This is a genomic window from Rhizobium sp. USDA 4016, assembly GCF_056279705.1.
In genome coordinates, this window is record NZ_JBWCCY010000004.1 from 1,111,450 (window position 1) to 1,168,202 (window position 56,753).

Consider the following 56,753-nt stretch of genomic DNA (forward strand, 5'->3'; position numbering starts at 1 on the left):
CAATGCCGATGCGCTGTGCCTGACCGCCGGAAAACTCATGCGGGTAGCGGTTGATCATTTCCGGCACGAGGCCGACAGCACTCATGATCTCGCGCACACGTTCGAGGCGCTGCGATTTGGAAAGTTTCGGCTCGAAGACGGTCAGCGGCTCGGCGATGATGTCGCCGACCGTCATGCGCGGGTCGAGCGATGCGATCGGATCCTGGAAGATGATCTGCATGTCGCGGCGCGCGGCGCGCATCTCCTCGTCCGACAGGTCCAGCAGGTTGCGGCCCTGCCAGAGGATGCGGCCCTCCTGCGAGCGTAGGAGCCGCAGGATGGAGCGGCCGAGCGTGGACTTTCCGCAGCCAGATTCGCCGACGATGCCGAGCGTGCGGCCCTCCTTCAAGTCGAAGCTGACATTGTTGACGGCCGTCAGCATCACCGGCGGCTTGAAGAAGCCTTTGGAGGGCAGTTCGAACTGGGTCGTCAGGTTCTCGACCCTCAACAGCGATCGTTCAGCCATGATTGAGAAGCTCCTCGATACGCGGGAAGGGGTGGAAGCAGGCTGCGCAATGGCGTGGTGAAAGCGTTTCGAGCGGCGGCGGACGATCGATGCAATCGTCTTCTACCTTGGGACAGCGCGGCGAGAAGTTGCAGCCCTTCGGCAGGTGCTGCAGGTTCGGCGGCCGCCCGGGAATGACGACGAGCTGGTCGACGTCCTGGTCCGGCCGCGGGATCGCTGCGTGCAGCGCCGCCGTATAGGGATGTGCCGGATTTTCAAAGAGCTCATCGACCGGCGCTTCCTCGACGATGCGGCCGGCATACATGACCGCGACGCGATCGGCGAGGCCGGCAACGACGCCAAGATCGTGGGTGATCATCGCGAGCGCCGTATTCATCTCGGCCGTCAGATCGTTGAAGAGATCGAGGATCTGCGCCTGGATAGTGACATCGAGCGCGGTGGTGGGCTCGTCGGCAATCAGGAGCTTCGGCTTGGTGAGCAGTGCCATGGCAATCACGATGCGCTGGCGCATGCCTCCCGAGAGCTCGTGCGGATAAAGGTTGAAGCGGCGCGTGGGGTCGGGGATGCCGACCCGCTTCAGCATGTCGAGCGCTTCGGCAGAGGCTGCGCGCGCCGTGAAACCGCGATGAACCTCAAGCTGTTCCGTCAGTTGGCGGGAAATCCTGAGAGACGGATTCAAGGCGGTCATGGGATCCTGGAAGACCATGGCCATGTCCTTGCCGCGCACCTGATCGAGTTCACGTGGCTTCAGCGACAGCACATCCCTGCCTTCGAGTAGCGCCTGGCCGCTGGTCTTGCCGTTCTTGGCGAGCAATCCCATGATGCCAAGGAAAGTCTGGCTTTTGCCGGAGCCGGACTCGCCGACGATCGCGATGCGCTCGCCGCGCTTGATCGTGAGGTTCATGTTGGAGACGGCCTTCACCTGGCCGTCCGGCGTTTCGAAGGTGATCGAGTAGTCTTTGAGTTCGAGAAGGTTGTCGGTCATCGTTAGCGATCCTTCGGGTCGAACGCGTCGCGCAGGCCGTCGCCGATGAAGAGCAGGCTGAGCAGCAGGGCGACGAGGAAGCTTGCCGGGAAGACCAGCAGCCAGGGCATGCTCTCCATTGCATCGGTGCCTTCGGCAATCAGCGTGCCAAGCGAGGTCAGCGGCTCCTGAACGCCGAAGCCGAGATAGGAAAGGAAACTCTCCGTGGCGATGATTTCGGGAACGGTGAGTGCCGCAAAGATGACCACCGGGCCGACCAGGTTCGGAATGACGTGCTTGAGGATGATCTTGAAAGGCCTCTGCCCCGAGGCGCGTGCAGCCTCGATGAATTCGCGCTGCTTGATCGACAGCGTCTGGCCGCGGACGATGCGGGCCATGGTCAGCCACTCCAGCGCGCCTATCGCGGCGAAGAGCAGATAGACGTTACGGCCGAAGATCACCATCAGCAGGATGACGAACAGGATGTAGGGGAGGGCATACATGATATCGACGAAACGCATCATGACCGAATCCAGCCTGCCGCCGATATAGCCGGAGACGGCGCCGTAGAGCACGCCGATGACGACGGAGACGACGGTTGCCGTCAGCGCGACGGCAAGCGAGACACGGGTGCCGTAAAGCACGCGGGCCAGAAGATCGCGGCCGTTCGGATCGGTGCCGAAGTAATGCCCGCTTGCAAAGTCCGGGGGCGTGCGGAAGGCGGCCCAGTCCGGATCTTCATAGTTGAAGGGAATGAAGTAAGGGCCGAGGAAGGCGAGGAGGACGAGCAGCGCCAGCACCGCGATGGAGATCACCGCGGCCTTGTTGCGTGACAGGCGCCGAAGCGCATCCTTGGTGAGCGAACGGCCTTCGGGGGCTAGGCCTTCGGCCTGCAGCAACTCGGCAGCGAGAAGCTCGCGTCTTGCGGGGTTGAGGATCATCGGTTTCTCACTTTCGGATCGAGCCACGCATAGGCGATGTCGACGAGAAGGTTGAGGAAGACGATCAGCACCATGTAGAAGATGACCGTTCCGAGAACCATGCCGTAGTCGCGGTTCAGCGCTGCAGTGATGAAATAGCGGCCGATGCCGGGCAGTCCGAAGACGCTCTCGACAACCAGCGAGCCGGTGAGAAGATAGCTTGCCGCCGGTCCGAGATAGGAGACGACGGGCATCATGGCGGGTTTCAGCGCGTGGCGCATGACCGTCAGGCGCGGACCGATGCCTTTTGCCTTGGCGGTCCGGATAAAGTTCTGGTTCATGACCTCGATCATCGAGCCGCGGGTGATGCGCGATATGCGGCCGGCATGCGGCAGCGCCAGAACGACGATCGGCATGACAAGGAACTTGAAGGAGCCGTCACCCCAGCCGCCGACTGGAAGCCATCCGAGACGGATACCGAAAACGAGCTGCAGGATCGGGGCGATCAGGAAGTTGGGAAGCACGACGCCGATCAGAATGAGTGCCCCCAGGATATAGTCGGGCGTCTTGTTCTGGTAGAGCGCCCCAAGACAGCCGACGGTGACGCCGACAAGGATGGCGAGCAGGAAGGCGGCGGTGCCGATCGTGAAGGTATAGGGCAGGCCGATCATGATCTGCTGCCCGACGGTGAAATCTTCGCTGGCGAAGGACGGGCCAAGATCGCCTTTCAGCAGGTCGCCGACATAGATCATATACTGCTGGATCAGCGGCTTATCCAGATTGTAGTGGGCCGCAAGGTTCTTCATGATGACCGGCGGCAATGGCCTTTCGCCATCGAAGGGGCCGCCGGGGGCAAGGCGCAAAACGAAAAAGCAGGCTGTGACGGCGATCCAGAGAACGGGGATCGTCGACAGCAATCGACGGAGTGCATATTTGATCATGATCGTGGACCGGCCCTACCCGCAGACCGCGGGAAGGGCCGTTTTCCTTACTCTTTCATCGACAGCCAGCGCGTACGGTGGATGTCCTGCACGTTGTCGACGAAGCCCTCGATCTTCGGCGAGACGACGTTCTTCGAGACGTAATAGTAGATCGGCAAGGCGGCGGAATCGTCCAGCGCCAGCTGCTCAGCCTTCTTGAAGATTTCGGCGCGCTTGGCCAGATCCGTCTGCGCGTTGCCTTCCTTGATCAGCTTGTCGTATTCAGGGCTGGACCAGCGGCCATAATTCATCTGAACGCCGCTAACGAGCAGGTTCAGGAAGTTGTCCGGATCGTTGTAATCGGCAAGCCAGCCGGCGCGGCCGATTTCCACTTCGCCACTTTTCAGCTGATCATAATGCACCTTGGTCTCGGCGTTGACGAGTTCGATGTTCACGCCGAGCGGCTTCCACATGGCGGCAATTGCCACGGCGATGCGCTTGTGGTTGTCATTGGTGTTGTACTTGAGCTGTGCCGTTAGTGGATGGTCAGGGCCGAAACCTGCTTCCGTAAGCAGTTTCTTCGCTTCGACGACCTTCTCGCTGTAGGGCAAGTCCTTCCAGGATACGTAGGCCGGCTCGCCGTAGTTGGCCGTACCCGGCGGCACCCACGAATAAGCGGGCAATTCACCCGTTCCGAGAATCTGCGGGCCGATGACCTCGCGATTGATCGCCATGGAAAGAGCCTGGCGGACGCGCTTGTCGCTGAACGGCGGCTTGCTCGAGTTGATCACGTAGTAATAGAGGCCGGAAAACGGCGCCACGTGCGCCTGACCGGGCAGGTTCTTCTTCATCCATTCGTACTGATCCGTCGGAAAGTCCGTAAGGATGTCGAACTCGCCGGCGCGGTAGCGCTTCAGCGCGGCTTCCTGGTCTTCAAGCACGAAGAACTTCGCGCCGTCGATCTTCAGATCTTTGACACCATAATATTGGTCATTCTTGACGGTTGTAACGTGCGAGCCAGGTACCCACTCGACGGGCTTGTAGGGGCCGTTGGTGACGATGTTGCCGATCTTGACCCAGTCCGCGCCCTTGGCTTCGACGACATGTTTCGGCAGCGGATATGCGGTGTAGTGAGTCAGCGCGCCGATGAAATACGGCGTCGGGGCTTCGAGCGTAATCTCGAGCGTCTTATCGTCGATTGCCTTGACGCCGAGCTGGTTGAAATCGGTGATCTCGCCCTTGTTGATCTTTTCGGCATTCTTGATGGTGAACTGCAGATAGGCGTAGTCGGCGGCATTCTTCGGGTCCATGAGGCGCTGGAAGGCGAAGACGAAGTCTCCGGCCGTTACCGGCTGGCCGTCGGACCACTTGATGCCGTCGCGTAGCTTGAAGGTGTAGACTTTGCCGTCGTCCGAAACGGTCCAGCTTTGGGCCTGGCCCGGAATCGGGTTGAGCTTAGCATCTTCGGCCACGAGTCCTTCGAAGATGTCGCCGGCAATGCGATTCTCCCAGTCGCCGGAGAGCTTTTGCGGATCGAGCGATGCCGGATCGCCGCCATTGTGGATATTGAGCGTCGCCGCGTGGGCCGAGAAAGCCAGCAATGTGCCAAGCATTGCTGAGGCTAGAAATTTTTTCGTTGTATGGGTCATATTGGGCCACCTTTCCAGGCTTTTTTGCCTATTCTTAGTCATTTGTTCCCGGTTTTTGACCTGTTACGTGCAAGTCAATGCGCACCTTATCGCAAAGGTTTGGCGTTGCAACCCCCAATGAAAGAGGGTTGCTCAAGTTGTGGACAAGCCCGTAGGCGGTGTTTTCTTTGCTATGCGCGTCCCGCCCAAAAGAGGTCATCGGCGCAGTTGTTTTTTGACTTCCGGGCTTTAGTCTGTGCGCATTTCGAATGGCGCGGAGAATCCGGCAAATGGCGATACAGGCAGCGGACTGGTGGCGGGGTGCGGTCATCTATCAGGTTTATCCACGGTCGTTTCAGGATACGAACAGCGACGGTCTCGGCGACCTCAAGGGCATTACCCGCCGCCTCCCGCATATCGCCAAGCTCGGCGTCGATGCGATCTGGCTCTCGCCCTTCTTCAAATCGCCGATGGCTGACATGGGCTACGACGTCTCGGACTACTGCGACGTCGATCCGATCTTCGGGACGCTCGAAGATTTCGACGAGATGATGGCTGTCGCCCATTCGCTGGGGTTAAAAGTCATCATCGACCAGGTGATCTCGCATACGTCCGACCAGCATCCGTGGTTTGTCGAAAGCCGCTCGAGCCGCACCAATCCCAAGGCGGAGTGGTATGTCTGGGCCGACCCGAAGCGCGACGGCACGGCGCCGAACAACTGGCTTTCGATCTTCGGCGGACCGGGCTGGGAATGGGATGGCGTGCGGCGCCAATATTACCAGCACAATTTCCTGACCTCGCAGCCGGACCTCAACTTCCACAACAGGGAGGTCCAGGATGCGGTACTGAAGACCGTGAAGTTCTGGCTCGACCGCGGAGTCGACGGCTTCCGGCTCGACACGGTCAACTATTACTTCTGCGACAAGCTGCTTCGCGACAATCCCCCCCATGAGCCGGATACGAGCGACGGCGGTCTCGATGCACCAGACAGCAACCCCTACGGCATGCAGAACCATCTCCACGACAAGACGCAGCCGGAAAACCTCGATTTCCTGAAGCGCTTGCGGACGCTGCTCAATCAATATGAAGCGCGAGCGACGGTCGGCGAGGTCGGTGACGGCGCGCGGTCGCTGAAGACCGTCGCGGCCTATACGAGCGGCGGCGACAAGCTGCACATGTGCTACACCTTCGATCTGCTCGGACCGGATTTCACGGCCGCGCATATCCGCAACTGCGTCGAGACCTTTCAAAAGACGGTTGTCGACGGCTGGGTGTGCTGGGCCTTCTCCAACCATGACGTCAAGCGCCATGTGAGCCGGTTTGCAAAAGCCGAGGAGGAGCGGCCGATGATCGCCAAGCTGGCAATTTCCGTGCTGGCGGCGCTGCGCGGCTCGATCTGCCTTTATCAGGGCGAAGAGCTGGGACTTGCTGAAGCGGAACTTGCCTTCGAGGATCTGCGCGATCCTTACGGCATCCGCTTCTGGCCCGCCTTCAAGGGCCGCGACGGATGCCGCACGCCGATGCCCTGGGAGGCCGGCAAGGCGCATGCAGGCTTTACCTCGGCAGAGAAAAGCTGGCTGCCTGTTCCCTACGAGCAGGCAGCCCTTTCCGTCGATACGCAGGAAGAGGACGTAAACTCGGTATTCACTCATTATCGCCAGATGCTGGAATTCCGGAAGCGGCATCCAGCGTTGCTTGACGGCGATATGGAATTCATCGGTACAAATCAGGATCTATTGGCATTCACGCGCGAGAAAAATGGCGAGAAACTGCTCTTCGTCTTCAACCTGACCCGCAAGTGGGCGGAGTTTAGATTGCCTGCGGGAATGACGCTTGGCGAGCACGTCGATATGCCGGGCTCTGGCGGATTGGCTGGCAGGGAATCGATCCAGCTTGAAGCGCTAAGCGCGATTTGTAGCCGGATTTGACGCAGGCGGTCGCAGGCATCACTTCAAGGGCTTTCGTAATCGGCATGTGAACCGATGACGCTGTCGCCATCTCGGCAAGCCAAGGTCCTCCAGGAGGAGCCGACGCGTGCGGACCAGAAACAGCCAAGGCTTTTGAAATGCAAAGATGGGTGCTTCGGATCCGATTTCAGCAAAGAAAAGCTCCCGTCGGCCACTTCGAACCCGCTCCCGGCAAGCCTCCTATACCTTCAAGAACTCTGCGGTGGCGTGTTCCGCGCGTCATTCCCGCATGAAAAGTTAGCGGTTTGCTTTTCATTTGCCAAAATGCCTTTCACCCGATCAGCACAAATCGATCCACGTCCACCATGCCCCGGTCCGAAATCTTCAGGTGCGGGATCACGGGCAGGGGCAGGAAGGCGAGCTGAAGGAACGGCTCCTCCAGCGTTGCGCCGAGCGCGTAGGCTGCCTTTCGGAGATGGTGGAGAGTGTCGCGGACCTTTTCGTAAGGCTCGAGGCTCATCAGGCCGGCGACGGGGAGGGCGATTTCGCCGGTCACCTTGCCGTCCTCGACGACCACGAAGCCGCCTTTGATTTCGCCGAGGCGGTTGGCCGCGCACGCCATGTCCTCCTCGCTGACGCCGACGACACAGATGTTGTGGCTGTCATGGCCGACGGTGGAGGCGATCGCTCCTTTCTTTAGGCCAAAGCCCTGGACGAAGCCGTTGGCGTGGTTGCCGTTCTTGCCGTGACGCTCGATGACGGCGACCTTGATGATGTCGTTTTCGAGGTCGATGCCCGTCTGGTTTCCCTTTGCCGGAAGGCGGTGCCGGCGAAATTCGGTGATGATCTTGCCGGGGGTGACGCCGATGACCGGCGTCTCGCCTTCGGTGGCCGGGACGCCGAAATGAGCGGCGTTGACGGGTCGCGCCTTCACGCTGTCGAGACCCACTGGCGCGACCGGTTTGCGGGTGGCGAAGAGTTCATCGCTGACGCGGCGGCCGGCAGAAAAGACGATCTCGGCTTTGCAGCGCTCCAGGCTATCGATGACGGCAAGATCGGCGCGCCAGCCAGGCGCGATGAGGCCGCGATCCATCAATCCGAAGGCGCGGGCGGCGGAGATCGAGGCGGCGCGGTAGATCGCAAGCGGCTCGACACCGCTCGCGATCGCGGTGCGGATCATGTAGTCGAGATGGCCCTGCTCGGCGATGTCGAGCGGATTGCGGTCGTCGGTGCAAAGCGCGAGATAGGGCGATAGACGCTCGGTGATGATCGGCATCAAGGCCCTCAGGTCTTTCGAGACCGAACCTTCACGCACGAGGATCTGCATGCCCTTGCTGATCTTTTCGAGGGCCTCTGCTGCGGTCGTGCATTCATGCTCGGTGCGGATCCCGGCCGCGAGGTAGCCGTTGAGGTTTATCCCGCGCAACAATGGCGCGTGGCCGTCGATATGGCTGCCCTGGAACGCTTCGAGCTTTTCCATGCAGACCGGGTCCTTGTGGATCACGCCTGGGAAATTCATGAATTCCGCAAGGCCGATGACCTTGGGATGATCGCGGAAGGGCAGGAGCCTCTCGATCGGCAGATCCGCCCCGGATGTCTCAAGATGTGTGGCGGGCACGCAGGAGGAGAGCTGGACGCGGATATCCATGATCGTTTCGAGCGCCGAATCGAGGAAGAACTGGATACCGTCGGTGCCGAGCACATTGGCGATCTCGTGCGGATCGCAGATGGCGGTTGTGACGCCATAGGGCAGAACGCAGCGGTCGAATTCATGCGGCGTGACGAGCGAGGATTCGATGTGGAGATGCGTGTCGATGAAACCTGGAACGACGATCTTGCCGGAGATGACGATCTCGGTTTCTCCCTCATATGTGCCGCAGGTCCCGACGATGCGATCGCTGCCGATGGCGATGTCGGATTCGACCAGCTCGCCGGTCACGAGATCGAAGAAACGTCCGCCTTTCAAAACGATATCGGCCGGCAGGCGGCCTGTGCCCTGGTCGATGAGGCGTTCGAGCTTGGTGGTCATGGGCATCCTCGTTTCTGGCTATCCGTCCGTTATAACTGAAGTGCCGGACAAAGCGCTATAAGGGAGGCTGCTCCACAAATGAAAACCGGGCGCCGATAAGACGCCCGGTCAATGGGATACGACTGTCAGGCCTTATTCGGCGGCGACGATCTTGCCGCCTTCCCACTTGTAGAGCGCAAAACTCTGCGAGGTGAGATCGCCGGTTTCGCCATAGGTGAGCTTGCCGATCGCGGTTGCGATCGGTTCGCCGCTCTTGAGGGCGGCGGCAACAGCTTCGGAGTCTTCGGCGCTGCCAGCCTTCTCAATGCCGGCCTTGAGGACTTCGACGGCCGCGTAAGCATTCAGCGTGAAGGCTTCGGCCGGGATGTTCTTGGCGGCAAGCGCGTCGGAGGCTGCCTTGGAGTCAGCGCTCTTCGTCGCATCGGATGCGTTGGTGAAGACGGTGCCTGCAGCAGCTTCCGTGCCGATATTCCAGAATTCGCTATTCGAGAGGCCGTCACCGCCGATGATCGTTGCCTTGACGGAAAGGTCGGCGAGCTGACGGGCAAGCAGGCCGCCTTCCGGGTGGTAGCCGCCGAAGTAGATCACGTCGACATTTTCGGCTTTGAGACGGGTGGTGAGCGCGCTGAAATCCTTGTCGCCGGGAGTGATCGCATCATTGATGACCTCGGTGACACCGCCGGCATTGAGCGTTGCCTTAAAGGCGTCGGCAAGGCCCTTGCCATAAGCGCCCTTGTCGTTGACGATGGCGACGCGCTTGTCCTTGAAGTTCTTGAGCACGTATTTGCCGGCGACTTCGGCCTGCTGGTCGTCGCGGCCGCAGGTGCGCAGCACGTTGGTGAGGCCGCGCTTGGTGAGGTCCGGTGCTGTCGCCGTCGGGGTCACCATCAGGATGCCATTTTCGGCAAGCACGTCGGAGGCGGGGATGGCGACGCCGGAGGTGACGGGACCGACGACGAAGCGGATGCCTTCGCCAACGAGCTGGTTTGCTGCGGAAACGCCCTGCTTCGGCTCGCCCGCGTCGTCGGCAGTCTTCAGGACTACCTTTTGGCCGAGGATGCCGCCTTTCTTGTTGATCTCGTCAACGGCGGTCTGCGCGCCGTTCTTTACCTGGTCGCCATAGGCGGCAACGGGCCCGGTCAGCGGTGCGATCAGGCCGATGGTGATGTCGGCATAGGCAAATGGCGCAAAGGCCAGCGATGCGACAAGGGTCGCGCCAGTCAAAGTCTTCAGACTCATTTTCGTTCTCCTTGGGTGGGGCTTCTGCCCGCGATGACTGCCGCGACAACGAAACCCGTTCGTTCAACACCCCAAAGGGATGCGCCAAAAGACGACGGCTACGGTGCGGTCAACGCGCCTTCCGGCCACTTTTGGCTTCGGAAGGCACAGATCAATTTTCTATGAATTTTGCTGCGATTACGCAAGGAGATAACAGAGCGAGGCCCGTCTTCGCAAATCCGGAATGGAACAGGCGTCGATCGCGATTTTTTTAAGTTTTCACGACCTATCTCGTTGGAAGGGCTCTTTGCAGGAAGGCGACGATCATATCGGCAACTTGTCGATGAATGGCGTTTCGATCGGCGCCCTGACCATCCTTGCAGACGATGCTTTCGCCCGGAGCTTCCTCCTCAATCAGCGCTGCCGCTCCCGGTTTGCAAGGCTGCATGAAACTGAAATGCAGGGAGCCGGGGACGAGAGCATAGGAGGTCGTGGCAGAAGGCAGATACTGAGCCAAATAGGCAGAGTCCTTGTTGGTGGCGGCGATATCCGCTTTGGCGGCGGTCTCCTTGTCGACATCCTCGGCCGCTCCGAACACGAGCGCTGGCACGCGGACGGACGCGAGGCTTTGCGGCGTAAGGCCGCGTCCTGGGCCGAGGTCAAGCGTGACGACCGCGCGGATCCGTCGGTCGCTGAGATCGGCACCCATCGCTAAATTGGAGGCCGCGTCCCGCCCGACACCCAACGCCTTGAATATCTTGCAATAGAGAGAGCCGAACTGTGTCACGCAATTCTTCATTACATCTTTGGCATCGAAGCGACTGCCGGCAAGTTCGATGACCGTCCATCCGCCGAGCGAATGACCGATGGCAGCGATGCGGTCGCTCGCAATGCCGCCGGTCAGCTCCCGACGGGAAAGCAACGCGTCGATAACGCGGCTGAGATCGCGCGGGCGCTTCCAGAGAAATACGGCTTCAGGTGGCCGCATATCGAAGGCGGTAGTGCCGGGGTGGTCGGGTGCTGCGACGACATAGCCTTTGTGGACAAGTTCGCTCGCGAGCCAGGCGGGGTTGCGCCAACTGCCGCCATAGCCGTGTGAAAGAAGCACCAGCGGGTGAGGGCCGGTCCCGGCTTCGGCATCCTTGACGACAGGCTGGCCCCTGAAGGCGGGCGTTTCGCCGAGCAGCACCGGCTCCCGGTCGGTATCCGTGGGATACCAGATGCTGACATGCATGGGGCGGCCCTGTTTGTCCGGCAAGGTCATCTCGCGGAACCCGACCGCGGCGAATGCCGACTGGGCGGTGAATGAGACGAGCAAGGCGATAAAAAGCATGAACTTGAGCATGGAAACCTCCGGCTGGAAATGAACTCGTCTTTCCTGCCGGGAATGTGTGCGGGCGGCGACCCGCAACGCGATCGAGGTCGCCGCCTTCGAGAAAATCTCCGCCTCTCATGGATGTGGTTCCATGGAGCGAATGCCTGAAACCAACGACGGCAGCTCTACCGTCAATAGCCGACACCGCCGTATTAACTCGGCGGGACGGCGGCTAGGTGGCCTATGCGCTTTGGCAACGGTCCGGGTTCCAAACGCTCTGGCTATCTGCCGTTACACGACTTTTCATCGTGAACCTCGCGGGATACCCCGGCGTTCAGGCCGGGGAGGAACGCGAGAGCGGCCTTGGGCCGCTTCCCGCTGGGATTTGACATATTCGGCGATCACCGAGAGCGGTGCGCCGCCACAGCTTGCCGCAAAGGAGGACGGCGAACCCTCTCCCCACTTGCGGGGGAGAGGTTAAGGTGGGGACAGACGCTTGCGCGGGTCTCAAATGTTGTTTTGCAAAATCCCGCGCAGCTTGCCGAAGAGCTCATCGATGTGCCTCTTTTCGATGATGAGCGGCGGGGAAAGGGCGATGATGTCGCCTGTGGTGCGGATCAGCAAGCCGTTCTCATAGGCCCTCAGGAAGGCGGTGAAGGCGCGTTTGGTCGGTTCGCCGGCGATCGGGTCGAGTTCGATCGCGCCGATCAGACCGGTGTTGCGAATGTCGATGACGTTCGGGCAGTCCTTCAGCGAGTGAAGGGCGTCGGCCCAGTAATCCGAGAGTTCGCCAGCGCGGGTGAGCAGGCCTTCTTCCTTGTAGGTGTCGAGGGTGGCAAGCGCGGCGGCGGCGGCGATCGGGTTGCCCGAATAGGTGTAGCCGTGGAAGAACTCGATCATGTGCTCCGGGCCGTTCATGAAGGCGTCATGAATCTCGGAGGTGACGAAGACGGCGCCCATCGGGATGACGCCGTTGGTAAGGCCCTTGGCGGTGGTGATGATATCGGGCTTCACATCATAGTACTGCGCGGCAAAGGGGGCGCCGAGGCGGCCGAAGCCGGTGATGACTTCGTCGAAGATCAAAAGGATGCCGTGCTTGGTGCAGATTTCGCGGAGCTTCTGCAGGTAGCCCTTCGGAGGAATGAGAACGCCGGTGGAACCTGCGACCGGCTCGACGATGACAGCGGCGATCGTGGAGGCGTCATGCAGCGTGACGATGCGCTCCAGCTCGGTTGCGATGTCGCCGCCATGTTCCGGCTCGCCGCGGGTGAAGGTGTTCCTGCCCGGCTGATGCGTATGCGGCATGTGGTCGACGCCGGTCAGAAGCGTGCCGAACATCTTGCGGTTGGAGACGATGCCGCCGACCGAGATGCCGCCGAAATTGACGCCGTGATAGCCGCGTTCGCGGCCGATCAGGCGGAAGCGGGAGCCGTTGCCCTTCACCCGATGGTAGGCGAGCGCCACCTTGAGCGCCGTCTCCACCGACTCCGATCCGGAATTGGTGTAGAGGACGTGGTCCATGCCTTCCGGCGCGATATCGACGAGGCGGTTCGCAAGCTCGAAGGCCTTCGGATGGCCGAGCTGGAAGGCTGGGGCATAATCGAGCTCGCCGGCCTGCTCGCGGATCGCTTCGGTGATCTTCGGCCGGCAGTGGCCGGCATTCACGCACCAGAGACCGGCGGTGCCGTCAAGCACCTGACGGCCGTCATGGGTCGTGTAATACATGTCCTTGGCGCCGACGAACATGCGCGGCTCCTTCTTGAATTGCCGGTTTGCCGTAAAGGGCATCCAGAAGGCGCGAAGATCGTTCGGTGCGTTGAGGCGATTGGACATGCTGTTCTCCTGGCCGTCGCGGGGCCGTCCCCGGGGCTTTGCGCCCATATTTTTACTGTCCGGTCAAATTATCAGCGCTTCTTGGGGCGTCAAGCCATGGACGCCACCATCGATGGCGCGTTCCGGCCATTGGCGTATGGAATGTCGCAGCTTTCCCGCAAATAACAAAACCGGCAAATCGAGAGATTTGCCGGCCAAAGTTATATTATCGTGCTGAAATACTGCTCACCATGCCATTCCGGAAACATCCCTTTGGCGGCACGGCTTTTTAGCAAACATTATGTCTGCGTTTATGCTGCAGATCTGCTGCGGCCCTGGACTGCATAAATGTCCTCGAGCGTTGCCAGGATCTTCATCACCGGTTCCGAATTGCTCGAGTAATAAATGGTCTGCGCGTCACGGCGGGTCTTTACCAGCTTCTGGGCCCGCAGCTTTGACAGATGCTGCGAAAGCGCGGACTGGCTCAGGCCAACCTGGGTCGCAAGGACGCCGACAGGAACCTCGCCTTTGACGAGACTGCAGAGGATCAGGAGGCGCTTGGGGTTCGCCATCGCTGATAAAAGGGCGGCCGCCACGTTAGAGTGGTCTGAAAGGTTAGTGGTTTCCATAGTTCCAATCTTCCTAAGCGAATTATGTATCCGTATAGGCACAGGGCGTTAGACGGGGTTGGCGGACGTTCAAAACGTAGCAACTGGTCCGGAAGATTGTATATACCTAAATTTCACGTAGCGAGTATGCTATTTTAGATATGTGTGACTTAATGTCCGTCGCATTCTCGATGGGTGACTCAAATTCGCAACGGTTGAGCAAATCACCGGAAATAGCGTCGAACCCTGCGCAATCCACTCCACATATGCGCCATCCCGCATCCCCCGGCGCCTTAAAAAGCTTCGCAAGCGCTTCGGACAGGTCGGCATGCTCCTCTACTAAATCTCGCACTGTCTGCGCTGCCTGCGCGGCAACGGCCTCGTTCGCGGGCGAGAGAATCATGAGGTCGGTACCTTCCAGAAGATAGGCGCGGCCGAAGCCGCCATTGAGGCTTGCCGACTGCGGAACGAGACGGAAGAAGCGGAAGTCCGGGAAGTCGATATAGAGCTTCGCCTTCGCATGCCGGTCGAGGAAACGGGTGCGGATGCGCTGGTGAACAGCGTTTCCGTGCTCGACCGGTTCGGCAATGCATCGGATGGTGAGCCGCGGATGCGCAAGGGGATCGCCGCTGCCGGGTTCGCCAGTCAAGAGGGACGCGCGCGGGTCGGCCTCCAGCGCCTTAGTATGCGTCGACAGCGCCGAAACGAGGATGACAGGTACGCCGTCGATATCCGTGCCGAGCAGAACGCGGCTCGCAAACGGAAAGCCGGTCGCGGGGTCGAGCACGGCAAGAGCACCATAGCGGGCGGAACGCAAAAGAACGCGCGCGAGCTTGCGCGCTTCTTCGTCCGTTTCCCTGAGTACGGAGGCCTGATCTTTCATGTCCACTTTCTTGACGGAAGCAGACCGCGGGATCAAGCCTGTTCTTTGCGCCGGTGCTGGGTCAGGCCGGTAACGACATCCTGAGCCGAAATCGTGCCGATGATGGCGCCGTTCTCGACGACCCCGATGCTGCCTGGCTGGCGGGCGAGCGCGTCGAGAATATCGACGAGCGGCGTTTGGGCGCGCGCCGTGGCGCTGACGCTCGCCCCCGCCGCATGGCCAAGGCCCGGTTGCATCACATCCTGCGCCGTCAGCATGCTGATCGGATTCATGTGCTGGACGAAATCGGCGACATACTGATCGGCAGGGTTTTTGACGATATCCTGCGGCGTGCCGCACTGGATGATGCGCCCGCCCTCCATGATGGCGATGCGGTTGCCGATGCGGAAGGCCTCGTCGAGATCGTGGCTGACGAAGAGGATCGTCTTCTTCAAGCGCCGCTGGAATTCGAGTAGCTCGTCCTGCAGGCGGGTGCGGATCAGCGGGTCGAGCGCGGAGAACGGCTCGTCCATGAGCAGGATCGGTGCGCCGGTCGCAAAGGCGCGGGCGAGGCCGACACGCTGCTGCATCCCGCCGGAGAGCTCGTTGACCTTGCGGTCCGCCCACTTCGTCAGGTTGACGAGTTCAAGCTGCTCCTCGACCCGTTTCTTGCGCTCGGCGTCCGGCATGCCGGCAAGTTCGAGGCCGAAGCCGACATTCTCCGCAACCGTCCGCCAGGGCAGCAATGCGAACTGCTGAAACACCATGGAGACGGTGTGCATCCGCAGATCGCGCAGCGCCTTCGGGCTGCATGCATAGGGATCTACCGGGCCAGTTGCCGAGGAAACTGAAACCTTGCCGCGCACGACGGGAGCGAGGCCGTTGACGGCGCGCAGCAGCGTCGATTTGCCTGAGCCGGAAAGGCCCATAAGCACGAGGATTTCGCCTTCCTCGATCGTGAGCGAGGCATCGGCGACGCCGAGAACGAGACCGGTTGCGGCGCCGATCTCGTCGCGGGTCTTTCCCTGATCGACGAGAGAGAGGGCCGTTTGCGGCTTGTCGCCGAAGATGATGCTGACATTGTCGAAGCGGACCGAGGTCATGCGCCGTCTCCTTCGCCTGCCGTGCGGAACATGCGGTCGAGAATGATCGCCAAGATGACGATACAGAGACCGGCCTGGAAGCCCATGGAGACATTCACCGTGTTCAGTGCGCGAACGACGGGCTTTCCAAGGCCATCGGCGCCGACGAGCGCAGCGATGACCACCATCGATAGCGACAGCATGATCGTCTGCGTGAGGCCGGCCATGATCTGCGGCATCGCGAAGGGCAGTTCGACCTTGCGCAGCACCTGCGTCGGGGTTGCGCCAAACGATTCGGCTGCCTCGACGAGGGAGGGCGGTGTCGAGATGATGCCGAGGCGGGTCAGACGGATTGGTGCAGGGATGGCAAAGATCACGGTTGCGATCAGGCCTGGCACCATGCCGAGGCCGAAGAGTATGAGTGCGGGGATCAGGTAGACGAATGTCGGGATCGTCTGCATCAGGTCGAGCACGGGACGCATGATGGAGAAGACCCAGGCGCGTCTTGCCCCGGCAATGCCGAGCGGAATGCCAATCGCCATGCTGACGAATGTGGAGGCGAGAACGAGCGCCAGCGTTTCCGTCGTCTCCTTCCAGTAGCCCTGGTTCATGATCAGCAGCAAACCGAGCAAGGTGAAGACCGCAACGCCGATCGAGCGACGGAGCCAATAGGCAATCGCCGTGATGGCGAGGAGAACGATCAGCGGATGTGGCGCTTGCAGGATGAAGAGCAATGCGCCGATCACGTGCGAGAGAGCGAAGGCTAGCCTGTCGAAAAACCATTCGCCGCTCGACGTCAGCCAGTCGACGGTGGATTTGGCGACGGGGCCAATAGGGATTTTGTAATCGGTGATCCAGTTCAAGGAGCGCGCCTATCCGAAAGAGCAGAGATCAGGATGAAACAAAAAGGGGCGGCGCGTGGGCCGCCCCGTTCATCAGATTCAGAGGCCGAGGCCGGACTTGACGGCCGCGGCGGCGTCCTTGCCGTCCTTGGTCGTGACGCCGGCGAGCCATGGCTCGACTGCCGTCGGATTCGCCTTCAGCCATTCGGTTGCCGCGACCTGCGGATCCTCACCATCATTGAGGATCTTGCCCATGATCTGGTTTTCCATCTCCAAGCTAAACTTCAAGTTGGACACGAACTTGCCGACGTTCGGGCATTCGGTGACGAAGCCTGCGCGGGTGTTGGTGTAGACCGTCGCGCCGCCGAAGTTGGGGCCGAAGGTGGTGTCGCCACCCGTCAGGTAGGTCATCTTGAAGTTCTCGTTCATCGGATGAGGTGCCCAACCGAGGAATACGACCGGCTTACCGTCCTTTTCGGCGCGGGCAACCTGCGCCAGCATACCCTGTTCGGAGGACTCGACGACTTCAAGTCCGCCCATTCCCATCTCGTTCTTCTCGATCAGGGTCATGACAAGGCGGTTGCCGTCGTTGCCCGGTTCGATCCCGTAGATCTTGCCGTCAAGGGCGTCCTTGTGCTTGCCGATGTCGCTGAAGTCCTTGATGCCCAGTTCGGCGCCCTTGGCGTTGGTGGCAAGCGTGTACTTGGCACCTTCGAGATTGGCTCCGATGGATTCAACCGACTTGTCGTCGAGATAAGGTTGGACGTCCTTCTGTTGTGCCGGCATCCAGTTGCCGAGGAACACATCGATGTCCTTGTTCTTCAGCGACTGATAGGTGACCGGTACGGAGAGGACCTTGACGTCCGGCTCGTAGCCGAGGCTCTCCAGAACGACCGCGGCGGCGGCGGTGGTTGCGGTAATGTCCGTCCAGCCTACGTCCGAGAAACGGACGGTCGAGCAACTTTCGGGTTTCTGCGGCAAATGATGCGGTTGCGATGGAAAGTGCGGCAACTGCAGTGGCGGTGGTCAGTTTGAATGCGCTTGTTGTTTTCATTTTAGACTCCCAGTCTTTGGTTCCCAAGCCAAGCATCAATAGCGGACATTTACAAGCGACCTCAGTGTGTTTGCGCCGCATTGGCTACCCCGAATGCGACGTGTCGCATTTTTCATGACACGGCCGGTTTCCCGGGCATTTTACGATTTTTGCCTCCGGATTTCCTGTGATTATCGATTCTGCGGTCTTTTCTTTGCCGATTCGAGCTTTCAAGAAGCAAAATGCGGAGAAAACGATGGCAAAACTCTATTTCAACTACTCTACCATGAACGCCGGCAAATCGACCATGCTGCTGCAGGCGTCCTATAATTACCAGGAACGCGGCATGCGCACCGTGCTTTTGATCGCGGCCTTCGACGAGCGCACCGGCAAGGGTATCATCGGTTCGCGCATCGGGCTGGAAGCGAGCGCGATCGCTTTCGAGGGGCATACCGATCTTTTCGGGCTCATTAAGGAATTGAGCGGCGAGGGCGGCCCGATCGCGTGCATCTTCGTCGACGAAGCGAATTTCATGACGCGCGAGCATGTCTGGCAACTCGCCCGCGTGGTAGATCGGCTGAACATACCGGTCATGGTCTACGGGCTTCGCACCGACTTCCAGGGCAAGCTGTTTCCGGCTTCCGAGGAACTGCTGGCGATTGCAGACGAGATGCGCGAGGTGCGCACCATCTGCCATTGCGGCCGCAAGGCGACAATGGTCGTGCGGCTCGGTGCTGACGGCGAGGTTGCGCGCGAGGGCGCGCAGATCGAAGTCGGCGGCAACGAGAAATATGTATCGCTCTGCCGCAGGCATTGGGACGATGCAATGAACGGCGAATGGCGCGCCGAGGCGGTTTGAGCTTCGGCCTTCGAGCGGCTAGGCTAGGCTCGGAGATTCTCTGGAGAAGCCGGTGCGCAAAGCTCCCTCGTTCGACAGTCTATTTGAAGCAGCCGATGCGCTTGTCTCAACCCTGCGCGCCGACGCAGCCGCGTGCGCTGCCTTCATCGAGGACTTTGCGCGCAATGGAGCGCAATCTGACGACGAGGCGTTTTTGGCGCAGCGCGATCGGTTCCAGGCTTTTGCCACAGCGCGCCTGGAGTTCGATGGGCTGCTTGGCGAAATGGTGGCCGGCCTCGACCGCATGACGGCGGAGGTTTCGGCGGATCTGGACAGTTTCCGCGGCCTGACCGCGCGCGAGAAGCTGACCGGCTGGTTTTCGAGGCAGCGCATGTGGCACCTCCACAGTCAGCGCGTGCGCGCGGCCCCCGTGATCGAGCGGCTGCTCGACCTGCTGTCGAAATCGAACATTATTGCGGGATTGGTCGGCAGCCACCGCGAATTCGCGCTTGCCTGCCACAAGGCGGCTGAGCGCGGCGTTGTCACGATTGTCGGGCAGCGCCGGCTCCTTGTCGATGCCATCGATATTGCGCGGCTGCGCATGAAGGAGCTGAACGCAAAAGCACTGACGACGCAGGGGCGTATCGGCCTTTACGGCGGCAAGACCGAATGGGAGCGAATGGAGGAGGAGCGGCGCGCGCTCAAGGCGCAGGCCGACAAGATCGCCGAAGAAGAGCAGACGATGCGCCACGAAAGCCAGCGCCGCGAACGCTTCATTACAATGTTCCAGGCGTTTGTCGACGGGTTGAACAGCCAGATCGGTCTTTGCAACGCCTTGGCCCGCAAGCTTTCGATCGATACGGAAGAGCGACTGATCATCTATCAGGCGCAGGTGGATGCCGACGCTCCGGGTTCGAAACGGAAGATAACGCAGGAGCTGTTTCCGCATATCGCCGGGCCGATCTCGCTCTTCGAAAAAGGCATGCTGGTTCCGCAGGAAATCGGACTGCGCAAGGCGGCAGCAGATGCGGCCTTCGCCCGGAAGTTCGCGGCTTTTGCCGAAAGCCACGACGCGGCCGATGCCCCGATCATCGACCTGACGCAAAAGCCTTCGAGGTTCAGACTGCGCTTCCTGCGCTCTTAATGACGTCTTAAAGGCAATAATCGCGATCCCTGTCCTTTCTGGCCCGCGCGATCCGTTAAAAATCTCTCCTTCATGTTGTGCTCGATCGAGCAAACACATATGTGAAAGCAGAAATTTCTGACGTTCTGCTAGGAGAAGGGCATGCTCGACCGGATCGCCGGTTTCTTCAGGCTGATCGGCCGCACGATCGCCCGCTGGTTCAGCCTCCTTGCCGCCTGGGCGTTCTGGCCCTTCCTTGCCGCTCATGGCTGGTACCAGCGCCGGACGTGGATGATCCGAATTCCCATCATTGCGCTCGCGGCGCTGCTTGCCATCCTTTACGCGTATTTCTTCTGGCAGACGCAGGTCTGGTCGAATTTTAATCCGTCCTTCGTCGACCAGTACCGTCTTTCGGAGCGCAAGGTTCCGGCCGGCCAGGAACTGCCGGTTGCCGGCGGTGCAGCACCTGCGGCCAAGACCTGCCAGCGTTCTGCGATCGTCGATGTCGCTGCCGATCTGACCGACTTCAACGTCAACCAGAACGCATGGATATCGTCCATGCTGCTCTACCGGCTCGGGCTTTTCGGCATCGACTGGGATCATACGCCGTTCCTCGACAACAAGGCGTCCTTCCAGCGCGGAGTCAATCAGGCGGCGAGGCGGACATCGGCCGAGCTTGTCGATACGCTCGGGCGCGTGCGCGGCACCTCCGGCATCAACAACGATCTTCAGAACGCCCGCGGCAATCTGCAATTCGACGAATACAGCTGGTATTTCGGGCTCAATCCGTTCGGGCCGAAGACGCCGACGCCGAGCTACTATCGTTCGGCCATCGGCAGCCTGCGCAAGTTCAATACCGACCTTGCCAGCTGCAACGCTGTTTTTGACGGCCGTGCGGACAACCTCATCCAGTTCATCGACCGCATTGCCAACGATCTCGGCGGCACGTCCGACATGCTGGCGGAGCGCTCGGAAAATCACAATCGCGGCTGGTTCGACACGCGTGCTGATGACCGTTTCTGGTTCGCCTACGGGCAGCTCTATGCCTATTACGCCATCCTTTCGGCAGCACAGTCGGACTTTTCGCAGGTGGTGGCCGAGCGCAATCTTGGCGCCATCTGGAGCGGCACGACAAAGCAGTTTCAAGCGGCCCTGCGCATCCAGCCGGCGATCATTTCTAATGGCCGCGAGGACGGCTGGATCATGCCGAGCCATCTGGCGACAATGGGCTTCTACATCCTACGGGTCCGGTCTAACCTCGTGGAGATGCGTTCCGTCCTCGACCGCTGATCGTCAGGACCGAGGCGAATTGTCTTCGATCTCCGCAATGCGAAGCGGTTCGACGAATTCGTAGGTGAGGCCGACGATCTCGTGGCCGCACAAACGCCTGATCAATCTCGCCATCTTGTAGCCGCCGTGCCGGTTATCGACCCTGTAGCATGGTGAAATCCAACCTTGTGCAGACTCTCGTGCTTGAAGGTCTGCGCGATCAGGATGCGGTCCTCTTCATGGAGCCGTGAAAGCAAGTCGACAAGATTTTCGGCACCGGGCGTGGATGGCAGGTCGAAGATGGTATGGACGTCTTCGGTGCCAAAGAAATGCGCTGTCTCGATGTCCATGCGCCAGTAACCGAAGGGCGGGGGGGCAAACAAGTCGAACGCTTTCAGCATCGCTGATGCTGATATGGTCGCCCGACGGGCTCTTTCTTGTGGAGTCCCGGCTGATCGAATCGAAGAGGCGCGTTCAGGTGATGAGCTTTAATCGGATAGCCTTTGCAACCAACTGTGTGCGGTTCACGCAATCAAGTTTTTTGATGGCGTTCGTCATGTAGGCGTTCACGGTATGATCGGAGAGGGCGAGGATCTGGCCGATTTCCACGGAGGTCTTGCCCTGGGCGGTCCAGCGAACGACTTCGAGCTCGCGGGCGGAAAGCGCGTGATAGGTGCTGTCTTCGTTGCGCTTGACCGCACTGTAGGCGTCGAAGGCGTGAAGCACGATCGCCGTGAGTTCGTTCATCTCGCTCTGGCTGAGCGGTGCGCGGTCGCCTGCGAACCAGAAAACCAGCCGTTTGCCGTCTGCCCCATTGACCGGCAAAACGACGCTGACCGGCATTTTGTGCCGGAGCATCAGGCTGCGAAGTTCGCAACGAAACATCTCAGAGGTTGGGGGGTCAGAGAGATTCCATTTTTGCGGGGCGACGGACTCTCCGAGCACTGTCGAAAAAGGAAAAGCGCGCAATGTATGAGCGCGGTCGAATTCTCTGAGATACGTGCCCGTCAGCGAGGTTTCGATTACTAGCGGTTTGAGAAAAAGGTCTTCCGCGGACGGCTTATTCATCAGCGTATAATGGGCAAATCCAAAAGCATCTGCAATCCTGTGCAAGGCCTGGACAAAAAGAGCGCGCGTTCGCGCCGATGCCAATTCTGCCGATAAAAGTGACTGCCTTTCGGAGGTAGTCATGTAAGACATAATGCGCCCCGCCTTGCCTTCATGTTTAAGCTATCAAATACGCTAATTGCCGGTCACGCTAGCCCTAATTGACTTGGGATACGCTGATTAAATCATACTGTTAAAAATTAACCACACTGCCACGCTCTCTGGTTGTGTTTAATATTATACAGGTAGCAGTCCGGCCGACTTTACTTCTTCTATTACTGCATCAGTGCGGGTTTCCGCACGCCGGCAGCGGCAGAATCACTTCGGAAAGAAATTGCCGGTGGGTCTCCATGCCCAGCGGCGCGTGCCTTGACGTAAACGAAGCCGCCTTTGACCCTGTGGCACTCCATGACGTCGTCTGAACGTTTCACGGCGTCCGAGAAGGCATCGAAGACGTCGCGCGTCAAGGGGCGGCCCCGACTATCTGCAACTTCGCGCTCGAACAGGTGCTCTCTGTCAACGCGGCGACAGTAGGAGGCAACGCAAGGTTGAAAAACACCATGTCATCGGGAATGCCAAGCGAGCCGACCGGAGCTTAACGACATTGGTCGGGCTCGGCACGCCGATTTCCGTGGCGTCCGGTGTGTTCCAGGTGCCGTCGCAGCAAGATGACGAGATTCACGATTCTTTCCCGTTTTCCTTGGGAGAAAGCGTCTGCACTTTAACGCAAATTTCAAAGAATAACGCTCTCGAAAGTTGGGTCCATGAGTGACGTACGATTGTGGTGGAGGCAATGAAAAAGCGGCGTCCGGGGTCTTGTTTCCGGCGCGGGGATCGCGGCATGTTTCCGGGGGCAGAAGCATAAGCTCCCGGGGAGACCAGCGTGGCCATCAAATCCGACATCGAAATTGCGCGTGCGGCAACGAAGAAGCCCATTTTCGAGATCGGCGCGACGCTCGGCATCCCGGCAGAACATCTCGCGCCTTATGGTCACGACAAAGCGAAGGTCCGCGCGGAGTTCATCGCCGCGCAGGCAGGGAAGAAGGATGGCAGGCTGATTCTGGTCACCGCCATCAACCCGACACCGGCGGGCGAAGGCAAGACGACGACCACCGTCGGTCTCGGCGACGGCCTCAACCGGATCGGCAAGAAAGCCGTCGTATGCATCCGCGAAGCGTCACTCGGGCCATGCTTTGGCGTCAAGGGTGGTGCTGCCGGCGGCGGCTATGCGCAGGTCATCCCAATGGAAGACATCAACCTGCATTTCACCGGCGATTTCCATGCGGTCACCGCCGCGCACAACCTGCTCGCCGCGATGATCGACAACCATATCTACTGGGGCAACGGGCTGGACATCGACCTGCGCCGCGTGACCTGGCGCCGCGTGATGGACATGAACGATCGGGCGCTGCGCGAAATGGTGTCTTCGCTTGGCGGCGTTGCCAACGGCTTTCCGCGGCAGAACGGCTTCGACATCACCGTCGCTTCAGAAGTCATGGCGATCCTCTGCCTGGCGACAGACCTCAAGGATCTGGAAGCCCGCCTCGGCAACATCATCATCGGCTATCGCCGCGACAAGACGCCAGTCTATGCCCGCGATCTGAAGGCGGACGGTGCAATGGCGGTGCTCCTGAAAGACGCGATGCAGCCGAACCTTGTCCAGACGCTGGAGAACAATCCGGCTTTCGTCCATGGCGGACCGTTCGCGAATATCGCCCATGGCTGCAACTCGGTGATTGCGACGAAGACGGCGCTGAAGCTCGGCGATTATGTCGTGACCGAGGCGGGGTTCGGGGCCGATCTTGGCGCAGAGAAATTCTTCGACATCAAGTGCCGCAAGGCGGGGCTGAAGCCCGATGCGGCGGTGATCGTTGCCACGGTGCGCGCGCTGAAGATGAACGGTGGCGTGAAGAAGGAGGATCTGGCGGCAGAAAACGTCATAGCACTCGTCAAGGGTTGTTCGAACCTCGGGCGGCATCTTGCGAATGTGCGGAAATTCGGCGTTCCGGTGGTGGTCGCGATCAACCATTTCGTTTCGGACACGGATAAGGAAATCGCGGCCGTCCAGGAATACGTTGCTCGCCACGGCGCCGAAGCGATCCTCTGCCGCCACTGGGCGGAAGGCTCGGCTGGTATCGAGGATCTCGCCTACAAGGTAGTAGAACTGGCGGAATCCGGCCAGGCGAGATTCGAGCCGCTTTATGCCGACAGCGTGCCGCTGTTCGAAAAGATCGAAATCGTTGCTTCGAAGATCTATCACGCCGGCGAGGTGACGGCGGACAAGGCGGTTCGCGATCAGCTCATCGTCTGGGAGGAGCAAGGCTACGGCAACCTGCCTGTCTGCATGGCGAAGACGCAGTATTCCTTTTCGACAGATCCGAACCTTCGCGGCGCGCCCGAGGGCCATATCGTGCCGGTGCGCGAAGTTCGGCTTTCGGCAGGCGCCGGGTTCGTCGTCGTCATCACAGGCGAAATCATGACAATGCCGGGGTTACCGAAATCGCCATCCGCCGAGCGGATATTCCTGAATGAGCAGGGTTATATCGAGGGGTTGTTTTGAATTTGCTGCGAAGCTTTATTTTCACCGCAGTGGCGGTCCTTTCGCTGTCTGCAGCGAATGGTCCAATGGCCGCCGATCCGCCGCCTGCCGAGGAGCAGAGCATGGCGGATTTCATCAAGAACACCCCTGGCTGCTTGGAGTTCAGCGACCAGTGCTCGATCTGCGCCATGGTCGACGGCAAGGCCGAATGCTCCACGCCAAAGATTGCCTGCGTCAAGAAGCCGTATGTGTGCACGCGACGTGCGGACAACTGAAGCGGCGATCGGCTCGGCAACCAGCTCTAGATATTGGAGCACTCGCGACGCTCGCTATTGGCAATAACGAAATCCTCCCTTGCGCTGCAGCACGTCCATGTGGAAATGCGTCTCATGCGCGCTATCGCTTTCGGGGTCGAGCACGGTGGAAAAATAGAGGCAGCCGGAGGCGCTGACTGTGCGCTGGAAGGCGCCGGTGAGGGTGGGATCTTCCCGGCGCGGCTTGACCGCAATGTCATCGCCCTTTTCGAAACCGAAGCTTGCAATATCGATGGCGTTGCCGCGGGCATGTTCGGAAATCTTTCCTCTCGCAGCGCCGTTGCGCAGGCGACAGAGGTAAGACGACGCCTGATTGACCGCCGTGATCCGGCCCTGTTCCTTCGCAGCGGCGGTGGCGGCTGGAACGACGCTCTCCTTCATCCAGCGGGCAAGCGCCAGAGCCGCCGGACAGCGCAATGTCGCTTCCGGCTTCACCTTGATGCCGGGAAGCACCTCCACAAGACTGATCGGCTTGTCGATGCCGCAGCCGTGGCCGTCATCGATGCGCGGGATATCCTTGAAGACGGCGCCAAGCGCCTGCAATTGCCTCACGCATTCCGCGTGATCGGCATCGCTTTCCGCTTCGATGGTCAGGTTCTGAGCTTCCAACGTGCCGGGCGCCGGCGGGCCGAACTTCTCCGGCTTCTTGTCCTGCGGCTTTGCCGCCTCCGAAGGCGTCTCGTTTTGAGGGGCGGGCGTGCTCTGTGCATCGTTAACGGTTGATGGCCTCCGTTCGGGGGTTGGCGTCGTTTCTGCCGGTGCTGTGGCTTCGCCGGCAATCTGCGGCTTTTTGTGCGGGATGGGACCTTTGTCTGGGAGGCTTGCGCCAGTGAGGATAATCAGGGTTGCGGTGGCCGCTGCAATTGCGATGTTCTTCAAGCTTCAACCGTCCATGGCTGCCGATGGAAAAGGGGCAACGCATGAGGGCGGATTTCGTTGCAATTTCGCAACGTTCCCGGACATCCTTAAAACTTGATAATTGAATTCAAGATAAACCGAGCGTTTATATTGACAATGTCCGACTTCCAGTCGTGGTCAGGTCTTGCCAAAGGGACTTTCCATTTCGGCGATGGCGACGAGCAAACGGTGCGCTTGTCCTATCAGCATTGGGACAGCGATGCTAACGACCAGGACTATGCACAGACCGGCACACAGGCCGCATTCGGTACTGTCGACCGCCATGTAATCGATGATACCGCGGTACTGAGCTACGAAAATCCCGTCAGCGACAATCCGTGGCTCGACCTCAAGGCCAGTCTCTCATACTCTGATACTTCGGTTGACCAGAGCGATGGAACGCTCGGCGGTTTTTCGAACATCATCGATGCCGATTACGGCTACCGGACATGGCAGGCCAATCTCCAGAATACGTCCGAGTTCTCCGGCGATAGCTGGGTAAACTACCTGACTTACGGCACCCAACTGAGCCATCAGGACCGCACCGCGGATTCGCCGCTTGCGACCAGCCCGACGCCCGGTGCGATCGCCACACATCCCGAGGGCACCGACAACAAGGTCGGACTCTTCGTGCAGAACGAATTCATCTATGACGAGCGGCTGACCATCATCGGCGGCGTTCGCGGCGACTTCGTCTGGAGAGAGCCCGGCGATTCCACGGCGGCTTTCAGCAATGCCGTCGACGTCAACGATCAGGCTTTCTCGCCCAAGCTTGCCGCGCATTACAAGCTCACCGACGAATTCGGCGTTTTTGGATCGATTGCCCACACCGAACGTCTGCCGACGTTGGATGAGCTCTACACCTGGAGCAAAGGAACAAGCCTGGACCTCAAGAAGGAAAAGTCCAACAACTACGAAGTCGGCTTTACAGCAACACGGGATGACATATTCCAGGCGGGCGACAACATCAGTTTCAAGACGACCGCCTTTTACAATGACCTGGAGAATCTCATCGCTACCACGGGCACGGGCGCGTCCTCCTATTTCTACAATGTCGGCAAGGCCCGCATCTATGGCGTCGAAGTCGAAGGGGCGTACGAATCGGACTACGCCTTCGCCAAGCTTGCCTATACCGGCACGCAGGGCCAGGACCGCAGCGATGGGGTGAACTACAACAAGCCGCTGCCGACCGTGCCGGCCCACAAGATCGCCTTCACTCTGGGCGGCCGGCTTCCCGAGCGCGACATCGAATATGGCACCCGCGTAACGCATGCCTTCGAGGCGCAGAACAGCGTCCGCGGAACGGCTGCATCCTCCGGTTCCACGCCCAACCATCTCGTCGTGCCGGCGCCTGATTGGACGACCGTGGATATCTTCGCCTCCTGGAGGCCGCAGAGCGGTGAGATGCAGGGATGGCAGGTCCAGGCCAGCGTCAACAATCTCTTCGATCAATACTATCGGGAAAATACGTCTAACGATTACGCCAAGGGGCGCACGTTCAAGATCACTTTGAGCAAGCAGCTCGACTGGTAGTTCGACTTTGCGGGTTCGCTTCAACTGGTGCCAGCCGGCGAAAGCGAACCCGCTTAAAACCGCTCTTGCGCTTGCCCCAATCTCACGCTAACAATCCTCCCATGAAGCCGTCGTTGAACATTGCTGTTTGGTGGTGGGCTCGCTGAGGCGGCCTCGACCAATCGTGTTCAAAGACGACGAGTGAGCCGCCCGAGACTTCGAGGCGGCTTTTTTTGTTTTTTAAGGCCGCCTGTCGTCCGGGCCCCGATAACGGAGTGGAACAATGGTAACGATCCTTCGGGACGATGGTGCGGAAATCTACGAGACGAGGGGCGGCGTTACCGTTACCCGGCAGCGCAGGGCGATCCCCTATGCCGATGCGGTGGTCTCCTATGTCGACAAGCTCGATGAGCGTCGCGGCGCGGTCTTTTCCTCCAACTACGAATATCCGGGTCGTTACACACGCTGGGACACGGCCGTCGTCGATCCGCCGCTCGGCATCTCCTCTTTCGGGCGCGACCTCTGGATCGAAGCCTATAACGAGCGCGGCGAAGTGCTGCTCGGCTTCGTGACGGAGCGGCTCAAGACCGTTGCCGAGCTGGAGCTTGGTGCTGCCACCGCGCGCCGCCTCGATCTCAAGGTGAAGATGCCCGATCGCGTTTTCACCGAAGAAGAACGCTCGAAGATGCCGACGGTCTTCACCGTTCTGCGCTCGGTCACCGACCTCTTTTATTCGCAGGCTGACGCCAGCCTCGGCCTTTATGGCGCCTTCGGCTACGATCTCGCCTTCCAGTTCGATGCGATCAACCTGAAGCTCACGCGCCCTTCCGATCAGCGCGACATGGTGCTCTACCTGCCGGACGAAATCCTTGTCGTCGACAATTATTCCGCCAAGGCCTGGATCGACCGCTATGATTTCGCCAAAGACGGCCTGACTACGGAGGGCAAGAAGGGCGAGATCGCGCCCGAGCCCTTCAAGCAGACGGACGCCATTCCGCCGAAGAGCGATCATCGGCCGGGCGAATATGCCGAACTCGTCGTCAAGGCGAAGGAAAGCTTCCGCAAGGGCGATCTCTTCGAGGTCGTGCCGGGGCAGAAATTCATGGAGCGCTGCGACAGCAAGCCTTCGGATATTTCCAAGCGGTTGAAGGCGATCAATCCGTCGCCCTATTCCTTCTTCATCAACCTCGGAAACCAGGAATATCTGGTCGGCGCCTCGCCGGAAATGTTCGTGCGCGTTTCGGGCCGCCGCATCGAGACCTGCCCGATCTCCGGCACGATCAAGCGGGGCGACGACCCGATCGCCGACAGCGAACAGATACTGAAGCTGCTCAACTCCAAGAAGGACGAATCCGAGCTGACGATGTGCTCGGACGTCGACCGCAACGACAAGAGCCGCGTCTGCGAGCCGGGTTCGGTCAAGGTCATCGGCCGCCGGCAGATCGAGATGTATTCGCGCCTCATCCACACCGTGGACCATATCGAGGGGCGTTTGCGTGATGACATGGATGCCTTCGACGGCTTCCTGTCGCATGCCTGGGCCGTCACCGTCACCGGTGCGCCGAAGCTCTGGGCGATGCGCTTCATCGAAAGCCATGAGAAGAGCCCGCGCGCGTGGTATGGTGGGGCGATCGGCATGGTCGGCTTCAACGGTGACATGAACACCGGGCTGACGCTGCGCACCGTGCGCATCAAGGACGGCATCGCCGAAGTCAGGGCAGGGGCGACCCTTCTCAACGATTCCGACCCGCACGAAGAAGAAGCCGAAACCGAACTGAAGGCCTCCGCTATGCTTTCTGCCATCCGCGATGCCAAGACCGGCAACGCCGGCAAGATCCAGCGCGACGTTGCCGCCGTCGGCAAGGGCGTCAACATCCTCTTGATCGACCATGAAGACAGCTTCGTCCACACCCTGGCCAATTACTTCCGCCAGACCGGAGCGACGGTTTCGACCGTGCGCACGCCGGTGTCGGAGGAGATTTTCGACCGGCTGAACCCGGACCTCGTCGTCTTGTCGCCGGGACCTGGCAATCCGAAGGATTTCGATTGCAAGGCGACGATCAAGAGGGCGCGCGCCCGTAACCTGCCGATCTTCGGCGTCTGCCTCGGCCTACAGGCGCTCGCCGAAGCCTATGGCGGCGAGTTGCGCCATCTGGCGCTGCCGATGCACGGCAAGCCGTCGCGCATCCGGGTGCTGGAGCCGGGCATCGTCTTCTCGGGCCTCGCCAGAGAGGTGACGGTCGGCCGCTATCACTCGATCTTCGCCGATCCCTCGACCCTACCGCGCGATTTCATCATCACGGCGGAAAGCGAGGACGGCACGATCATGGGCATCGAGCATGCGAAGGAACCGATCGCCGCCGTCCAGTTCCACCCGGAATCAATCATGACGCTCGGCGGCGACGCCGGCATGCGGATGATCGAGAACGTGGTGGCGCATCTGGCGCGCAGGGCGAAGACGAAGGCGGCTTGAGCGAACGCCCGCACTTCGGCCGGTTCGCTGCCATGGATCGGCCGTTTATGCTCGGCGTTTGACGACGCGCAGGTTCATGTCGGACCGCAGCCTGAAGCCGAGCGACCTATAGAGTCCGATTGCCGGCGTATTGTTTGCATAGGCATGCAGATACGCCGTTTCGCCCCGCGCGGCGATCTCGCCGGCGACAAAACGAAAGAGCAACGTTCCAAGCCCGCGCCGCTGGAATTGCGGATGCGTGCAAAGCCCGCTGAGTTCCGCAAAGCCGGTCTGCCGCAGCCGCTGGCCGGCCATGGCGATGAGCCTGCCTTCAGCCTTGATCCCCCAGAAGGTGCCGAGGCTCTGCGCCCGCCGCGTGAATGGACCGGGCTTGGTCAAGGTCGCAAGCGCCAGCATCTCCTCGGCGTCGGCCTCGCTCAGTGGCTGTATACGTGAATCCGTGATCCTCTCATGCTGCCGTTCGGCGATCATCTGGACGGCTAAAGCCTCGGAAACAGCAGCCAACCCTCGTGGAATGGCGATCGGGCCGGCTTCGACAAGCAGCATCGTTTCGTCGGCTTCCGGGAGGTTTTCCAATGCCTCGAGACTTTCCGGCGTCTCATCCGCCGAGGCTGCGAAAGGAACGATGGACGGCGGGTATCGCCGGGCTCTCTCGTTGCCTTCGGCGAGGCTCGCATGCGCGGTGTCGAGCGCGCTCCAGATCGGACGGTCGAGAATATGTCTCATGTCGTTTCCTCCTTCGCGGCGCGGCGGGCGAGGGCAGCTTCGGTAAGACCGTCCTCGATGGCGGCGAGCTGCGCGAGGATCGGTCCGTTCAGATCGCCGCAAAGATCGGCGACTGCCGCCGAAATCCGCGGCCACACCGATTGTTTCGAGTAGTCGACGAGTTCCTGTCCCTTCCGGGAAAGCGAGATCAATCGCCGCCGCTGGTCGTCGGGTGCTGCCTGCATGTCGACCAAGCCCAATTCCAGCAACTGGCTTACTGTCCGGGTGGCACCCGGCTGCGTGATGCCGACCGCCTGCGCAAGCTCGCCGATCGTCAAAGGGCCGGCGCGATCGAGTGCTGCGAGAAAGGGATACTGGGCAGCCTGTATGGCGATGCCGTATTCTTCGATGATCTGCTGGGTATCGGCCTGCAGACGCTCCCCGATGCGGCGGAAACGGCTGCCCATGCACAGAAAACCGAGGGTTCGCACGACGTCGTCAACCACAGGAAACCTCCGCAATCAATCAGCAGTTATATAACGTGTTATGCAATTTTCGTCAATCGATACCGCGGGCGTCCCAATTTGACAAAATACCGATAATCCCCCATATCACCCGCATTGGCCGCCTGCGCGATTTTCGCGCGGGCGGTTTTGCGTTTGAATGGGCCAATGCTGCAATTCATTCGCATCCGCATTGAGGCTGGCAGGGTGATCGATATGGACGGACAAGGCAATCTCGCGGTTCAGCGGCTGGCGCTTTGGGGCATTCCGCTATCGCTCGGTGTCATGGGACTGAAGATGGCAGCGTGGTGGGTCACCGGCTCGGTCGCGCTGCTTTCGGACGGTCTTGAGTCGACCGTCAATGTCGTTGCCGCCTTCATTGCCTATTTCGTCATTCGCTACGCCCAGAAGCCGGCCGATCACGACCATCCGTTCGGGCACCAAAAGGCCGAGTATCTCTCGGCGGTGACCGAAGGCGCGCTCATCGTGGTCGCCGCGCTTTTGATCGTCAAGGAGGCGATCGGCCATCTGGCGGCGCCGCGCATGCTTGACGCGCCTGCGCTCGGCCTCGCGATCAATTTCGCGGCGGGCGTGATCAACGCCGTCTGGGCGCAGCTGCTGATCCGGACTGGCCGGAAACACCGCTCGGCGGCGCTCGCCGCCGACGGCCAGCATATCATGTCGGACGTCGTGACGTCCGTCGGCGTGCTGATCGGCCTGTTTCTGGCGATCGCGACCGGCTATCCGATCTTCGACCCGGTGCTTGCGATCCTGGTTGCCGTCAACATCCTCTATCAGGGCTGGAAGGTGATCTCGCATTCGATCGGTGGGCTGATGGACCAGGCGGTGGAACCGGAGGAAGAGGAGGCGATCAAGCAGGCGATCGCCACGCATGCGGCGGGCTCGATCGGCGTTCACGACCTGAAGACCCGCCGGGCGGGGTCCGTCACCTTCGTCGATTTTCATCTCGTGGTTCCGGCCGCAATGCCGGTAAGGCAGGCGCACGATATCTGCGACTGCCTTGAAGATGCCATCCGCGCGGTGCATCCGGGCGCCAGCATTGCCATTCACGTCGAGCCCGAGGGCGAAAGGGCCCATGGGATCCGCGTCAAAGTCGTAAAGGACGTCTAATGCCGAAAACCGATGTTTCCAGCCTGTCGATGCTGGGGAAAGAGACCGAAACAGCCAAGTCGCCGGAAGAGGCGGTGCTGGAGAGGGTGCCGTCGAACCATGCGGGCACCGACTACGTGGTGCGCTTCACCGCGCCGGAATTCACCTCGCTCTGCCCGATGACCGGCCAGCCGGATTTCGCCCATATCGTTATCGATTACATTCCGAACGAATGGCTGGTGGAGTCGAAGTCGCTGAAGCTCTTCCTGCATTCCTTCCGCAACCACGGCGCCTTCCATGAGGATTGCTCGATCTATATCGCCAAGCGGATCGTCGAACTGCTCGATCCGAAGTGGCTACGGATCGGCGCCTATTGGTATCCGCGCGGCGGTATTCCGATCGACGTCTTCTGGCAGACAGGCAAGCCGCCGGAAGGCGTGTGGCTGCCCGACCAAGGTGTCGCGACCTATCGCGGCCGCGGCTGAGGCTTAGGCCGATCGATCAGACATCGAAACTGTCGTCGCCGGACTGATCGCTAGCGACGTCGTCATCATTGTTGTCGTCGCTGCTGTAGTCGGCCTGCCGGATGTCATTATTGTTGTTGTCATCGGCAACCTGGGGGTTCTGATCGCCATCGTAGTTGTTGATGACGGTCTCCTCGGCGGGGGCGTCGGCATTGCCAGAAGGGTTGCTGCCGGAAAAAGGCGAGCCCCAGCCGAGCGACGACATATGATTGCCGAAGATGCCGCTCAACGAATTGGCAAGCAGCATGCCGCCCGCCACGCCGGCGGCGGTGCCGAGCGCTCCGCGAAGGAAGCTGCCGCCAGCAGACGGTGCGCCGGGTTGCGGGTCCCACGGGCCGCTCGGCTGCTGTCGCATCGGGCGGACGGGTTCGTCGTAACCGCGATCTTGATGGATGGTCTGGCGCGGCGCATTGCCCCAGGGATCCGAGGTCGGTGCCGGCTGCTGCGCCTGGCCGGTGCCGAAGATCGAGCTCAAAAAACCGCCGCCCTGTTCGGCCTGGTGATGTTGGCTTTCGCCGGCCTCGAGCTGGCGAATGCGCTCTTCCAGTTCCTTGATGTGGTTGGCGGCCGCTTCAAGACCCTTTTCCTGAACGATGACGGCCTGCGCCAGATAATAGGTCGTATAGGGCTGCTCGCGCACGCCCTGATCGATGAAGGCCTCCGCTTCGCGGTCGCGCGGTGTCGCAGCGGCGGTGCGGATCCTGTCGAAGAGGCCGGCCAGCAATTGGCGTTCTTCCGGTGACATAGCTGTCTCCCTTGTGTCTTTCGTGCGGACATGGCCGCCTGAGGATGAGGTAGGAACGGATTTTGGCTTTTCAAAGCCGCGGCGCGTTACATTTCGGTAAGGCGCTCAGGACCGGACCCAGACGCGCAGCGGGCCGAGCGACGTAAAGCCAAGCTCCAGCGCATCGCTCAAATCCTCGCCGTGCTCGTAGCCGACGATCGGCATGCCGGGAAAGATCTCGGCCGCCTTCTGCACCAGCCCGGCGCGGACGGCGCGGTCGCTCTTTTTGATGGCAAAGACATTCGAATGGCCGACCACATCCGACTGGCGATTGAGAATGCCGCCGCCGCAGAGCGCTTCCCTCTCGAAGGCGGCAAGAAAGGCGATATCCGCATTGCGCAGCAGCGGTTCAGCGAAGATCGGCGTTGTCTGCGGCGGTTCGCCGGCGCCCCAGGCTCTTTCCCAAAGCTCGAGTTCAACCGCCGTTGTGATCCGCTTCCATGTCAGGGACTGCTCTTTCGGCGCATGAATCTCAACCGCCTCGATGCCGATCCATTCGGCCTCGAACAAGATTTCGAAACCGAGAGGAGTAAGGGTGAGCGCGGCGTAGCTGTCCTTGACGCCCCAGCCGCCTTTTCGCGAGCGGATCAGCACAGCGATCGCTTCCTCCTGCTCGCGTGCGCTATCAGCGCCCGTCAGCGTTATAACGTCCGGATAAAAGCGCGGCGTGCCCTGGCGGTGAAGCCAGACGGTTGCGGAAAATTCGCCGGACACGCCTTGTGCCTGACAGACGGCATTGCACCACAGCGCATTGTTGCGGACAGCCGCGCGCAGCATTTCCGATGTCATTTTCGCCTCCGCATTCGAGCTCTCCGGCAGAATGCGAGCATATCGCCGGTTTGTCATAAGAATATCTTCACCCGTTCCGTGCCTTGTCTTTTTCCCGCATTGTTTTACCCATTGAGTCGCACTATGTGCGAGGAACCCGATTTGGAAGTAAGAGAGGTTCGAATGAACGACGAAGAACAAGACGACGACAAGACGAAGGAGCTGCCGCTCGGCAAGGAAACGGAGGCGAATCTTTTCAAGTCGCGTTCGATCTTCATCTACGGGCCGATCAACCAGGAAATCGCCCAGAAGGTCTGCTCGCAGCTCGTGGCGCTTGCCGCAGCCAGCGACGAGGACATCCGTATCTATGTCAGTTCGCCCGGTGGTCACGTCGAATCCGGCGATTCGATCCATGACATGGTCAAATTCATCAAGCCAAAGGTCTGGATGATCGGCACCGGCTGGGTCGCCTCGGCCGGCGCGCTGATTTACGTCGCGGTACCGAAGGAACGGCGTCTTTGCCTGCCGAACACGCGCTTCCTGCTGCACCAACCGTCCGGCGGCACGCGCGGCATGGCCTCCGACATCGAGATCCAGGCACGCGAGATCATCAAGATGAACGAGCGTCTGAACAAGATCATGGCGGCCGCCACTGGCCAGTCGATCGAGAAGATCGCCGCCGACACTGACCGCGACTACTGGCTTTCGGCAGAAGAAGCCAAGGCTTACGGCCTGGTTTCGCGGATCGTAACGTCGCAGAACGAGATTTGATTCACTTCGCCCCGGTGGGGAGAAGGCGGGCTGAAGGCTCGAATGAGGGGGCGGCGCGGCAAGCGTTGCCCCTTTTTTCTTGGTAAGCGGCTGGTGTTTGCATCGATCTCAAGGATCGATCGCCCGGCTAGGCCGGCCCCGACATTTCCCTTACGAGCACCTTCTCCCTGAGGGGAGACGAGGGAACCATAAGGCGGGCATCTGGACTTGCGCGACTCCATTCGATGGGGCTCCATGCAACTTTTCCAGTCATCCGAGACCCGCCATGCTCAAAGACTTTTCCCTCCAGGCCCTGTTCATGGGCGTCCTCACAGCCTTTGTCGGCTTTGCCAGTTCCTTCGCCGTCGTGCTGCAAGGATTGCAGGCAGTGGGCGCAACGGATGGGCAGGCGGCCTCCGGTCTTATGGCGCTGTCGATCTCGATGGGCATCTGCGGCATCGTGCTGAGCGCGGTAACACGGCTTCCAGTCAGCATTGCCTGGTCGACGCCGGGCGCAGCACTTCTTGCGAGCACCGGGGCGATCGAGGGTGGGTTCAATGCCGCCGTCGGTGCCTTTCTGATCTGCGCGGTGCTGATCGTCGTCGCCGGCCTCTTCAAGCCGCTTGGCCGCGCGGTCGCCGCGATCCCGGCGCCGCTTGCCAATGCCATGCTTGCCGGCGTGCTGCTCGGCCTCTGCTTTGCGCCGGTAAAGGCGATCGCCTTCAATCCGCTGCTGGGGCTGCCCATCATTCTCGCCTGGATCGTCGTCGGCGCCTTCAGGCGGCTCTGGGCAGTGCCTGCCGCCCTCGGCGCCTTCGTGCTGGTACTGACATTCGGCATCGACATTCCGGACGAAGCGCGGGCCTCGATCGGGCGGTCGCTTGTGCCGACAATCGAGATCGTCCGTCCGGTGTTCAATCTTGCGGGCCTCGTTTCGGTCGCGCTTCCGCTCTTCATCGTCACCATGGCATCGCAGAACATTCCGGGCATCGCGGTGCTGAAGGTCAATCTTTATGATCCGAAGCCGGGGCCGCTCTTTGCCGTCACCGGCTTCTTTTCGGGTCTTTCCGCGCCCTTCGGCGGCCATGCCGTCAATCTGGCGGCGATCACGGCGGCGATGTGTGCGGGGCAGGACGCGCATGCAGATCCGAAGCGACGTTATTGGGCGGCGCTGATCTCCGGCGCCGGCTATGTGGTGTTCGGACTGCTTGCCGGCGTCGTGACAGCCTTTGTGGCTTTGGCGCCGCCGATCCTGATTCAGGCGGTCGCAGGGCTGGCCCTCGTCGGCGCCTTCTCCGGATCGGCGATGGCCGCCTTTCAGGCGCCGGAATCGCGCGAGGCTGCGGCGATCACCTTTCTGGTGACGGCATCGGGCGTTTCCTTCGCCGGCATTTCCGGAGCGTTCTGGGGGCTCGTGGCCGGCGGGTTGATGCTGGCGCTGTCGCGTTTCGTGCAGGCGGCAAGAACATAGGCGGGGGGTTGCCGTTTTTTTGTTCGGCAGCTATAAGCGCGGGCATGAAGACCACTGGCGCAAAGATTTCCGACACTATTGTCCGCGGCCGCGTTGCCCTGCGTGACAACACGCGCGCCCTGACGTCGCTTCTTCTCCTCGGCCTTACACGCGGTTGCCGGGTCCTTTGAGGAGCGCCCGGCGGCCGAAAGCCCGCTGGCCCTATCGCTCCTCGCGACGAATTCCCTGAATTCAACATAGACCAACAAGGTCCGCATTTGCTGTCGCCAAGCCCGCCATGATGGGCTAAGACGCGGGGCAAATTGCCGGGACGAGGAAGAAGACAATGGACGCGAAGACGCAAAATCCCGCAAAAGGCATGCAATCCGCAGGCGTGAAATACCGCCCGTACCCGCAGGTGAACATTCCCGACCGCACCTGGCCCACGAAGACGATCAGCAAGGCGCCGGTCTGGTGCTCTGTCGACCTTCGCGACGGCAATCAGGCGCTGGTGGACCCGATGGGCCATGACCGCAAGGCTCGCATGTTCCAGCTGCTGCTCGACATGGGCTTCAAGGAAATCGAGATCGGCTTTCCCTCCGCCTCGCAAACGGACTTCGACTTTGCGCGCTGGTGCATCGAGGAAGGAAATGTGGCGGACGACGTTTCGCTGCAGGTCCTGGTTCAGTGCCGCCCTGAGCTGATTACCCGTACCTTCGAGGCGCTGCAGGGTGCCAACAAGCCGATCGTGCATTTCTACAACTCGACGAGCGAGCTGCAGCGCCGCGTGGTTTTTGCCAAGGACGTGCCGGGTATCAAGCAGATCGCCGTCGATGCGGCGAAGATGATCACCGACATGGCGGCGAAAGCCGGCGGCGGCTACCGCTTCGAATACTCGCCGGAAAGCTTCACCGGTACCGAGCTCGAAGTGGCGCTGGAAATCTGCAATGCCGTCATCGACGTGATGAAGCCGACGGCGGACAACAAGCTGATCATCAACCTGCCGTCCACCGTCGAGATGGCGACGCCGAACGTCTATGCCGACCAGATCGAATGGATGTGCCGCAATCTCGACAATCGCGAGAACCTGATCGTCTCGCTGCATCCGCATAACGACCGCGGCACCGGTATTGCGGCAGCCGAGCTCGGTCTGCTGGCAGGCGCCGACCGCGTCGAGGGCACGCTCTTCGGCAACGGCGAGCGCACGGGCAATGTCGATGTGGTGACGATGGCGCTCAACATGTTCACGCAGGGCGTCGATCCGGAAATCGACTGCTCCGATATCGAGCGCATCAAGAGCGTCTTCGAATATTCGAACCAGATGACGATCGGCGAGCGCCACCCTTATGTCGGCGAACTGGTCTATACGGCCTTTTCCGGCTCGCATCAGGATGCGATCAACAAGGGTATGAAGGCGATCAAGGTCGCCAACCATCCGGTGTGGGAAGTGCCCTATCTGCCGATCGACCCGCAGGATGTCGGCCGCTCCTACGAGGCGATCATCCGCATCAACTCGCAGTCCGGCAAGGGCGGCATCGCCTATATCCTGCAGCAGGACTACGGGCTCAATCTGCCGCGCAATCTCCAGGTCGAGTTCCGCGAGGACATCCAGCGCATCACCGACGAAGAAGGCAAGGAACTGCCGTCGCGCCGCATCTACGACCGCTTCATCGAGCGCTACGTGACGCAACCCGAGGGCCGCATCAAGTTCGTCGATCATCACACCTTCGCCGATCCAGAGCGCAAGGGCGTGCGTGTCGTCGCCGCTGAGATCATCGACAATGGCGAGACGAAGCGTATCGAAGGCCGCGGCAACGGCCCCATCGACGGCTTCATCAACGCGCTCTCGCACTATCTCGGCATCGAGATGTCGGTCGAAGACTACTCCGAGCACTCCCTGCAGCACGGCTCGAATGCGGCGGCCATCTCCTACGTCGAGACCGCCTATCCCGGCGGCAAACTCTTCGGTGCCGGCATCAGCACCAATATCGTCGGCGCCTCGCTCGAAGCGATCGTCTCGGCGGCCAACCGCGTGCTGGATGTGAGAGCCGGGAAGAACTGATCGAGATTGCGCAGCGGGCGCCGCCGGCTGCGCGCTTCGACCTCAGGCGGCGAAAGATGGCTTGCGCGGGCGGACGATGCAGTCGGCAATGTCGGCGATTTCATTCTGCGCCTCGGCGTGGCGCTGGCCCCATTGGCAGAGCGCCAGCAGCACCGGTTCAAGCCCAAGCCCGAGCTCCGTCGCGGTATATTCGACGCGCGCGGGAACTTCGGCAAACACCTCGCGCCTTACCAGACCATGTTCCTCCATTTCGCGTAGCTGCTGGATCAGCACCTTCTGCGTGATCTCCGGCATCATGCGTTTCAGCTCCGAAAGGCGCTTCGGGCCGCAGAAAACGTAGTAGAGGATAACCGGTTTCCAGCGCCCGGCGATCACCTTCAGGGCGCGTTCGACGGGCAATTTGGGCAGTCGCTTGATGAGTTCAGCCATGGTCACTTCCTGGTGGGTATGGCACGAAAGAGTGTCTATTCCTGCCGCCGAGCTTACTGATAAAGCGCTGCCCACGCCATTCAAACGTGAGGTCTGCCCATGAAAGCCGTCCGCTTCGACCATTTCGGTCCCCCTGAGGTTCTCAAGGTCGTCGAGGTGCCGAAAGCAATGCCGCGCGAAGGGGAGGTGCTCGTTCGGGTCCGTACTGCAGGCGTCAACTTCTTCGAAGTGCTGATGCGCGCCAACCGGTATGCAGTGACGCCGCAATTGCCGATGCTCCCGGGTGTTGAAGTCGCGGGTGTTGTCGAGGCGATAGGCGAGGGAGTTGATTCCGCTGTCATCGGTGCGCGCGTTGCCGTTCCGCTTTTCGCGCTCGGGCGGGGTGAGGGTTATGCGGAGTACGTCGCCGTGCCGGGTGCGTCAGTGATCTCGATCCCCGACGCGTTGTCCTTCGAGGCGGCGGTTGCGCTGATGGTGCAGGGCCTGACGGCGCTGCATATGGTGCGTCAGGCGCCGCCACGGGACAAAACCGTTCTTGTCCACGCGGCGGCCGGGGGCGTTGGCTCGCTGCTGGTGCAATTGGCGAAGCGTGAGGGCGCCGGATCGGTCATCGCGACGGCAAGCAGCGAGAAGAAGAGGTCGCTCTCCCGCACGCTGGGCGCGGATGCGGCGATCGACTATACAGCCGAGGGCTGGCAGGAGACCCTCCGTGAGAAGGCGCCCGTCGATCTGATCTACGATACGATCGGTGGCGAGGTGACACGTGCCTCCCTTGCAGCGCTTGCGCCGGGTGGAGAGCTTGTCTTTGCTGCACTGGGCCGCTTTCGGCTTGAGGTTGCCGACCTGAATTCCATGTTCGAGAAGAACCAGACGCTCAAGGGATTTGCGCTGCTGCCGCTGTTATCTGAAACGCTGGCGGACGATCTCTCCGCGCTGTTTTCGCTTGCCGTCTCCGGCGCGCTGATCGTCGCAAAGGGCGCGAGTTTTCCGCTGGACAAAGCTGCCGATGCGCATCCGCATCGCGCCATCGAAAGCCGGGGCGTCAGCGGCAAGGTCGTGCTGGTCCCGTAAGGCTCAGATCGCGGTTGCGACTTCCATGGCGATCTGGCTGAGCGAGGCTTCGGCGGAAGGTCCGGCCAGAACGTAGGAGGTGCCGGCATTGTGCCAGGTGATCAGGCCGATTTCGTCCCTGATCGTTTCCTTGAAATCCTCGGACTCGGGCGGCTGGGCATCCTTGCGGAAGCAGATGGAGATGAGATCGCCGTCCGTGCTCGTATAGACCAGCTGGCCGACCGGCTTTCCGTCGCCAAGTAGCACGCGGGCGCCCTGGAAGGCCCAGCCGTCGGTAGACAAGTCAGGCACGCGGAAGGCGACGCCGACCGTGGACGTCAGCCAGTTGGAAATCTCCTCGGCCTGGGTAGAGGGCACCTCGACGATATGCCGCGGCTGGCGGATCATCAGGCGCTGGTAGGCGGTGATGTCGTTCAGCCAGTTCTTGCTGCTGGCATTGTCGTCCACGATCTGCGTCGTGCCATTGCCCGTGGGAGTGCCGGGGCTCGTGCCGGCGAGATAGCCGATGCCGCAGCCGACGATAAAAAGGATGATCGCTGCGGCCAGCGCCTGCGTGCCGCTCGGCGCGAGCTTCATCGACGGGCGGGTGGTTCGCGGCGCGATCGGCGCCTTGGGCGGCTGGACGCTCTTGATCGAGCGCACGAGTGCCAGCGGAACCGGCTCCTTAAGAATATCGTCCAGACGGCGGCGGCCGAAATCGGCGCCGTGACGCAGCTTGTCGTAAAGCCGGCGCGCACCTTCGTCGTTGGCGAGGCGCTGCTCCAGCTCATGCTTCTGTTCCGGCGTCGTTTCGCCGTCGAGAAGGGCGGTCAGCTGGGCGTCAAGCGATAGTTTTTTGAAATCGGGCAAAGTTCAGTACCTGTGAGGATGATCGTCGGCGAGGCTTGCGAAGTGCAGCCGCGCCGCGGCAAGCTGCGCGGGCACGCTGCCGGCCGATATGCCCATGATGTCGGCGGTCTGCTGATAGGTATGTCCTTCGACAGCGACGAGCAGGAAGACGCTCGAAATGCCTTCAGGCATTTCGGCGAGCATGCGGTGTATGGCATCGGTATCGGCGACGGCTGCGCGGTCGCGCGCCGCGTCGCGGATATCCGTGACGTTGCTCTTGGAAGCCGGTCGCGCCTTGCGTCTGCGGCCATCGTCGCTCCACTGTTGGCGGGCGAGTGTGTAAATCCAGCTTTCGAGCCGGCCTTCGCCGCTCCACTGGTGGCTCTTTGCCACCGCACGCTGACAGACCGCCTGCACCAGATCGTCGGCAGCCGCCGCATCGCCGGCAAGCGTCATCGCGAAGCGCCGCAGCCGCGGGAGCAGGCCCACCAGGTCGCGTCGGATATCGATGGTCGTTACAGGCTGACGCATAGTCTCATTTCATGAATGTGTTCGGGCGAGGCACCCGATGTGGGCCAAGCTTTTTATATCGTGGAAGTGACCTTTATGGAACAATTTTGCACTGCCGCGCAAGAAGAAGACGGCGCGGTCGAAGAATTCCCAAAGGTTTCTCTCTTGGTCGCCGGAGCGGCCCCCGTTTCAATAGGTCCGGTAGCCGTTCAGGCTCTGCAATAGCGCCCGATAAGCCCAGGTGTTTTCGCCGCCGCGGTCGCGAATTTCGACGAGCTGGACGCGGGCACCCTGGATGTCACCTTCTTCGGCCAGGGCCTGGCCCATGTATGATCGTGCGAGAATATAATTCTCGTCGGCTTGCAGCGCCTTGCGGTAATAGGACATTCCAAGTTCCATCCGGCCCGCCTTGCGGTTTGCATAGCCGAGATAGTTCAGGATGCGCGGATCGTTCTTGTTCCTGGCGAGGTTCAAGACGGTGATGGCATTTTCATATTGGCCGGCATAGGCGAATTCGCGTGCTGCCTCGTAGAGGTCGTCGTCGTTAAAGCTGCTCTTCTTCGGCGCGACGCATTCCTTCCTCTTCTTGTCCCACACCTTGCCGTCGGCGCATTTGGTCGTGGTTTCGGTCTTCGGAGGCGGGCCCGTCTCGTCGGTTTCGTCACCGACGGCGAAGGCCGGTGCCGAGAGCCCGGCCGCAAGACCGAAGGCGAGGATGAGACGGCAGATGCGGTTTGCTGCGGCGCGCATGGCTTGTTCCCTGATCGGCGGCGATTGCGGCCGGATTGTACAGTGGGATTTGGAAATACCAAGGGCTTAAGCATTGCCTGGGGGAAAATCGCAGCGGCTTCAGAAAGTGATTCAAAAAGCGGCGAAAAAGATTCCGCTTTTCCGTCTAAAGCTTGAAAATGTCGACACTTTCCGACGAAACGCCATCGCCCATGTCGTTCAAGCTGAAGCGTTCGCCCCTCAGTTCCCAGGCGCCGGGCGAACCGTCGATGCTGAAGAGATTATAGGCGGCACGGGGCTTCAAGCCACCTGGTCCCTGCGAGGCGGAAGCAATGCCGACCACAGGCACGGGACCGGTCTGGCCGCGCAGCCAGTGGAGCGTATTGAGATGCGTATGGCCGTGGAGCACGAGTTCTGCGCCGCCGGTCGAGACGACGGCGGCAAAGCGGCGGATGCCGATCATCCGCTTGTAGAAAGCAGTCGCGCCGCGGATCGGCGGGTGGTGGATCATGACGACGCGAAAGAGGCCGGCTTCACCGGCCGCGCGGAGCATGTTGACGGTCTCGCGGGCCTGCCGCTGGCTGAAGAAGCCGCTGGCGGCAAATGGTGGCGTGGCGACGGCCGTCGAGCAGCCGACGAGCGCGACTTTGCCGCGGACGCGGAGATAGGGAAAGATGTGCTTGTCTTCCTCCCATTCGGCTGGGGCGAGGTCGCCGCGCACATAGTCATACCAGGCGCGCATGGATTTCTCGTAGGCGCCGGGCACATAGGCGTCGTGATTGCCGGGAACCACGGAGGTTTCCGCCGGTTCCCCGAGCGCGCGAAGCCAGGCGGCGGCGGAGCGGATCTCAATGCCGCTTGCGAGATTCACCAAGTCGCCGGTCACGGCCAGGTGGTCCGCATGGCGCGCACGGATATCCTCCAGGAGCAGATCCAGCGTGCCGCCGAAAAGATGCTTGCGCCTGTGGCGGTGCCAGTTCACAAAGCCGGTAATGCGCTTCGAGAAAAGCTCGCGGAATGAAAGATTGGGAAGTGGGCCGAGGTGGATATCCGAGATATGCGCGAGCTTGAACATGGTACGACACATAGACCAGGATACTTACAAATCAAACACATCCGATTGAACGAAATAGTGAAAACAGACCCATGACGATCAAGGAAATCAGGCCCTGGCAATCCAAGCTGCTGATGCGGATCGTGCATGGCTATTTCGCCCTCGCGCGCGGCATGACCATGGGCGTGCGGGCGGCCTGTTTCGATTCGTCGGGGCGGATTTTTCTGGTCCGCCACAGCTACCTTCCCGGCTGGCATATGCCTGGCGGCGGGCTGGAGCGCAACGAGACGGCAGAGGAAGCGCTGATCAAGGAACTGCGCGAGGAGGGCAACCTCAAGATCATCGGCAGGCCGAAGCTCTTCCATGTCTATTTCAACGCATCGGCGAGCCGGCGCGATCATGTAGTCTTCTACCGCGCCGAGGTCGAGCAGACCGCGCCGCGCAAGCCGGATCGCGAAATTGTCGAATGCGGCTTCTTCGCGCTCGACGGTCTGCCGGACGGCACGACTGAAGCGACGAGGCGCAGGCTGAGGGAGTTGAGCGGCGAAGAGCCGGCCGCTCACTTCTGGTAGGAGTCACGCGGCAGCGGCAAGCTTGGCGCGGCCGTGCAGGCGGTCGAGATCGAGAGCCGGGCCGACCGGGACCACGCCCGTCGGATTGATCGTCCTGTGGCTGCGGTAATAGTGCTCCTTGATGTGGCGCAGGTTCACCGTCTCCTTGACGCCCGGCGTCTGGTAAAGATCGCGCAGGTAGCCCGAGAGGTTCTTGTAGTCTTCGATGCGGCGGATGTTGCACTTGAAGTGGCCGACATAGACTGCATCGAAGCGCGCCAGCGTCGTGAACAGCCGCCAGTCGGCTTCCGTCAGCCGGTCGCCGAAGAGATAGCGACTTTTGCCGAGACGCTCGTCCAGCATGTCCAGCGTTTCGAAAATCTTCACGACATTCTCTTCGTAGGCTTCCTGCGTCGTTGCAAAGCCTGCCTTGTAGACGCCGTTGTTGACGGTGTCGTAGACGATCGTATTCAGCGCATCGATATCGGCGCGGAGAGCGGCGGGATAGAAATCCATCTTCGAATCGGTCAGCCCGTCGAAGGCGCTGTTGAACATGCGGATGATCTCGGCCGATTCATTATTGACGATCGTGCCGGTCTTCTTGTCCCAGAGCACGGGAACGGTGACGCGGCCGGAATAGTGCGGATCGGCCTTCACGTAGATCTCGAAGAGGGTCCTTGCACCGTAAAGGTGATCGCCGGTCGCGCCGTCGCCGACTTTGAATTCCCAGCCTTTCTCGGCCATCAGCGGATCGACGACGGACACGGAGATGATGTCATCGAGCTTCTTCAGTTTGCGGAAAATGAGCGTGCGGTGTGCCCAGGGGCAGGCGAGCGAGACATAGAGATGATAGCGGTCAGCCTCGGCCTTGAAGCCGCCGGTGCCCGTCGGTCCTGCCTCTCCGGTGGCCGTGATCCAGTTGCGGAACTGAGAGGCCGCGCGCTTGAAGTGGCCCTTCGTTTTTTTCGTATCGTACCCGACGTTCTGCCAGACGCCGTCAACCAGCATGCCCATTGTGCGCTTCCTTCAAATTCGCTGTTGGCAGAAACATATTGCACGCGGCCGATCTTTGCAGGGGTGCAAAGACTGAACAGTGCGTCACAAATGTTTTTTCGGTCGCGTCACTTTGCGTTGGACGAGGGAAATTTTTCCTGCTATCGGCCGTTTCACATTTTCTCAGGAACCCGATTTGTTTTACGCATCCAGAAATCTGCGACGACGCTGATGCTTCCGAACGCCTAAGCGCGTGCTCGAAAATCATCACTTCCGTCTATCCGGTTTCTGTCTCATCATGCACAAGCACGATCTGGTCTACCTCACCGAGGATGCGTCTCACGACGCGGCTATCGAACACATCAACGAAGAAGCATTCGGCCCTGGCCGGCACACGCGTGCGGCTGCGCGCATCCGCGAGCAGGGGCCGCACGATCTGTCGCTCTCCTTCATCTGTACCGATGACGGCGAAACGATCGCCTCGGTCAGGATGACGCCGGTCATGGCGGGCGATGTTAAAGGGCACCTGCTCGGGCCACTTGCCGTCCGGCCGACGCACAAGAATATGGGCATCGGCCGCGAACTCGTGCGGATCGCGGTGGAGGCGGCAAGGCGCAAGGGCTCCGAGGCTGTCATTCTTGTCGGCGATCCGCCGTATTATTGCCCGCTCGGCTTCGAGAAGGTCGCCTACAACGCGCTCGCCTTTCCAGGGCCTGTCGATCCCGCCCGCGTTCTGGTCGTTTCGTTTGCCGAAGATGCGCATCAGCGTCTCAAGGGTATAATCGGCTGGCGTGCATAGTTCATATGTTCTATCGCTGATTTTCCCTGACCTCACTTTGCGCGAGGTTTCGGCAGCTTGGTGGAGGGTGGCATGAGCGGAATTTCGATGGACGAGGCGCTGGATCGCGCCGGGACGGGCGCATTTCAGCGGCGGCTGATGGCGATTTTCGGGCTTGTCTGGGCGGCCGACGCCATGCAGGTGCTAGCCGTCGGGTTCACGGCCGCTTCGATCGCCGCCACGTTCCAGATGACGGTGCCGCAGGCACTGCAGACCGGAACGCTTTTCTTCCTCGGCATGCTGATCGGCGCCGTCGTCTTCGGCCGGCTCGCCGACAGGGTGGGCCGACGCTCCGTGCTGATCCTGACGGTCGCCTGTGACGCCTTGTTCGGTGCTCTTTCGATCTTCGCTCCGGATTTCACCAGCCTGCTCGTTCTGCGCTTCTTAACGGGGATGGCTGTTGGCGGCACCTTGCCGGTCGACTATGCGATGATGGCGGAATTTCTGCCCGCAAAGAACCGAGGCCGTTGGCTCGTCGTGCTCGAGGGGTTCTGGGCGGTCGGCACGTTGATCGTTGCGCTTGCCGCATGGGCCGCAAGCGTCGCCGGCGTTGCCGATGCGTGGCGCTACATCTTTGCCGTGACGGCGCTGCCCGCCATCTTCGGCATCGGGCTACGCTTCTTCGTGCCGGAATCGCCGCTCTATCTGTTGCGGACAGGCCGTGCCGAAGACGCCAAGGCGATCGTCAACCGCATGCTGAAACGCAACGGCAGGCCGGAGCTTGCCGCCGCCGATCAGATTGTGCCGGCCCCGCATGCGCCTTCAGAGGGCATCTTCTCCGCCTCGCTTCGCCGCCGCAGTCTGATGATCCTGGCGATATGGTTTCTCGTTTCGGTCTCCTATTACGGCGTCTTCACCTGGATGCCTGCAAGGCTTGCCGGCGAGGGCTTCGGTTTCGTGCGTGGCTATGGCTTTCTCGTCTTCGTGGCGCTCGCCCAGATACCGGGCTACGCGCTCGCGGCCTACGGTGTCGAGAAATGGGGACGGCGGCCAACGCTGATCGGCTTCTGCCTGCTTTCGGCGGCGGGATGCCTGCTCTTCGTGCTTTCGCCGGACGACGTGCTGATCGGGGCATCGCTGCTGATCATGAGCTTCGCGCTGCTCGGCACTTGGGGCGCGCTTTACGCCTATACGCCCGAGCTCTACCCGACGGCATCGCGCGCCACCGGGATGGGGACCGCAGGCGCCATGGCTCGGCTCGGCGGACTTGCCGCACCATCGCTAATGGCATTCGTCGTGTCGCTGGGCCTCGGCATCGCCATCGGGCTATTTGCAGCGCTGCTGGTGGTGGCTGCCATCGCCGCGCTTGCGATCGATGCGGAAACGCGGCGGGTCTCGCTCGCCTAAGCGAGACTCATCGTCCTTCACGCCACCACATGGCGCCGAAGGCGAGCAGCAGCACGCCGACGCCGGCAAAACCGGCAAAGAGCGGCAGGGTATTGATCCCCTTCAGCACGGTCTCGTTCGTCAACTTGATCTGCATGCGGTCATTGTCGGCGACGCGAACCTGGCCGTGAACCGGCAGGATCGGCGGGACTTCGATCGCTCCATTTGTATCTGAAACGCGGGTGACAAGGCCGCGTGTCTTGCCGGAAATCGGCTTCAGCACATCCGTCGTCGAAATCATCGCCTTGAATTCGGGCGCATCGACGGCGCCGACATGAACGAGCGTCGTCAGGTCGCCGTTGCGGATTTCGAAGAGGCCGATCTCGTCCATCTTCTTCTCGGCCTTGAAGAGACCGGGTTCGGACTGGTTCAGCGGCAGATTTTCCGTCTTGCCTGATGGATATCGGACTGTGGCCTCGCCCGGATTGTCGCCGATCGTCTGGCGGGTTACCTCCAGTGTGCGGCCGGAGGCGCGCGCCGTCAGCGCTTCTTCCTCCAGAGCCGGTTCCTTCATCAGCCAATGGGCGATGCGACGGTAGAGCGAGACGTGCGGGCCGCCGCCCTCGAAGCCGCGGGCCCAGAGCCAGCCCTGGTCGGAGAGCAGCATGGCGACGCGCCCCTGGCCGGCACGGTTCAAAAGCAGAAGCGGATGATTGTCTGCGCCAACCATGACCGTCTGGCCATGCGGAGACGCGACATCGACGCTGCGGAACCAGCGGCCCCAATGCGGCGGCTCGTCAGCGGAGCCGTCCAGGCCGCGGGTGACGGGATGCTTGCGGCCCTCCTCGGAGAGGCGGGGATAGAAGGCCTTGTCGATCATCTGGCCGGTCGGCTCGGCAGGGAGAACGGCCGAAAGCGGCGTCAGTGCGATCGAATCCTGGCCGGCATGCTCGGGACCTGCGGCAATCAGCAGCGCACCGCCGTTTTCGACATATTGTGCAATGTAGTCATAGTAGAGGATCGGCAGCACGCCGCGGTGCTGGTAGCGGTCGAAGATGATCAGGTCGAAGTCTTTGATCTTGTCGACGAACAGCTCGCGTGTCGGGAAGGCGATCAGCGAAAGCTCGTTGATCGGCGTGCCGTCCTGCTTTTCAGGGGGGCGCAGAATGGTGAAATGGACGAGATCGACCGAGGCGTCGGACTTCAGGAGATTGCGCCAGGCGCGCTCGCCGGCATGCGGCTCGCCGGAGACCAAAAGCACGCGCAGGTTTTCGCGGATGCCATCGATGACATGAACGGCGCGGTTGTTTGCCTCCGTCACTTCGCCAGGCAGCCCGGCCACCGAGAATTCCAGCACGTTGCTGCCGCCGCGCGGAACCTTAAAGGAAAACGGCGTATCCTGCCCCGGTGTCGCCTGGAGCGCGGCGATCACGTCGCCGTTCAGCTTCACAGTGACATCGGCCGTGGTGCCCGGGCTCGGGCCGTCGTCGAAGACGCGCAGGACCAGTTGCTGCTCTTCATTGACGATGCCGAAGCGCGGCGCCTTGATCACCTCGACGCGGCGGTCAAATTCGTTGGCCTTGCCGGTGATCAGGCCGTGGACCGGCGCGTCAAAGCCGAGCGCCTGATTGACGCCCGGCGTATCATGCACTTCACCATCCGTCAGCATGATCGCGCCGCCGATGCGCGCTGGAGGTACGTCGGCAACGGCGGCCGAAAGGGCGGAAAAGAGGCGTGTGGAGGGCGTATCGGAATTTTCAGGCTCGGTCGCATCGACATAGCGCGGTTCAATATTCGGGAAACGAGAGAGGCGATCCTTCAACTGCGCCAGCGCCTCGTCGGTCATCTTGATACGTTCCGGCGTCTGCTGACTCTGGCTCCGATCGACGATGACGGGAACGACCGTCGAAAGCTGCTCGCGATCTTCCTGCATGAGTAGCGGATTTGCGAGCGCTGCCAGCAATGCGAGGGCGGCGAGCGTGCGGATCCAGGCGCCGCGGATGCCGCGCCAGATGGCGAAGACCGCGACAACCGCGACGACGGCCGCGAGCGCTGCAAGAACCGGCCAGGGAATAAAGGGCGAAAAATCAACCGTCATGTCATTGCCCCAGCCGTTCGAGGAGCGCGGGGATGTGGACCTGATCGGTCTTGTAGTTGCCCGTCAGCATATACATCATGATGTTGACGCCGGCGCGATAGGAGTATTCGCGCTGCATCTCATCCGGCGGAACGGTCGGCAGCATCGGTGCGCCGTTCTGATCGACCGCCCAGGCCCCGGCTAAATCGTTGCCGGTGATCAGGATCGGCGAAACACCGTCGGCCGAGGCCGTCGATTTGGTGTCCGATGCGCGATTGTCCTGCCTCGACTCGATCCAGAGCGGGCTTCCGGAATAGCGGCCCGGGAAGCTGGAGAGCAGGTAGAAGGACTTCGTCAGAACATGGTCCGAAGGAACCGGCTCCAGCGGGGGGATGTCGAGATTGGCGAGGATCTGCTGCAGGCGCTCGCCGTTGGCACTCGAGGCACCTCCATTGTTATCCAGTGAGGAGAACTGGTCGCGCGTATCGAAAAGGACGGTGCCGCCGGCGCGCATATAGGCGTCGATGCGGTTGATCGCAGCCGTCGACGGCATCGGCGCGGAGGCGGAAACCGGCCAGTAAATGATAGGATAGAAGGACAGCTCGTCCTTCGTGAGATCAAGGCCGACGGGCGGCGCCGGCTCCAGTGTCGTGCGGAAGGTCAGGAACTCGGTCAGGCCTTCAAGGCCGTGCTCGGAAATATTGTCGACATCCTGCTCGCCGGTGACGACATAGGCGAGGTGGGTATTGTCCAATCGCTGGAATATCTGGTCGTCGTCGGGCTTGGAATCGTCGGCGCGCAGTTGCGAGGGTTGCAGGAAGAAGGTCGTGCTGACGGCGACTGCGATGATCGCCGCAGGCCGGGCCGCCGAACGCAGCCGGGAGAAGGCGCCGCCCATGAACATCACGACGAGGCTGTCTGCCAGGAGCAGCAGGAAGGCGATGAGGAAGAGAGCGGGCTTGGCGGACCAGGTTTCGCCGCCGATCAGGCCCTCGCGCAGGACATTGATGCCGGCCGTGTCGAGCGGCCTCAGCTCGGCGTTATTAGGCAATACATTCAATGCGGTAAAGCCGTCTTCCGAACCATAGAGTCCTGGCGGATTGTCGAAATTGGAAACGGGCTCGGTCTTTGCGTTCGGGATCAACGGCCGTGCCGTGCCGGTCTCCGTCGTGAGCACGCCCTTCGCCGTCAGCAGGCGGAAGGGCGGCAGGGCTTCAGCGGTCGTTGCAGCACCGGCTTCAGAGGTGACGCCGCCCGAGCGGGAGAGCTGAACGATGCGACGCAGCATCTCGACGAAATTGCCGGAGATCGGCAGGTTGGACCACGTTGCCTCGGCGCTGACATGGAAAAGCACGATACGGCCCGCGTTGATCGGCTTGGTCGTAACCAGCGGCGTGCCGTCGGCAAGGCTTGCCCAGGTGCGCTCGGCAAGATCGGGCGTCGGCTCGGCCAGAACCTGGCGCTTGACGGTCACGTCAGTCGGCTTGGCCATGCCGGCGAAAGGACCGAAGTTCGGAAAATCCGCCAGCGGCTGCGGCTCGGCCCAGGAGAGCGCGCCGCCAAGCGCACGCTCGCCCTGGCGCAACGTCACCGGCACCAGCGGATCGTCCGCGGGGGCGGCGGCAAGGCGCGGCCCGGCGAAGCGGATCAGCGTGCCGCCATTGGCGATCCAGCGCTGCATCGGACCATAGGTTTCCTGCGGCAGCCGACCGATATCGGCCATGATGATAACGGACGGATTCTGCGACAGCAGATCGGGGATGGAGGCAGCGAGATCCGGCGTGTTCGGCTGGATCAGATCGGCATAAGGCTGCAGTGCGCGCTGGATGTAATAGAGAGGCGATAGCAGCGGCTGGAATTCATCGCCCGCTTCGCCGGAAAGCAGCACCACGCGGCGGCGCTTGAAGCCATCGTCGAGCAGATGGACCGAACCTGCCGTCGCAAGATTGTCGATGCTGACGCGGGCGAAATCGTTGCGCATCTCGAAGGGGGCGGGGATCGAGCCGGAGGCGACCGACTGCCCGGGCTGGAAATCCACCGTGCCTGCGGCAATCGCACGGCCCTGGGCATCCTGCGCCGTCAGCGGCAGCGAGGCGGCGCCCGCGCTGTCGAGGCGCGTCGCGGTCACGCTCATGGCGTCGGCGGCATTCGTGGCACCGGTGATGGCGATCGTCCGTGTGGTATCGCCTTCGATGAGACGGAGCTCGGCAGGCTTCAGATCGGCGAGCCGGCGGACGGTCGCATCGTTTTCCTTGGCGGCAGCGCCGTCGGAAAGGAAGGCGAGCGTACCTGGTTTCGTGCCGTTGAGGGCGGCGCGCAATGCCTCGAAGGCGCGTTCGCGATCCGGAACGAGCGGCTGCGGTTCTGCGGCGCGCAGCATGTCGCGGGCCGCCGTTGTGGTGCCCGGCACAGCATTGTTGGTGGGATCGGCGGTAAAGGCGACCGCGACGGGGGTGCCGGCCGATTCGGCGTCGTCGATCAGCGCTTCGGCGGTCTGCACGCGGCGTTGCCAATCCGGCGCCGTCGCCCAGCCATTGTCGACGAAAAGAACGAGCGGACCGCCTGCGGCGAGCGAATTGGTACGCGGATTGAAAACCGGATCGGCGATCGCAAGGATCACGGCAGCGGCGAGCAGCATTCGAAGCAGCGTCAGCCACCAGGGGCTCTGAGCGGGCGTTTCCTCGCGCTTCAGTACGGCTGCCAGTATCTTCAGCGGCGGGAAGACTTCGGATTTCGGGCGCGGCGGCGTAAGCCGCAGCAGCCACCAGATGACCGGCAGGGCGACGAGCGCGCCGAGGATTGCAGGATAGGCGAAAGCAAAGGGAAGGGCGCTCATAGCAGCCCCCCATGTGTCGCCTTGGCCGGCATCCCGGACAGATACATATGCACCGCAACCAGCGCTTCGGATGCCAGGTGATCGGTGCGATGGGTGACGAACGTCCAGCCGAGATGTCGAAGCGATTGGCCGAGACCGTCGCGGCGGGCCAGATAGGCGCGGCTATAGGCTTCGCGGATGTTTTCCGCGCGGCCGGACACCAGTTTCGAGCCGGTTTCCGGATCGGTGAATTCGGTACGGCCGGTATAGGGGAAAAGCTCTTCGGCGGGATCGGCGATCTCGACCACGTGGCCGCGAAGGCCGCGACGGGCAAGCGGTGTGAGGCGGGTCATGATCGCCGGCGCATCGTCCAGGAAATCGCCGATGAGCACGAGATCGCTCCAGCCGCGGATCATGGCGATATCCGGCAGCCCGCCCGGTAGCGGCGCATGCATGAGCGCGGTTGCAAGCCGCTCGGCGGCGTTGCGGGCGGCAACCGGTTCCATGACGCCCGGACAACCGATGCGTTCGCCGGAGCGCGCAAGGATCTCAGCGAGCGCCAGCATGATGACGAGCGCGCGGCTTTCCTTCGAGACACTGCCGAAGGTCGACTTGTACATCATCGAGGGCGACATGTCGGCCCACAGCCAGATGGTGTGGGCGGCTTCCCATTCGCGCTCGCGAACATAGGTATGGTCGTCGCGGGCGGAGCGACGCCAGTCGATGCGCGATAGGCTTTCACCCTCGGTATAAGGGCGGAACTGCCAGAAATTCTCGCCGATACCGCGCTTGCGGCGGCCATGCCAACCGGCAATCACGGTGTTGGCGATGCGCTTGGCTTCGACCAGGCAGTCCGGCACCAGAGAGGCCCGCTGTCTTGCGCGGGCGAGGGCATCGCTGCCAGGGGTCGGATTGACGATCTGTCCGATAGATGCCACGCGTCCGGCTTCCTTATCCTTTGGCCTGCTTGACGAGGCCGGCGATGACATCGCGGACCGACATGCCCTCGGCACGTGCAGCGAAGGTAAGCGCCATGCGGTGTTCGAGAACGGGTTCGGCAAGTGCATGGATATCGTCGAGCGACGGCGCCAGACGGCCTTCATAGAGCGCGCGGGCGCGGGCGCAGAGCATCATCGCCTGGCCGGCGCGCGGCCCCGGGCCCCAGGCCACATTCTTGTCGGTCGCAGCGTTGCCCTGGCCGGGGCGGGCGGAGCGCACTAGATCGAGGATCGCATCGACGACCTTGTCGCTCACCGGCATCTGGCGGATGAGCTTCTGGATTTCCATCAGCCGCCCGGCGTCGAGGACGGCTTGCGGCTTCGTTTCGCTGATGCCGGTCGTTTCGAGCAGGATCTGGCGTTCGGCGGCAAGCTCGGGATAGTGCACGTCCACCTGCAGCAGGAAGCGGTCGAGCTGAGCTTCCGGCAGCGGGTAGGTGCCTTCCTGCTCCAGCGGGTTCTGGGTGGCGAGAACGTGGAAAGGCGTCGGCAGGTCGTAGCGCTGGCCGGCGATCGTGACGTGATATTCCTGCATCGATTGCAGCAGCGCCGACTGCGTGCGCGGTGAGGCGCGGTTGATCTCATCCGCCATCAGCAGTTGGGCGAACACCGGGCCCTTGACGAAGCGGAAGGAGCGGCGGCCGTTCTCGTCCTGGTCCATCACTTCGGAGCCGAGGATGTCCGACGGCATGAGGTCCGGCGTGAACTGGATGCGGTTCGCGCCGAGGCCGAGCACTTCGCCGAGCGTGGTCACGAGCTTGGTCTTTGCAAGGCCGGGCACGCCGACCAGAAGTGCATGGCCGCCTGAAAGAACAGCGAGCAGGGTGTTTTCGACGACGCTTTCCTGGCCAAAGATCACCTTCGAGACTTCTTCGCGCACAAGGGCAATATCGGCGAGCGCCTTTTCTGCGGCAGCGATGATTTCCTTCTCCCCGAGGCTATCTTCGGTCTTCATCATACCCATCAAGTATCTCCAACGGCTGAATCATTCGTCGCGAATCGGCGGACTTACGCCTCTGGCTCGTACCCTATAGAGTTATGGATATGTTGCGGGCTGACAAGTTCGTTCCAAATGACTATCTCGTGACTATTCTATCGTTAAGAGCAAACCGGGACAGAAGAATGGCAGCGCAAGAGATCAGGGCGAGTGAAGATGCCGCAGGGCTTGCCGCGCTGATTTCGCGCGCTGCAGGCGAAACCGGCGGCAAGAAGCGCGGACTTCCACCGGTCGAGAAATGGAATCCGCCCTTCTGCGGCGATATCGACATGGAAATCCGCGCCGACGGCACATGGTTCTACATGGGAACGCCGATCGGCCGTGCGCCCCTGGTTCGCCTGTTTTCCACCGTCCTGCGCAAGGACGAGGACGGAAAGACCTATCTCGTCACCCCTGTGGAAAAAGTCGGAATCAGGGTCGCTGACGCGCCGTTCGTTGCCGTCGAGATGAGCGTGACGGATCGCAATGGTCAGCAGGTGCTGACATTCCGCACCAATACCGGCGATGTCGTCGAGGCCGGCCAGGAGTATCCGCTGCGCTTCGTGATTCATGGAGAAAACAGCGAGTTGAAACCCTATCTGCATGTGCGCGGGCGTCTCGAGGCGCTGGTGTCGCGGGCCGTGATGTATGAACTGGCAGACCTCGGCGAGATTGCGGATATCGAGGGCAGGGAGATGTTCTGCGTCCGCTCGGCCGGCTGCGTTTTCCCTGTCATGGCCGCCGATGAACTGGATATGCTGTCCCGATGAGCAATGCCCCGACCCAAAGCTACCCACTCTATTCCGCGGCCGAATTCCGCCGCCGGGCGCTCAATCAAAACGGCGGGCCGGTCGATCACTCCTGGCGGGATCACGGCGACCACATCCTCAATCCGGATATCGTCGCGATGGTCGAGGGCTTCCACCTACGCGACGCCGCTGTGCTGGTGCCAGTGGTCGACGACGGCGACGAGGCGCGGGTCATCTTCACCAAGCGCACGGCGAACCTGCGCAAGCATTCCGGCCAGATATCCTTTCCTGGCGGAGCGATCGATTCTACGGACATTTCTCCGGAGATGGCGGCGATCCGAGAGACACAGGAAGAGATCGGCATTGCCGGCTCCTTTGTAGAGACGGTCGGACGCCTGCCGCACTATCTCGCCGCGACCGGCTTCCGCATCACGCCGGTGCTCGGCGTCGTCCGGCGGGGGTTCGAGCTGAAGCCCAATCCGCGGGAAGTCGACGACGTCTTCGAGGTGCCGCTTTCCTTCCTGATGAACCCGCAAAACCACACCCGCGACAGGCGCTTGGTCGAGGGTGTCGACCGGCATTTTTACCGCATGCCCTATGAAAGCTGGATGATCTGGGGCATCACGGCGGGCATCGTCCGCACCCTTTACGAGAGGCTTTATGCATGACCAACCTTGCTGATGAAGCATGGTTCAAGGATCCCCGCCTTCAGCGCGTCTTCGCGCTCCTGAACGCGGACGGCGGGGAGGGGCGCGTCGTGGGCGGCGCCGTGCGCAACAGCCTGATGGGGCTTCCGGTCAGCGATATCGACATCGCGACGACGCTGACGCCGGATGCCGTGACGGAACGGGCGAAGGCGTCCGGCAGCAAGGCGATCCCCACCGGCATCGACCATGGCACCGTGACGCTGGTGATCGAAGGAAAGCCGTTCGAAGTGACGACGCTGCGCACCGACGTCGAGACTGACGGGCGCCGCGCCAAGGTCGCCTTCAGCACCGACTGGCAGGCGGATGCGGAACGGCGCGACCTGACGATCAATGCCCTTTACATGAATTCCAAGGGTGAGGTGGTCGATCTCGTCGGCGGGCTTGCCGATATTGAGAAGCGCAACATCCGTTTCATTGGGGATGCGGCGACACGGATTGCCGAGGATTACCTGCGCATCCTGCGGTTCTTCCGCTTTTTTGCTCACTACGGCTCCGGCCGGCCCGATGCAGACGGACTGCGGGCCTGTTCGGCGGCGCGTTCGAAGCTCACTACGCTTTCGTCCGAAAGGGTTTGGTCCGAGCTTCGCAAGCTGCTTGCTGCCGACGATCCGGGCCGGGCGCTGCTCTGGATGCGGCAGGTTTCGGTGCTCAGCGAAGTCCTGCCGGAGACGGAGAAATGGGGCATCGATGCCATCCCGGGACTGGTCGCTACCGAAAAGGCGCTCGGCTGGACGTCCGATCCGCTTCTTCGGCTCGCTTCGATCGTTCCACCCGATGCCGAACGGCTGGAGAAGATGGCGGTCCGTCTGAGATTTTCGAATGCCGAAGCGGCCTATTTCAGGGCCTGGGCGGCGGCGCCCCCGGTCGATGACGAAATGTCTGCCGCGGCCTTCGACCGGCTGCTCTATCGCAGTGGTGCGGACGGTATCGTCACGCGCCTGAAGCTCGCGCTCGCCGTTGCTCGCGGCAAGGCGGAAGGCGACATGAAGGAAATGAGCCGGTCGGCCAGGCTCGGCAAGCTGTTGGACCGGGCGCTGGCGTGGAAGAGACCGCAGTTTCCAATCGGCGGCGGCGATGTCGTTTCCACCGGAATTCCCGCAGGTCCGCGTGTCGGCGAGACGCTTGCGAAACTCGAGAACCAATGGATCGACGAGAATTTTGCCGCCGACCGGGCGACGCTGCTCGCCCGGCTGAACGAACTTTCGAAGTGATCAGGCCGCTGTCGCTTCGTCGCGGATGCGGGCCTTGATATTGTCGATCATGTTTTCGCGAATGGTCGTTTCACCATGGGCGGACTTCATGTGCTCGACCGCGCGGCGGACGATTTCGGCGTCCTCATCGGCGCGGGTGTGCCAGGTGCAGCCCGGAACGAGCGTACCGCATTCGAAAAGTCGCATTGTCTACTCCTTTGTCCGGAACATGACGGGATGATCGCGCTGACACGCGGTTCTCCTCGATGTGCGAAACTTCAATGTGCGAAACGGAGAGAAGGTTCCGGCCGATGATGACATCGGCCGGCAAATCACTTGCGATATTCCGGCATCGCCCAGGCGCGGAAGCAGTCGGACGACTGGTAGGACGCATTCGAATTTGCGCTTTCTCTTGCCTGTCCGCGCAGTTCTTCGAGCGATTTTCCGGCAGCGAGCTGCAACCTCACCTGTTCGATGAAGCAGGAAAGGGGCAGGTCCGAGCCGCTCGTGGCTCGCATTTCTTCGGCAATGCGGTTCAG

50 protein-coding genes and 3 pseudogenes (2 of these 53 only partly in view) are annotated in these 56,753 nt (G+C 61.3%); 20 read left to right on the forward strand and 33 right to left on the reverse strand.

Going from position 1 to position 56,753, the window contains the following annotated elements; genetic code table 11:
• The 5 genes in view from ACZ9DP_RS20615 to ACZ9DP_RS20635 are tightly spaced (at most 47 nt apart) and all read right to left on the reverse strand, a layout consistent with a single transcriptional unit that may run on beyond the window.
• Positions 1-505, reverse strand: the 5' portion of a protein-coding gene (locus ACZ9DP_RS20615) for an ABC transporter ATP-binding protein (protein WP_476203428.1). Its footprint begins 479 nt before the window's first position; 505 of the gene's 984 nt are visible here — the first part of the coding sequence; the start codon lies at positions 503-505; its stop codon lies beyond the left edge, outside the window.
• Complete coding sequence (locus ACZ9DP_RS20620) at positions 498-1,490, reverse strand: ABC transporter ATP-binding protein (protein ID WP_074069096.1); 993 nt, start codon at positions 1,488-1,490, stop codon at positions 498-500. Before ACZ9DP_RS20620 ends, ACZ9DP_RS20615 begins: the two co-directional genes overlap by 8 nt.
• Positions 1,491-1,492: 2 nt before the next feature.
• Positions 1,493-2,410: an ABC transporter permease subunit gene (locus ACZ9DP_RS20625; RefSeq protein WP_194727620.1), complete on the reverse strand. Its 918-nt coding sequence runs from the start codon at positions 2,408-2,410 to the stop codon at positions 1,493-1,495.
• On the reverse strand, positions 2,407-3,330 hold the full coding sequence (locus ACZ9DP_RS20630) for an ABC transporter permease subunit (protein WP_022714146.1): 924 nt from the start codon (positions 3,328-3,330) through the stop codon (positions 2,407-2,409). The genes ACZ9DP_RS20625 and ACZ9DP_RS20630 overlap by 4 nt, the downstream gene beginning before the upstream one ends.
• Before the next feature lie 47 nt (positions 3,331-3,377).
• Positions 3,378-4,958, reverse strand: coding sequence for a peptide ABC transporter substrate-binding protein (locus ACZ9DP_RS20635; RefSeq protein ID WP_074069094.1), 1,581 nt, complete (start codon positions 4,956-4,958; stop codon positions 3,378-3,380).
• A gap of 269 nt (positions 4,959-5,227) precedes the next feature.
• On the opposite strand from ACZ9DP_RS20635, the gene bglA reads away from it, so the two are divergent.
• On the forward strand, positions 5,228-6,865 hold the full coding sequence (gene bglA / locus ACZ9DP_RS20640) for a beta-galactosidase BglA (RefSeq protein ID WP_476203429.1): 1,638 nt from the start codon (positions 5,228-5,230) through the stop codon (positions 6,863-6,865).
• A gap of 310 nt (positions 6,866-7,175) precedes the next feature.
• Here the strand turns inward: bglA and ade are convergent, their stop codons facing one another.
• The 9 genes and pseudogenes from ade to ACZ9DP_RS20685 form a co-directional block, all read right to left on the reverse strand.
• Entirely contained in the window at positions 7,176-8,873 is a 1,698-nt protein-coding gene (gene ade, locus ACZ9DP_RS20645; protein WP_476203430.1) for an adenine deaminase, read from the reverse strand.
• Positions 8,874-9,005: 132 nt separating this feature from the next.
• Entirely contained in the window at positions 9,006-10,112 is a 1,107-nt protein-coding gene (locus tag ACZ9DP_RS20650) for a branched-chain amino acid ABC transporter substrate-binding protein (protein WP_092585054.1), read from the reverse strand.
• A gap of 265 nt (positions 10,113-10,377) precedes the next feature.
• Complete coding sequence (locus ACZ9DP_RS20655) at positions 10,378-11,436, reverse strand: alpha/beta hydrolase family protein (RefSeq protein ID WP_476203431.1); 1,059 nt, start codon at positions 11,434-11,436, stop codon at positions 10,378-10,380.
• 477 nt (positions 11,437-11,913) lie between these two features.
• Positions 11,914-13,239, reverse strand: coding sequence for an omega-aminotransferase AptA (aptA, locus tag ACZ9DP_RS20660; RefSeq protein WP_476203432.1), 1,326 nt, complete (start codon positions 13,237-13,239; stop codon positions 11,914-11,916).
• A 290-nt stretch (positions 13,240-13,529) separates the two neighbouring features.
• On the reverse strand, positions 13,530-13,847 hold the full coding sequence (locus ACZ9DP_RS20665) for an ArsR/SmtB family transcription factor (protein WP_074069088.1): 318 nt from the start codon (positions 13,845-13,847) through the stop codon (positions 13,530-13,532).
• A 106-nt stretch (positions 13,848-13,953) separates the two neighbouring features.
• Entirely contained in the window at positions 13,954-14,709 is a 756-nt protein-coding gene (locus tag ACZ9DP_RS20670) for a HugZ family pyridoxamine 5'-phosphate oxidase (protein WP_194727614.1), read from the reverse strand.
• Between the two features lie 32 nt (positions 14,710-14,741).
• Entirely contained in the window at positions 14,742-15,791 is a 1,050-nt protein-coding gene (choV, locus tag ACZ9DP_RS20675) for a choline ABC transporter ATP-binding protein (RefSeq protein ID WP_074069087.1), read from the reverse strand.
• Positions 15,788-16,633: a choline ABC transporter permease subunit gene (gene choW, locus ACZ9DP_RS20680; RefSeq protein WP_022714157.1), complete on the reverse strand. Its 846-nt coding sequence runs from the start codon at positions 16,631-16,633 to the stop codon at positions 15,788-15,790. Before choW ends, choV begins: the two co-directional genes overlap by 4 nt.
• A 78-nt stretch (positions 16,634-16,711) precedes the next feature.
• Positions 16,712-17,666, reverse strand: a pseudogene (locus tag ACZ9DP_RS20685) (choline ABC transporter substrate-binding protein).
• A gap of 235 nt (positions 17,667-17,901) precedes the next feature.
• Here ACZ9DP_RS20685 and ACZ9DP_RS20690 point away from each other — a divergent pair.
• The 3 genes from ACZ9DP_RS20690 (at position 17,902) to ACZ9DP_RS20700 (ending at position 20,896) form a co-directional block, all read left to right on the forward strand.
• Positions 17,902-18,504, forward strand: coding sequence for a thymidine kinase (locus tag ACZ9DP_RS20690; protein WP_074069085.1), 603 nt, complete (start codon positions 17,902-17,904; stop codon positions 18,502-18,504).
• 52 nt (positions 18,505-18,556) lie between these two features.
• Entirely contained in the window at positions 18,557-19,627 is a 1,071-nt protein-coding gene (locus tag ACZ9DP_RS20695) for a hypothetical protein (protein WP_194727612.1), read from the forward strand.
• A 141-nt stretch (positions 19,628-19,768) separates the two neighbouring features.
• The gene (locus tag ACZ9DP_RS20700) at positions 19,769-20,896 is read left to right on the forward strand and encodes a DUF2333 family protein (RefSeq protein WP_476203433.1); all 1,128 of its coding nucleotides are present in this window, start codon (positions 19,769-19,771) and stop codon (positions 20,894-20,896) included.
• Positions 20,897-20,899: 3 nt separating this feature from the next.
• Here ACZ9DP_RS20700 and ACZ9DP_RS20705 read toward each other — a convergent pair.
• Positions 20,900-21,353, reverse strand: a pseudogene (locus tag ACZ9DP_RS20705) (PAS domain-containing protein).
• Positions 21,350-22,075: a helix-turn-helix transcriptional regulator gene (locus ACZ9DP_RS20710; protein ID WP_476203434.1), complete on the reverse strand. Its 726-nt coding sequence runs from the start codon at positions 22,073-22,075 to the stop codon at positions 21,350-21,352. The pseudogene ACZ9DP_RS20705 and the gene ACZ9DP_RS20710 overlap by 4 nt, the downstream one beginning before the upstream one ends.
• Before the next feature lie 790 nt (positions 22,076-22,865).
• Between ACZ9DP_RS20710 and ACZ9DP_RS20715 the strand changes: the two genes are divergently transcribed.
• Together ACZ9DP_RS20715 and ACZ9DP_RS20720 are read left to right on the forward strand one after the other, a co-directional pair.
• On the forward strand, positions 22,866-24,542 hold the full coding sequence (locus ACZ9DP_RS20715; protein WP_476203435.1) for a formate--tetrahydrofolate ligase: 1,677 nt from the start codon (positions 22,866-22,868) through the stop codon (positions 24,540-24,542).
• A 65-nt stretch (positions 24,543-24,607) separates the two neighbouring features.
• On the forward strand, positions 24,608-24,796 hold the full coding sequence (locus ACZ9DP_RS20720) for a hypothetical protein (protein ID WP_476203436.1): 189 nt from the start codon (positions 24,608-24,610) through the stop codon (positions 24,794-24,796).
• A gap of 54 nt (positions 24,797-24,850) precedes the next feature.
• Here ACZ9DP_RS20720 and ACZ9DP_RS20725 read toward each other — a convergent pair whose 3' ends face one another.
• Positions 24,851-25,714 (reverse strand): extensin-like domain-containing protein, encoded by an 864-nt coding sequence (locus ACZ9DP_RS20725; protein WP_476203437.1) that lies wholly within the window; start codon positions 25,712-25,714, stop codon positions 24,851-24,853.
• 135 nt (positions 25,715-25,849) lie between these two features.
• Here ACZ9DP_RS20725 and ACZ9DP_RS20730 point away from each other — a divergent pair, with 135 nt between their 5' ends.
• Entirely contained in the window at positions 25,850-27,265 is a 1,416-nt protein-coding gene (locus ACZ9DP_RS20730) for a TonB-dependent receptor domain-containing protein (RefSeq protein WP_476205430.1), read from the forward strand.
• Positions 27,266-27,527: 262 nt separating this feature from the next.
• Complete coding sequence (locus ACZ9DP_RS20735) at positions 27,528-29,717, forward strand: anthranilate synthase (protein ID WP_476203438.1); 2,190 nt, start codon at positions 27,528-27,530, stop codon at positions 29,715-29,717.
• 45 nt (positions 29,718-29,762) lie between these two features.
• On the opposite strand, the gene ACZ9DP_RS20740 is transcribed toward ACZ9DP_RS20735, so the two are convergent.
• On the reverse strand, positions 29,763-30,443 hold the full coding sequence (locus ACZ9DP_RS20740) for a GNAT family N-acetyltransferase (RefSeq protein ID WP_476203439.1): 681 nt from the start codon (positions 30,441-30,443) through the stop codon (positions 29,763-29,765).
• Positions 30,440-30,928 carry a MarR family winged helix-turn-helix transcriptional regulator gene (locus tag ACZ9DP_RS20745; RefSeq protein WP_074069076.1) on the reverse strand — a complete coding sequence of 163 codons (489 nt, stop codon included), beginning with the start codon at positions 30,926-30,928 and terminating at the stop codon, positions 30,440-30,442. The genes ACZ9DP_RS20740 and ACZ9DP_RS20745 overlap by 4 nt, the downstream gene beginning before the upstream one ends.
• Positions 30,929-31,141: 213 nt before the next feature.
• On the opposite strand from ACZ9DP_RS20745, the gene emfA reads away from it, so the two are divergent.
• Both emfA and queF read left to right on the forward strand, forming a co-directional pair.
• Entirely contained in the window at positions 31,142-32,056 is a 915-nt protein-coding gene (gene emfA / locus ACZ9DP_RS20750; RefSeq protein WP_476205431.1) for a CDF family cation efflux transporter EmfA, read from the forward strand.
• Positions 32,056-32,520, forward strand: coding sequence for a preQ(1) synthase (gene queF / locus ACZ9DP_RS20755; protein WP_074069075.1), 465 nt, complete (start codon positions 32,056-32,058; stop codon positions 32,518-32,520). Before emfA ends, queF begins: the two co-directional genes overlap by 1 nt.
• Before the next feature lie 16 nt (positions 32,521-32,536).
• Here the strand turns inward: queF and ACZ9DP_RS20760 are convergent, their stop codons facing one another.
• Together ACZ9DP_RS20760 and ACZ9DP_RS20765 are read right to left on the reverse strand one after the other, a co-directional pair.
• Positions 32,537-33,304, reverse strand: a complete 768-nt coding sequence (locus ACZ9DP_RS20760; RefSeq protein ID WP_476203440.1) for a DUF2076 domain-containing protein — start codon at positions 33,302-33,304, stop codon at positions 32,537-32,539.
• 105 nt (positions 33,305-33,409) lie between these two features.
• The gene (locus tag ACZ9DP_RS20765) at positions 33,410-34,132 is read right to left on the reverse strand and encodes a hypothetical protein (RefSeq protein ID WP_476203441.1); all 723 of its coding nucleotides are present in this window, start codon (positions 34,130-34,132) and stop codon (positions 33,410-33,412) included.
• Between the two features lie 162 nt (positions 34,133-34,294).
• Here ACZ9DP_RS20765 and ACZ9DP_RS20770 point away from each other — a divergent pair, with 162 nt between their 5' ends.
• From ACZ9DP_RS20770 to leuA, 3 genes are all read left to right on the forward strand, one after another.
• Complete coding sequence (locus tag ACZ9DP_RS20770) at positions 34,295-34,882, forward strand: ATP-dependent Clp protease proteolytic subunit (RefSeq protein WP_194727605.1); 588 nt, start codon at positions 34,295-34,297, stop codon at positions 34,880-34,882.
• Positions 34,883-35,147: 265 nt separating this feature from the next.
• Positions 35,148-36,332, forward strand: a complete 1,185-nt coding sequence (locus ACZ9DP_RS20775) for a benzoate/H(+) symporter BenE family transporter (RefSeq protein ID WP_476203442.1) — start codon at positions 35,148-35,150, stop codon at positions 36,330-36,332.
• A 325-nt stretch (positions 36,333-36,657) separates the two neighbouring features.
• Positions 36,658-38,373: a 2-isopropylmalate synthase gene (gene leuA / locus ACZ9DP_RS20780; RefSeq protein WP_239598015.1), complete on the forward strand. Its 1,716-nt coding sequence runs from the start codon at positions 36,658-36,660 to the stop codon at positions 38,371-38,373.
• A gap of 42 nt (positions 38,374-38,415) precedes the next feature.
• On the opposite strand, the pseudogene ACZ9DP_RS20785 reads toward leuA, so the two are convergent.
• Positions 38,416-38,896, reverse strand: a pseudogene (locus tag ACZ9DP_RS20785) (winged helix-turn-helix transcriptional regulator); the annotation flags it as partial.
• Positions 38,897-38,901: 5 nt separating this feature from the next.
• Here ACZ9DP_RS20785 and ACZ9DP_RS20790 point away from each other — a divergent pair.
• Entirely contained in the window at positions 38,902-39,873 is a 972-nt protein-coding gene (locus ACZ9DP_RS20790; protein WP_476203443.1) for a quinone oxidoreductase family protein, read from the forward strand.
• 3 nt (positions 39,874-39,876) lie between these two features.
• On the opposite strand, the gene ACZ9DP_RS20795 is transcribed toward ACZ9DP_RS20790, so the two are convergent.
• The 4 genes from ACZ9DP_RS20795 to ACZ9DP_RS20810 all read right to left on the reverse strand — a co-directional run bounded on the left by ACZ9DP_RS20795 (position 39,877) and on the right by ACZ9DP_RS20810 (position 43,015).
• Complete coding sequence (locus tag ACZ9DP_RS20795; RefSeq protein WP_239598018.1) at positions 39,877-40,722, reverse strand: anti-sigma factor family protein; 846 nt, start codon at positions 40,720-40,722, stop codon at positions 39,877-39,879.
• 3 nt (positions 40,723-40,725) lie between these two features.
• Positions 40,726-41,232, reverse strand: coding sequence for an RNA polymerase sigma factor (locus ACZ9DP_RS20800; RefSeq protein ID WP_194727600.1), 507 nt, complete (start codon positions 41,230-41,232; stop codon positions 40,726-40,728).
• Between the two features lie 168 nt (positions 41,233-41,400).
• Positions 41,401-41,961 carry a hypothetical protein gene (locus ACZ9DP_RS20805; protein WP_476203444.1) on the reverse strand — a complete coding sequence of 187 codons (561 nt, stop codon included), beginning with the start codon at positions 41,959-41,961 and terminating at the stop codon, positions 41,401-41,403.
• Positions 41,962-42,106: 145 nt separating this feature from the next.
• Entirely contained in the window at positions 42,107-43,015 is a 909-nt protein-coding gene (locus ACZ9DP_RS20810; protein ID WP_074069066.1) for a metallophosphoesterase family protein, read from the reverse strand.
• 71 nt (positions 43,016-43,086) lie between these two features.
• On the opposite strand from ACZ9DP_RS20810, the gene ACZ9DP_RS20815 reads away from it, so the two are divergent.
• Positions 43,087-43,566: an NUDIX domain-containing protein gene (locus ACZ9DP_RS20815; RefSeq protein ID WP_476203445.1), complete on the forward strand. Its 480-nt coding sequence runs from the start codon at positions 43,087-43,089 to the stop codon at positions 43,564-43,566.
• Between the two features lie 3 nt (positions 43,567-43,569).
• Here ACZ9DP_RS20815 and ACZ9DP_RS20820 read toward each other — a convergent pair whose 3' ends face one another.
• A complete protein-coding gene (locus tag ACZ9DP_RS20820; protein WP_476203446.1) occupies positions 43,570-44,559 on the reverse strand; it encodes a glutathione S-transferase family protein in 990 nt (329 codons plus the stop codon).
• A gap of 277 nt (positions 44,560-44,836) precedes the next feature.
• Between ACZ9DP_RS20820 and ACZ9DP_RS20825 the strand changes: the two genes are divergently transcribed.
• Together ACZ9DP_RS20825 and ACZ9DP_RS20830 are read left to right on the forward strand one after the other, a co-directional pair.
• A complete protein-coding gene (locus tag ACZ9DP_RS20825) occupies positions 44,837-45,337 on the forward strand; it encodes a GNAT family N-acetyltransferase (protein ID WP_194727597.1) in 501 nt (166 codons plus the stop codon).
• Positions 45,338-45,409: 72 nt separating this feature from the next.
• Positions 45,410-46,723 (forward strand): MFS transporter, encoded by a 1,314-nt coding sequence (locus ACZ9DP_RS20830; RefSeq protein ID WP_476203447.1) that lies wholly within the window; start codon positions 45,410-45,412, stop codon positions 46,721-46,723.
• Between the two features lie 7 nt (positions 46,724-46,730).
• Here ACZ9DP_RS20830 and ACZ9DP_RS20835 read toward each other — a convergent pair whose 3' ends face one another.
• Genes ACZ9DP_RS20835 through ACZ9DP_RS20850 form a run of 4 tightly spaced genes read right to left on the reverse strand, consistent with a single transcriptional unit; the run spans position 46,731 to position 53,556 of the window.
• On the reverse strand, positions 46,731-48,800 hold the full coding sequence (locus ACZ9DP_RS20835; RefSeq protein WP_476203448.1) for a hypothetical protein: 2,070 nt from the start codon (positions 48,798-48,800) through the stop codon (positions 46,731-46,733).
• A gap of 1 nt (position 48,801) precedes the next feature.
• Positions 48,802-51,615: a DUF4159 domain-containing protein gene (locus tag ACZ9DP_RS20840; RefSeq protein WP_476203449.1), complete on the reverse strand. Its 2,814-nt coding sequence runs from the start codon at positions 51,613-51,615 to the stop codon at positions 48,802-48,804.
• Positions 51,612-52,532 carry a DUF58 domain-containing protein gene (locus ACZ9DP_RS20845; RefSeq protein ID WP_476203450.1) on the reverse strand — a complete coding sequence of 307 codons (921 nt, stop codon included), beginning with the start codon at positions 52,530-52,532 and terminating at the stop codon, positions 51,612-51,614. Before ACZ9DP_RS20845 ends, ACZ9DP_RS20840 begins: the two co-directional genes overlap by 4 nt.
• Before the next feature lie 13 nt (positions 52,533-52,545).
• Positions 52,546-53,556, reverse strand: a complete 1,011-nt coding sequence (locus ACZ9DP_RS20850) for an AAA family ATPase (protein WP_022714193.1) — start codon at positions 53,554-53,556, stop codon at positions 52,546-52,548.
• Positions 53,557-53,714: 158 nt separating this feature from the next.
• On the opposite strand from ACZ9DP_RS20850, the gene ACZ9DP_RS20855 reads away from it, so the two are divergent.
• Genes ACZ9DP_RS20855 through ACZ9DP_RS20865 form a run of 3 tightly spaced genes read left to right on the forward strand, consistent with a single transcriptional unit; the run spans position 53,715 to position 56,235 of the window.
• Positions 53,715-54,338, forward strand: coding sequence for a DUF1285 domain-containing protein (locus ACZ9DP_RS20855; RefSeq protein ID WP_074069058.1), 624 nt, complete (start codon positions 53,715-53,717; stop codon positions 54,336-54,338).
• Positions 54,335-54,985: a CoA pyrophosphatase gene (locus tag ACZ9DP_RS20860; RefSeq protein WP_194727594.1), complete on the forward strand. Its 651-nt coding sequence runs from the start codon at positions 54,335-54,337 to the stop codon at positions 54,983-54,985. The genes ACZ9DP_RS20855 and ACZ9DP_RS20860 overlap by 4 nt, the downstream gene beginning before the upstream one ends.
• A complete protein-coding gene (locus tag ACZ9DP_RS20865; RefSeq protein WP_476203451.1) occupies positions 54,982-56,235 on the forward strand; it encodes a CCA tRNA nucleotidyltransferase in 1,254 nt (417 codons plus the stop codon). Before ACZ9DP_RS20860 ends, ACZ9DP_RS20865 begins: the two co-directional genes overlap by 4 nt.
• On the opposite strand, the gene ACZ9DP_RS20870 is transcribed toward ACZ9DP_RS20865, so the two are convergent.
• Both ACZ9DP_RS20870 and ACZ9DP_RS20875 read right to left on the reverse strand, forming a co-directional pair.
• Positions 56,236-56,421 carry a DUF1059 domain-containing protein gene (locus ACZ9DP_RS20870; protein WP_074069055.1) on the reverse strand — a complete coding sequence of 62 codons (186 nt, stop codon included), beginning with the start codon at positions 56,419-56,421 and terminating at the stop codon, positions 56,236-56,238.
• Between the two features lie 125 nt (positions 56,422-56,546).
• Positions 56,547-56,753, reverse strand: the 3' portion of a protein-coding gene (locus ACZ9DP_RS20875) for a hypothetical protein (protein ID WP_476203452.1). Its footprint extends 75 nt past the window's final position; 207 of the gene's 282 nt are visible here — the last part of the coding sequence; its start codon lies beyond the right edge, outside the window; the stop codon is at positions 56,547-56,549.

Bases quoted from the DNA above. Each gene is read 5' to 3' on its own strand.
- ACZ9DP_RS20620 (WP_074069096.1), bottom strand. From the start codon at position 1,490: ATGACCGACAACCTTCTCGAACTCAAAGACTACTCGATCACCTTCGAA.
- ACZ9DP_RS20625 (WP_194727620.1), bottom strand. From the start codon at position 2,410: ATGATCCTCAACCCCGCAAGACGCGAGCTTCTCGCTGCCGAGTTGCTG.
- ACZ9DP_RS20630 (WP_022714146.1), bottom strand. From the start codon at position 3,330: ATGATCAAATATGCACTCCGTCGATTGCTGTCGACGATCCCCGTTCTC.
- ACZ9DP_RS20635 (WP_074069094.1), bottom strand. From the start codon at position 4,958: ATGACCCATACAACGAAAAAATTTCTAGCCTCAGCAATGCTTGGCACA.
- bglA (WP_476203429.1), top strand. From the start codon at position 5,228: ATGGCGATACAGGCAGCGGACTGGTGGCGGGGTGCGGTCATCTATCAG.
- ade (WP_476203430.1), bottom strand. From the start codon at position 8,873: ATGACCACCAAGCTCGAACGCCTCATCGACCAGGGCACAGGCCGCCTG.
- ACZ9DP_RS20650 (WP_092585054.1), bottom strand. From the start codon at position 10,112: ATGAGTCTGAAGACTTTGACTGGCGCGACCCTTGTCGCATCGCTGGCC.
- ACZ9DP_RS20655 (WP_476203431.1), bottom strand. From the start codon at position 11,436: ATGCTCAAGTTCATGCTTTTTATCGCCTTGCTCGTCTCATTCACCGCC.
- aptA (WP_476203432.1), bottom strand. From the start codon at position 13,239: ATGTCCAATCGCCTCAACGCACCGAACGATCTTCGCGCCTTCTGGATG.
- ACZ9DP_RS20665 (WP_074069088.1), bottom strand. From the start codon at position 13,847: ATGGAAACCACTAACCTTTCAGACCACTCTAACGTGGCGGCCGCCCTT.
- ACZ9DP_RS20670 (WP_194727614.1), bottom strand. From the start codon at position 14,709: ATGAAAGATCAGGCCTCCGTACTCAGGGAAACGGACGAAGAAGCGCGC.
- choV (WP_074069087.1), bottom strand. From the start codon at position 15,791: ATGACCTCGGTCCGCTTCGACAATGTCAGCATCATCTTCGGCGACAAG.
- ACZ9DP_RS20690 (WP_074069085.1), top strand. From the start codon at position 17,902: ATGGCAAAACTCTATTTCAACTACTCTACCATGAACGCCGGCAAATCG.
- ACZ9DP_RS20700 (WP_476203433.1), top strand. From the start codon at position 19,769: ATGCTCGACCGGATCGCCGGTTTCTTCAGGCTGATCGGCCGCACGATC.
- ACZ9DP_RS20710 (WP_476203434.1), bottom strand. From the start codon at position 22,075: ATGTCTTACATGACTACCTCCGAAAGGCAGTCACTTTTATCGGCAGAA.
- ACZ9DP_RS20720 (WP_476203436.1), top strand. From the start codon at position 24,608: ATGGCCGCCGATCCGCCGCCTGCCGAGGAGCAGAGCATGGCGGATTTC.
- ACZ9DP_RS20730 (WP_476205430.1), top strand. From the start codon at position 25,850: ATGTCCGACTTCCAGTCGTGGTCAGGTCTTGCCAAAGGGACTTTCCAT.
- ACZ9DP_RS20735 (WP_476203438.1), top strand. From the start codon at position 27,528: ATGGTAACGATCCTTCGGGACGATGGTGCGGAAATCTACGAGACGAGG.
- ACZ9DP_RS20740 (WP_476203439.1), bottom strand. From the start codon at position 30,443: ATGAGACATATTCTCGACCGTCCGATCTGGAGCGCGCTCGACACCGCG.
- emfA (WP_476205431.1), top strand. From the start codon at position 31,142: ATGGACGGACAAGGCAATCTCGCGGTTCAGCGGCTGGCGCTTTGGGGC.
- queF (WP_074069075.1), top strand. From the start codon at position 32,056: ATGCCGAAAACCGATGTTTCCAGCCTGTCGATGCTGGGGAAAGAGACC.
- ACZ9DP_RS20760 (WP_476203440.1), bottom strand. From the start codon at position 33,304: ATGTCACCGGAAGAACGCCAATTGCTGGCCGGCCTCTTCGACAGGATC.
- ACZ9DP_RS20765 (WP_476203441.1), bottom strand. From the start codon at position 34,132: ATGACATCGGAAATGCTGCGCGCGGCTGTCCGCAACAATGCGCTGTGG.
- ACZ9DP_RS20770 (WP_194727605.1), top strand. From the start codon at position 34,295: ATGAACGACGAAGAACAAGACGACGACAAGACGAAGGAGCTGCCGCTC.
- ACZ9DP_RS20775 (WP_476203442.1), top strand. From the start codon at position 35,148: ATGCTCAAAGACTTTTCCCTCCAGGCCCTGTTCATGGGCGTCCTCACA.
- leuA (WP_239598015.1), top strand. From the start codon at position 36,658: ATGGACGCGAAGACGCAAAATCCCGCAAAAGGCATGCAATCCGCAGGC.
- ACZ9DP_RS20790 (WP_476203443.1), top strand. From the start codon at position 38,902: ATGAAAGCCGTCCGCTTCGACCATTTCGGTCCCCCTGAGGTTCTCAAG.
- ACZ9DP_RS20800 (WP_194727600.1), bottom strand. From the start codon at position 41,232: ATGCGTCAGCCTGTAACGACCATCGATATCCGACGCGACCTGGTGGGC.
- ACZ9DP_RS20805 (WP_476203444.1), bottom strand. From the start codon at position 41,961: ATGCGCGCCGCAGCAAACCGCATCTGCCGTCTCATCCTCGCCTTCGGT.
- ACZ9DP_RS20810 (WP_074069066.1), bottom strand. From the start codon at position 43,015: ATGTTCAAGCTCGCGCATATCTCGGATATCCACCTCGGCCCACTTCCC.
- ACZ9DP_RS20815 (WP_476203445.1), top strand. From the start codon at position 43,087: ATGACGATCAAGGAAATCAGGCCCTGGCAATCCAAGCTGCTGATGCGG.
- ACZ9DP_RS20820 (WP_476203446.1), bottom strand. From the start codon at position 44,559: ATGGGCATGCTGGTTGACGGCGTCTGGCAGAACGTCGGGTACGATACG.
- ACZ9DP_RS20825 (WP_194727597.1), top strand. From the start codon at position 44,837: ATGCACAAGCACGATCTGGTCTACCTCACCGAGGATGCGTCTCACGAC.
- ACZ9DP_RS20830 (WP_476203447.1), top strand. From the start codon at position 45,410: ATGAGCGGAATTTCGATGGACGAGGCGCTGGATCGCGCCGGGACGGGC.
- ACZ9DP_RS20835 (WP_476203448.1), bottom strand. From the start codon at position 48,800: ATGACGGTTGATTTTTCGCCCTTTATTCCCTGGCCGGTTCTTGCAGCG.
- ACZ9DP_RS20840 (WP_476203449.1), bottom strand. From the start codon at position 51,615: ATGAGCGCCCTTCCCTTTGCTTTCGCCTATCCTGCAATCCTCGGCGCG.
- ACZ9DP_RS20850 (WP_022714193.1), bottom strand. From the start codon at position 53,556: ATGGGTATGATGAAGACCGAAGATAGCCTCGGGGAGAAGGAAATCATC.
- ACZ9DP_RS20855 (WP_074069058.1), top strand. From the start codon at position 53,715: ATGGCAGCGCAAGAGATCAGGGCGAGTGAAGATGCCGCAGGGCTTGCC.
- ACZ9DP_RS20860 (WP_194727594.1), top strand. From the start codon at position 54,335: ATGAGCAATGCCCCGACCCAAAGCTACCCACTCTATTCCGCGGCCGAA.
- ACZ9DP_RS20865 (WP_476203451.1), top strand. From the start codon at position 54,982: ATGACCAACCTTGCTGATGAAGCATGGTTCAAGGATCCCCGCCTTCAG.
- ACZ9DP_RS20870 (WP_074069055.1), bottom strand. From the start codon at position 56,421: ATGCGACTTTTCGAATGCGGTACGCTCGTTCCGGGCTGCACCTGGCAC.